Genomic DNA, 54835 nt, shown 5'->3' with positions numbered 1-54835 from the left:
ATCGGCCATGGTCGTGACCATGCCGCCGCTGGCGAACAGGATCTTCTTGACGACGGTCGGATCGTTGATCCGGCCAACCCGGAAATCACTGTCGTTCGGCACCGGCTGCGCCAGTAGCTTCTGCTTGTCGGGGTCGGTGACGAAGAAGCCGGTATCGACCATGCCGAGCGGACCGAGCAGCGTTTCCTGCTCGATATCGAGCAGCGGCTTGCCTGCCGCGACTTCCATCACGCGCGCCAGAATGTCGGTGGAATGGCCGTATTGCCAGAGCGCGCCCGGCTGATTGTGCAGCGGCAGCTTGGCGATGCGCTCGGCGAACTCGGCGAGGTCGAAATCGCCGTCATAGATCTTGGCGTCGCGATAGGCCTTGCGGACCAGGCTGTCGCCATAGAAGCCGTAGGTGACGCCCGAAGTATGCGTCATCAGATCCTTCACCGTCATGGGGCGGTTCGGTGGCACCAGCTCGAGCGACTTGGTACCGTCGTCAGCCTTCTTCTCGACGCCGACCTTCACATTGGCGAAGGACGGGATGTACTTGGAGACGGGATCGTCAAGCTTGATCTTGCCGTCCTCGAGCATTTTCATCGCGACCACCGAGGTGATCGCCTTGCTCATCGAGAACAGGCGGAAGATCGTCTTGTCGGTGATCGGCGCTTTGCTGACCACATCCTGCACGCCGAAGGCTTCGTGATAGACCGGCTTGCCGTGCTGCTTGATCAGCACGGTTGCGCCGGCGATCTTGCCGGTCGCAACTTCGTTCTTGAAGAAGTCGCTGATCTTGCCGAGCTTCTCCTGGTTGAAGTGCGCGCCGGCCGGAATCTCGTAAGTGCCCTCGGCGCGCGCGAACGATGTCGCACTCAACGACACCAGCGCGCTGCAAACCAGCGCACGCAATCCAGATTTTGAAATCATATCCCCTCCCCGGCACATGGCCAGCCGGAGTGTACCGGCCGCGCCATCAGGCACAAGGGCTGGCGTAGCGCGCCAAAACGTCCGTATGGAGGGCGGCGCTCGCCTCCGAGAAACAGCAGAATATGACGCGGCCGACCAGCGGCGCGGCCGGCAGGGCGTCAATGGTCGTATGGACCGCGATCTTCGCGGCCCGGTCGGCCGGAAAGCGGTAAATACCAGTCGAAATCGCGGGGAATGCTACCGAGGTCAGCTCGTGCTTGCCGCACAGCTCCATCGAACGGCGATAGCAGGAGGCAAGCAAATCATCCTCGCCGATTGTGCCGCCATTCCAGACCGGCCCGACGGTGTGGATCACATGCGCGGCCTTGAGGCGGTAGCCCTTGGTGATCTTGGCATCGCCGGTCTTGCAGCCGTGGAGCATGCGGCATTCGGCGACGAGCTCTGGCCCGGCCGCCCGATGGATCGCACCATCGACGCCGCCCCCGCCAAGGAGCGACGAATTTGCGGCGTTGACGATGGCGTCAACGCCGAGTGTGGTGATGTCGGCAACGATGACCTCGAGCTCCGCGCCGCCAATCCGGCGCGTCAGCGCGGTCACGCCTCATGCCGCGACAGCGACGCCCTTTTCGGTGAAGAGCTGCTGCAATTCGCCGGCCTGGAACATCTCGCGGACGATGTCGCAGCCGCCGATGAACTCGCCCTTCACATAGAGCTGCGGGATGGTCGGCCAGTTCGAATATTCCTTGATGCCGTTGCGCAGCTCGGCGGATTCGAGAACGTTGAGGCCCTTATAGCCGACGCCGATGTGGTCGAGGATCTGGACGACCTGGCCGGAGAAACCGCACTGCGGAAATTGCGGCGTGCCCTTCATGAACAGAACCACGTCGTTCGACTTCACTTCGTTGGCGATGAATTCCTCGATGCTCATATCCGTGTCCTTCTGGGGCGGAGCCCTCAACGATTCCCTCGGGCCGGCTCAGCCGATCTAACCCGATCCTTGCCTATATATGTAGCCCAAACCGTTGTGCATCCAAAGTAAAATGGCGGCGACGGCCGGCCGGGACCGCCCCGGGCCGATAGGCTGATGACACTAATATTAACGGCGGGGAGGACTTTTATCCCGTAACGGAGGCCCCATCTAGGACGAACCTCGGTTTTGGAACCGGGCAACGCCAACAACGTTCTCTTGTTCTGTCTGGAGAAAAACGTGACGAAAACAGCCTCCGCCACGGCCACCGCCCCGCTTTCGTCACTGTCCTCCGCCCCCGGCAACCTCGCCCAGCGGCTCCAGGACGCGTATCTTGCCGTCCGCAACGAGACCGAGCGCCGGGCCGCCCCGCTGTCGCCTGAGGACCAGCAGATCCAGTCCATGCCGGATGCGAGCCCGGCGAAATGGCACCGGGCTCATACCACCTGGTTCTGGGAGCAGTTTCTGCTCGGCGAGCACGCCCCCGGCTACCGGCCCTTCCACCCCGACTTCGCCTTCCTGTTCAATTCCTATTACGTCAGCGCCGGCCCGCGTCATGCCCGTAATCATCGCGGCGACATCACACGTCCCAGCGCGGACGAGGTCGGCGCCTATCGCCGCTATGTCGATGCGGCGGTCGTCAAATTCTTCCGCGAGGCCGCTGAGGACAAGCTTCGCTCCGTCGCGCCGCTGGTCGAGGTCGGGCTCAACCACGAGCAGCAGCATCAGGAATTGATGTTCACCGACATCCTGCACGCCTTCGCGCAGAACCCCGTCTACCCGGCCTATGATCCGGACTGGCGCTTCCCGTCCGCGACCGGCAGCAGCGAGGACTGGCTGACGCTGAACGAAGGCATCCACACCGTCGGCCACGTCGACGACAGTTTTCATTTCGACAACGAGAAGCCGGCGCATCGGGCCCTCGTCGGACCGGTCAGGATCGCCCGCAATCTCGTCACCAATGCCGAATGGCTCGCCTTCATGCGCGACGGCGGCTACGCGAAAGCAACGCTGTGGCTCATGGACGGCTTTGCCGCGGCCAGCAAGGAAGACTGGCAGGCGCCCGGCCATTGGCGCGAGGTCGATGGCGGATGGCAGGTGATGACGCTCGCTGGCCTCAAGCCGGTCGATCCGGACGCGCCGGTCTGCCACATCAGCTACTACGAAGCCGATGCCTTCGCGCGCTGGGCCGGCAAGCACGTGCCGACCGAGATGGAATGGGAAGTCGCGGCTCGCACGGGCCAGCTCAACGATGCCTTCGGCATCGTCTGGCAGTGGACGCGTTCTTCGTACTCGCCCTATCCCGGCTATCGCGCCGTCGAAGGCGCGCTTGGGGAATATAACGGCAAGTTCATGGTCAATCAGCTGGTGCTGCGCGGCTCCTCGCTTGCGACTCCCGAGGGCCACCGCCGTATCACCTATCGCAACTTCTTCTATCCGCACCACCGCTGGCAGTTCACGGGCCTGCGGCTCGCCCAGTACGACTAGTTCTTATCCGACGACAATGCGCGCCGGACAGCGCGTTCAGGAGAGTATCATGAATGTGCACGCCAGCGCTTTGGCTGAAGCCCATCTGCCCGACGAACAGACCACCGCTTTCGCTCGCGAGGCCATCGAGGACCTCTCGCAGCAGCCGAAAAAGCTGTCGCCGAAATATTTCTACGACGCGACCGGCTCGGAGCTGTTCGAGGCGATCACGAAGCTTCCGGAATATTACCCGACCCGCACCGAGCTATCGATCCTGAGGGAGCGCGGCAGCGAGATCGCAAAAATCATTCCGGAGCACGCGGCGCTGGTCGAGTTCGGTGCCGGCGCGACCACGAAGGTCCGCCTGCTGCTCAACCATTGCAAGTTCTCAGCCTATGTCCCCGTCGACATCTCCGGCGACTTCCTGACGGCGCAGGCCAACGGCTTGAAGCGGGATTTTCCGGCGCTCGGCATCTATCCCGTCGCGGCCGACTTCACCACGCCGTTCGAACTGCCCAAGGCTGTCGCGTCGATGCCCAAGGTCGGCTTCTTCCCGGGCTCGACCATCGGCAATTTCGAGCCGCAAGAGGCGCAGGCCTTCCTGAAGAGTGCCCGCCAGATCCTGGGCAAGGGTGCGCAGATGATCATCGGCGCCGATCTCGAGAAGGACGAGCGCGTGCTCTTCGATGCCTATAATGACGCCGCTGGTGTCACCGCGCGTTTCAACCTCAATGTGCTCGTGCGCATCAACCGCGAGCTCGGCGGCAATTTCGATCTCTCCGCCTTCACCCACCGCGCGATCTACAATCGCGAGCGGCACCGCATCGAGATGCACCTGATCAGCAAGAAGAGCCAGACCGTGCGCCTGCTCGGCACCAGCTTCTCCTTCCGCCCAGGCGAGAGCATCCACACCGAGAACAGTTATAAATACAGCATCGAGCGCTTCGCGGCGCTGGCGCACGGCGCCGGCTGGCGCGTGCGCGAGAGCTGGACCGATGCGGCCAAGATGTTCTCGGTGCACGCGCTCGAGGTCGCGGAGTAAACGCTTCGGCCGTCACTTGCGGCGCATCCTTCGAGACGCCCGCCTTCGGCGGGCTCCTCAGGATGAGGACGGAGTGCGGGGCAGCAGGTTCAACGGGTACCTATGCTGATTAGCCTCGTCCTGAGGAGACCACGCAGCGGTCGTCTCGAAGGACGAGGCGTGCACTCCGGCCGCCCGCGTTCTAACGCTCCTCAACCTCCTCCGCCGTCGACCCCAGCGACACCGACTCCCACACCGCGACCACGATCATGATCACGCTGGTCGCGACCGACAGCCAGAGCGGCGAGAGGTCGGCGGCGAACCACCACAGCGCCAGCAGCAGGATGATGCCGATGCCGTGCGAGAGCTGGAGGAAGCCGCGGATCGAGTGCTTGAACAGGATGGTGCCGATCAGGAACAGCAGGGGACCGCCGATCGTGCTCACGATGGTGCGCAGATCGGAATGGCCGGTCGGATGCTTCAGCACCAGCTCGTCCGAGACTGCGGTCAGGATGATGCCGGCGACGATCGGCATGTGCAGATAGGTATAGGCGAGTCGCGCCAAGCGGCCGGATTCGGCAGATTTCGAGATGCGCTCTGAGCCGGCTTCGGCGCCCTTGTGGAAATAGACCCACCACATCGCGATGCTGCCGACCAGCGCCGCAACGAAGGCCAGGATATTGTCCGCGGTCCACTCCAGCTCGGCAAAGGTCGCGCCGTTGACGACGATGGCTTCACCGAGCGCGATGATGATGAAGCCGGCGCAGCGTTCGGCCATGTGGCCGCCCTCGACGGCCCAGGCCTCGACCGACGAAAAGCCCAGCTTCGGCACCCAGAAGCGGACCGCCGGCGAGACGTACTCGATCGTGAGCGCCACGATCCAGAACCACAGCCGCTGCTCCCCATGCGCGAGGCCACCGAGGATCCAGAAGACCGCGGAGCCGCAGAGCCAGACCAGGATGCGGATCGCGTTGTGCCGCACCGCAGTGCGGTGGCGCGGGGTTGCGAACATCCAGAACGCGGTGCGCCCGACCTGCATGGTCGCGTAGGCGATCGCGAACCACAGGCCCCGCCCCTCGAAGGCGGTCGGGATCGTCGTCGACAGCACGAGCCCGCCAAGCATCATCAGGAAGAGCAGGATGCGGACCGGCGTCAGCTCGGGATTGAGCCAGTTGGTGACCCAGGCGGTGTAGACCCACACCCACCACACCGCGAGGAACAGCAGCGTGACCTCGACCGCGCCGAGCGGCGTGAAATGGTGCAGCAGCGTGTGCGACACCTGCGTGATCGCAAACACGAAGACGAGGTCGAAGAACAGCTCGGCATTGGTGACGCGGCTGTGCTGGTTCGGCACGATGACGCGAAACATCGCGCCGCGCGGATTGTCCGCAGCCATCGTCGTCCCCCGTCGCGCTGGTCAGATCAGGTGCTCGTCAATCAGGCCCAGTCGGGTCAAGTCCCCGGCACCCCGGTCTGCAGCGCCAGCGCATGCAGCACGCCGCCCATCTGGCCGCGCAGGGACTGATAGACGATCTGGTGCTGCTGGACGCGGGACTTGCCGCGGAAAGATTCCGAGATCACGGTCGCGGCGTAGTGGTCGCCATCGCCGGCGAGGTCTCGGATGGTCACCTCGGCATCGGGGATTGCTGCCTTGATCATCGCCTCGATATCGTGGGCGTCCATGGGCATTCGGGTCTAGCTCCTTAATCTCGGCTTGGATCAAGCCTCACCGTCGAATCGCTGCCGGGGTCCCCTCGCCGGCAGGGACAAACTTAGCGTGAACGGGCTTCTGCGTCACGCTTTCCGGCACTATATCCCTCATCCCATCAGGATAAAGGCACGACAAAGTGCCGCGCGCGGCAGATTGATCGAAAAGGCGTGAAATCATGAAGCTTCCAGGGCCCGACCACCCCATCACCATCACCCAAAACCCCCGGCGCGTCCGCGTCACGGCGGGCGACATCGTGATCGCCGAGACCAGCAGGGCGCTGACCCTGAAGGAGGCCAAATATCCGGCAGTGCAATATGTGCCGCGGGAGGACGCCAACATGGCGCTCCTGGAGCGCACTAACCGCGTCACGCACTGTCCCTACAAGGGCGATGCGAGCTATTACAGCGTCAAGGCCAACGGCGAGACGCTGGACAACGCGATCTGGACCTATGAGACGCCCTACCCCGCGATGACCGAGATTTCCGGCCATCTCGCCTTCTATCCGGACAAGGTGAAGATCGAGGAAGTGGGGTAAGCTCATAGGTGCTGTGACCCCGGGGACGACACGGATCGCCTCCCCGCGTCGACTCAAGGCACGCGATGCCGCGCAAGGCCGCAAGACTGATTGGGGTCTCGTTGCTGGGATTGGCCGGCGTCCTCGTTATCGTGGCCGCTGCCGGGCCGGGTGTTCGTGCCTATCGTCAGCATCTTGCTGCCGAAACTCTCGCGATCCGCTCGCCGAACGGCGTGCAGGAGGGTGCATACGTCGACATCGGCGGCATCAAGCAATGGATCCAGATCCGCGGCGAGGATCGGGACAACCCGGTTCTCCTGTTCGTCCACGGCGGGCCTGGAGGCTCCACCTTGCCGATCTCGTCGGGGTGGCGCCCCTGGGAAAAGCATTTCACCGTTGTCCAATGGGACCAGCGCGGCGCCGGCCGCACCTATGGCGCCGCTGGAGAAGATGCGCTTGCGCCAACCATGACGTTGGAGCGAATGACGCAGGACGGCATCGAGCTGGTCGAGTATCTGCGAAACCATCTACACAAGGACAAGATTGTCCTGGTCGGGCATTCCTGGGGCTCGTTCCTGGGCATTCACATCGTCAAGCAGCGCCCGGATCTGTTTTATGCCTATGTCGGCACGGGACAGGTGGTCGGCAGGGTGACATTCGAGAAGTCATTCGAACTTGCGATCACGCATCTGCAAGAGTTGGCGCAGTCCGCAAGCAACAGCGAGGCCCTGGCGGAGTTGGCGCCAATCGTTGCGCGACCTCAGATTACGCCACAGAACCGACTGGTTGCCGACAAATGGAGCAAGTCACTGGGGCTGCCCTCGATCGAGAGCTTCCAGTTGGCGGGCCCCGTCCCACCCCCATTTATGCCGGATTTCTCGCTGCTCGACTGGTACAACTGGCGCAAAGGCATGACCTTCTCCGCAAAACATCTGCGCGGACGAGAAGGCCCCATGTTCAGGCGCGACGTCGCCGCACTGGGGCTCGCATTTCCGATCCCGGTGGTCTTCATTGAGGGCGATGCGGACTACAACACGCCGAGCGGGCCGGCCGAACAGCTCTTCAATCAGATCATCGCTCCGCATAAGGAATTCGTCCGGGTACGCGGCGGGGGTCATTTCATTCCATTCGATCGTCCCGACGAGTTCTTGGCGGAACTGGTCGCCTACGTCAGACCTCTCGTGCCAAATTGAACGGCCGGCCTGAGGGCCGGCACGTCCTGTCAGGTGTCGCGTCAGCCCGGCTACGCCCTGAAGATCGTGAGCCCGAGGATCAGCAGCACCAGGAAGATCACGACGAAGATATAGAACAGGAAGCGGGCGATATCGGCGGAGGCGGCCGAGATGCCGGTGAAGCCGAGCACGCCGGCTACGATCGAGACAAGTAAGAAGATCAGCGCCCATTTCAGGATCGTCATCGGCAGCTCCAACTCTGGTGCCGTTTGCTCGCGGCCCTCAACGCTTCCGGCAACCCTAACTTCGCTGTGCGGAACTGGTTCCTGACGGCTTGGCACTGCCGCGGCCCGGCACAAACGGCGCTTGCTGAATCGGGTTCCCGGCGGCACAGTCGTCGGGGGGTAGGAACGCAGGGCGGCCATGATCACGATGTCACATTCCGCGACGATCGGCGCAGAGGCGCATGCCGCGCCGAAGGCCAAGGTGCGCAACCTGTCGCTCGACCGCGCCCGCACCTTCCTGACGCTGGTGGTGCTGCTGCACCACGCCGTCATTCCCTACACCCATTTTGGTCACACCGATCCGGCGTCCTGGATCGGTTTCGACGTCGTCGTGCTCGCCACCGACAGCTTCTTCATGGCGATGTTCTTCTTCCTGTCCGGCCTGTTCACCTGGCCGGGCATTGCGCGCAAGGCGCCGTCGGTCTTCCTGCGCGACCGCCTGCTGCGGCTCGGGCTGCCGTTCGTGATCGCGGCTCTCACCGTCATCCCGCTCGCCTATTACGCGATCGCGCTGCGGCAGGATCCGGAGCTGAGCTTCGCTTCGTTCTGGTGGAAGACGGTCACGGTGGGTCCGTGGCCGAGCGGCCCGATCTGGTTCGTGTGGGTGCTGCTGGCGTTCGACCTGACCGCGAGCCTGCTCTACCGGGTCTCGGCGCATCTGGTCGATCCCGGCAACCGCGTCTCGCTGCGCGGATTTGAGCAGCCCGCTGTGTTCTGGCTGATGCTCGCCGCCGTGAGCGTCATCGTCTATCTGCCCGCGCTGGTCTATTTCGGGACCAACAAATGGTTCGAGTTCGGGCCGTTCTCGGTGCAGGCGAGCCGCATCCTGCTCTACTTCGCCTATTTCTTCATCGGCGCCAGCGTCGGCGCGGCGAATTTCGATCGCGGCATCCTGAGCGCCGAGGGGCAACTGCCGAAGAGCCGCTGGCTATGGGTGATCATTACGCTGATCCCCTACTGCCTGATGTGGTGCATGATCTACATCAAGCGGGAGATCCTCGGTAATCCCGGTCACCTGCCGCACTGGTACCATGTGTTCTACGGCACGTTCTTCGTATTGTTCTCGGCCTCGATCCTGCTCGCGATCCTCGCCTTCTTCCTGCATTCGAAGGCGCCGGGCCCGACCCTGCTCGACCGCATGCAGGCGGATGCCTACGGCATGTTCCTGGTGCACTACCCGATCGCGCTGTGGATCCAGTACGCGCTGTACGACTACGGGCTGCCCGCGATCGTCAAGGCCGCGATCGGCTTCGTGCTCACGGTGATCCTGAGCTGGGGCCTGACGGCGGGCTTACGGAAGATTCCAGGCGCCTCACACGTGTTGTGACCGACGTCATTCCGGGGCGCGCGAGAGCGCGAACCCGGAATCTCGAGATTCTCAGGTGCGCAAGGGCGCACCGGAGTTTGATGCTACGCATCGCCCCGGATTGACTATCAGGCCGCCTTGCCGCCCATATACTCCGGCAGCCAGCGCTCGAATGACTTCCGCAGCGCCTCGATCGTAACCGGCGCCTCGCCCGCGATCGCGATGGCATCGCCGCCGGTGGTGCCGATGCGTACGCAGGGCACCTCGCAGCCGCGCATCTTGGCGAGCACGCGGCCGGCTTCGGTTTCCGGCACGGTGACGAGATAGCGCGCCTGGTCCTCGCCGAACCAATAGGCCTGCGGCACGAGCGCAGTCGGCGCTGCCAAGAGCTTGGCGCCGATGCCGCCCGCCATCGCCATCTCGGCGAGTGCGATCAGCAGACCGCCGTCGGAGAGGTCGTGCACCGCAGTCGCGGTGCCCGCATGGATCATGCCGCGCACGCAATCGCCATTGCGCTTCTCGGCGGCGAGATCGACCGGCGGCGGCGCGCCCTCCTCACGACCGCAGATGTCGCGCAGATAGACGGACTGGCCGAGCCAGCCGTGGGTTTCGCCGATCAAGAGGATCGCCTCGCCTTCGGCCTTGAAGGCGAGCGAGGCCGACTTGGTGAAGTCGTCGAGCAGGCCGACGCCGCCGATCGACGGTGTCGGCAGGATGGCGCGGCCATTGGTCTCGTTGTAGAGCGAGACGTTGCCGGAGACGACCGGGAAGTCGAGCGTGCGGCAGGCTTCCGAGATGCCCTTCAGGCAGCCGACGAACTGGCCCATGATCTCGGGCCGCTCAGGATTGCCGAAGTTGAGGTTGTCGGTGATCGCGAGCGGCTTGCCGCCGACCGCGGTGATGTTGCGCCAGGCTTCCGCCACCGCCTGCTTGCCGCCCTCGAACGGATCGGCCTCGCAATAGCGCGGCGTGACGTCGACGGTGAGCGCCAGCCCCTTCGGCCCGTCCTGCACGCGCACCACGGCGGCATCGCCGCCCGGGCGCTGCATGGTGTTGCCGAGGATGACGTGGTCGTACTGCTCCCAAACCCAGCGCTTAGAGCACATATCCGGCGTGCCGATCAGCTTCTCCAGGGCAGCGCCGACGGCCATTGGCGCCGGCACGTCGCGCGCATGCACGATCGGCAGCGCGGCTGACGGGATGTGCGGGCGGTCATAGACCGGCGCCTCGTCGCCGAGCTCCTTGATCGGAAGGTCGGCCATGACGTCGCCGCCATGCTTGACGACGAAGCGCTTGCTCGGCGTCGTGTAGCCGACGATCGCAAAATCGAGCCCCCACTTCGTGAAGATCTCCTCGGCTTCCTTTTCCTTCTCGGGCTTGAGCACCATGAGCATGCGCTCCTGGCTCTCCGAGAGCATCATCTCGTAGGCGCTCATGCCGGTCTCGCGGGTCGGCACCGCGTCGAGATCGAGATCGACGCCGAGGTCGCCCTTGGCACCCATCTCGACCGCCGAGCAGGTCAGGCCGGCCGCACCCATGTCCTGGATCGCGATGACGCATCCCTTCTCCATGATCTCGAGGCAGGCTTCGAGCAGCAGCTTCTCGGCGAAGGGATCGCCGACCTGCACGGTCGGGCGCTTCTCCTCGGACTTGTCGTCGAACTCGGCCGAGGCCATCGAGGCGCCGTGGATGCCGTCGCGCCCCGTTTTGGAGCCGAGATAGACGATCGGCATGTTCACGCCGGAGGCGGCCGCATAGAAGATCTTGTCGGCATCGGCGAGGCCCACCGCCATCGCGTTGACGAGGATGTTGCCGTCATAGCGGGTGTGGAAGCGCACCTGGCCGCCCACCGTCGGCACGCCGAAGGAATTGCCGTAGCCGCCGACACCAGCGACCACGCCGGAGACCAGATGCCGCGTCTTGGCATGCTCGGGCGCACCGAAGCTCAGCGCATTGAGGCAGGCGATCGGGCGTGCCCCCATGGTGAAGACGTCGCGCAAGATGCCGCCGACGCCGGTGGTCGCGCCCTGATAGGGCTCGATGTAGCTCGGGTGGTTGTGGCTCTCCATCTTGAAGACCACGGCCTGGCCGTCGCCGATGTCGATCACGCCGGCATTCTCGCCGGGGCCCTGGATCACCCAGGGCGCCTTGGTCGGCAGGCCGCGCAGATGGATGCGCGAGGATTTGTACGAGCAGTGCTCGTTCCACATCGCCGAGAAGATGCCGAGCTCGGTGAAGGTCGGCTCCCGCCCGATCAGCTTCAGGATGCGCTCATATTCGTCGGGCTTGAGCCCGTGGGCGGCAACCAGTTCAGGGGTGATCTTGGGTTCGTTCTTCATGGATTCGGGGCTTTCGGCGGCGGTTTGGCCGTTCTTAGGAACATCGGATGGCTTCGAAAAGCCCTTTATGACGCATTTTCCCGCTGTCCCACGTTTTGCGGCCGGTGGCCTTGCGGGAACAGGAATTGCACTGCGGGATCGGATCGGATTTAAGGGCTAAAGACCCGTAATTGAAGGCCCATTTCCTTGCACGAATTGACCAAAACGGCCGCTTCCCCCCGCCCCGACCTGCATGTCGCCACGGAAGGGGAATTTGCGGGCTGGCAAACCTGGATCCGCGACAGCTTTGAGACCCATGTCGGCCCCTTCTGGCACCGCCTGGAGGCGGACGGCAGCGTCCGCTGCGCCTTCCGGGTCGAAAAGAAGCACCTGAACGGCTCCGGCAACGTCCATGGCGGCTGCTTCATGGCCTTCGCCGACTATTGCCTGTTCGCGATCGGCCGCCACGCCCTGAACGGCAAAGGCGTGACCGTCAATTTCGGCTGTGAATTCCTCGATGCGGGCCACGAGGGCGAGCTGATCGAGTGCACCGGCGAGGTCACCCGCGCCGGCAATTCGCTGATCTTCCTGCGCGGGCAGATGAGGTGCGGCGAGCGCCTCCTGTTCACCTTCTCCGGCACGATCAAGCGGGCGAAGTGGAAGTCGGCACCTCCGCCAAACGCATAGCTCACGCCTTCCCTTCCGGCGCCCCCTCGCCCAGACTTCGGCTCGCGCGGTCGCGCCGGGGAGCCAGAACAAGGTGCCGCAGAGCACATCGCCGACGGGGCGCGCAGCGGCCTCGGTATTGCCGTCCAAGCCCGCCGCCGGCGCGCGCAGCTGGCGCGACTACGCGCTGCTGCTCGCGCTGGCCTGCTGCTGGAGCTCGACCTATCCGCTGGCCAAGCTGGCACTTCCCACCATCCCGCCCATCACCTTCATCTCGGCACGCTCGCTGATCGCGGCCGCGTTCCTGTTCGCGATCCTGTGGATGCGCGGCACCAGGATTCCCACCGACGCAAAAGCCTGGAAGCTGTTCGCGACCCAGCAGCTGATCAATTCGACCTTCCCGTTTCTGATCATCACCTGGGCGCAGCAATATGTGCCGGCCTCGAACACGGTGGTGCTGGCCTCGACCACGCCGATCTTCGCTTTCCTGATCACATCGCTGATCACACGCCACGAGCCGGCGACGCTGCTCAAGCTCGCGGGCGCGATTTTGGGACTCGCCGGCACAATCGCCATCATTGGGCTCGACGCGCTCCGCGGCTTTGGAAGTGACATCATCGCCGAGATCGGGATCCTGCTCGCCACCATCTCCTTTGCCTGCGCCACGATCTTCGGCCTGCGGCTGTCCGAATACGACCCGATGGTGGTGGCCGCCGGCTCGCTCTTGTTCGGCGGTCTCGTGCTGTTGCCGCCCGCGGTGATCATCGATCAGCCCTGGACGCTGCATCCGACGCCGACCGCGATCGTGGCCACCATCGTCATGGGCATCGTCTCCAGTGCGCTCGGATTGATGCTGTTCTACGTCTGCCTCGGCCGGCTCGGCACGCTCACCACGAACGCGCAAGGCTATTTGCGCATCCCGATCGGCGTCGGACTTTCCGTTCTGCTGCTCGGCGAGAGCGTGCCGTCGAACCTGGCGCTGGGGCTGCTGCTGGTGATGGCCGGCGTCGCCGCGATGACGGTGCCGGCGGAGCGGCTGAAGGGGCGCTAGCGTGAAGGGCCATGCCTGGCTTCACCCGCCTGCATGGCGCGGGCCGAGGCCGCGCCACTGTCCATGACATGGGCGCAGTCCCGGTCGCCGCCGGTTTCCTTCGGGTCAGATACGCCTATCAAGCAGCCATGTTCGGTTGCCGGAACGCCGCTTCCATCTCGCGGCGCACCCGCACGGCAAGACTGTCGGGATCGTACTCCACGTCTTCCCATTTCAGGCGCTGACCTTGCTCGATATCGGTCTTGAGCTTGACATGGTGGGCGAGGCCGAGCGGCAAGTAACCCTGCTTCAGTGAAGCGTCGGCAGGGGTCTGCTTGCCCCAGACGCAGAAGCCGCCCTCGCCATCGAGCATCTCGCCGGCCTTCAGCTTGCGCTTGGCGGTCGCGACGACGTCCGAATTGAATACGATCGGCGCACCCGTCGGCTCCTTGCGTAACGCCGCGGAGGCGACGGAGATTCCGAGCTCCAGCCCGATCATGTGGATCGGGCGGTACAGCGAGGCATATTTGCCGGTCTTGTCCGGCAGCATGCTGTATTCGCGGAAGCATTCCTCGGAATAGGCGCTGTCGGTCTCGAATACGACATAGGTCCCCATCACGAGGCTCTGCGGCACGTCGGAGCCGTCACGATAGACCGAGGACGTGACCTCGGTGACGCCCGACTTCTCCAGCATGCCGCCGTCGGCTTTCGGCTTGCAGATCTCGGCGTGCTCGAACCGTGTCGCCGGCGGGAACGACAGGCCCTCGCTCTGCGCATGCAGCCCGGTCGCATTACACACGGCCGTCATCTCGATGCCCGACTTGGTGCCGTCGACGAAGGAGTTGAACATCTTCGGGTTGATCGAGTTGCGATCCTTGATCTTCATGTATTTGTCGAGGATGTCCCAGACCGTATCCGGCGTCGACTGGTGATAGGTCGGGTGGTAGCGCGTGCCCTTGCCGGCCGCGACGACCTTGAAGCCGGCCGCGCGCGCCCAATCGACATGATCTGCGATTAGCGCCGGCTGATCGCCCCAGGCGAGTGAATAGACGACGCCGGCCTGCTTTGCCTTGCGCGCCAGAATGGGGCCCGCGACCGCGTCCGCCTCGACATTGACCATCACGATGTGCTTGCCGTTCTCGATCGCCTTCATCGCGAAGCGGATGCCGGCACCAGGATCGCCGGTCGCCTCGATGATCACCTCAATCGCCGGATGGGTGATCAGCGCGTCGGCGTTGTCGGTGACGACGGTGCCACCGTGCTTGAGCGCGTCGTCGATGGAGGTTGCCGCGTATTGCTCTTCCGGCCAGCAACCGAGCTTGAGCTGAGCGCGGGCGCGGGCAGTGTTCAAATCGGCGACACCGACGAGATGCATGCCGTCAGTCTGGCGCACCTGCGACAGGAACATCAGCCCGAATTTTCCGGCTCCGATCAGGCCAATGGTGACAGGCTTGCCGGCTGCCTTGCGTTCCAGCAGCATGCGATGGAGATTCATCTGGATTTCCTTGAAATGTTTCCTCGGGTGACGGCGTTGTTGCAGCCGTGACGTCCGGCCGCGCTCGCCTTGTACGGAAACGTTAGGCAGCGGCGAATCCGAGGGCAATTCAGATTATCTGCGGCGACGATGTAGGCACGCTAAACAATCGACGTGCCCTGCTGCGCGCTCCAGGCGTCGCGTTCCCCGCGCAGCCAGTCGAGGAAGGTCCGGGTCTTGCGGTGGCGCAGATGACCGTGCGGGCAGACGATCCACTGCGTGGTCAGCGCGACCTCCGGCGGATTCTTCACGGGGCAGACCAGCCGCCCGTCGCGTAATTCGCGCCAGGCCAGCAGCTCGCTTTCCAGCCCGATGCCGAGGCCGTCGACGGCGGCGTCGATCGCCATGTGGCTGCGGTCGAACAGCACGCGCTTCCAGCGTTCCGCAGGCTCGATGCCGGCCTCCGTAAACCAGCGGGGCCATTGCATCTGCGATTTCACCGAATGGATCAGCCGGTGCTCGAGCAGGTCCCGGGCTGCGAGGCTGCCCGCCGCGAAGAACGAGGGTGCGCACAACGGAAAGAAGCGCTCCTTGCCGAGGCTTTCGACGAACAGGCCGGGCCAGCCGCCTTCGCCGTGGCGGATCTCCAGGTCGACATTCTCCTTGCGAAAATCGGTCGGCTCGTTGGTGCCGTCGAGTCGCAATTCGATGTCCGGATTGGCGTCGACGAAGCTGGCAAGCCGCGGCAGCAGCCATTTACTCGATACACTCGGCGCTGCGCGCACCGTCAGCGTGGTGGCGGAGCGGATGCCACGGACATGCCGTGTCACGTCGGTGACGTGCTCGATCTCGCGGCTGATCATCTCGAAATAGCGCTCGCCGGCCTCGGTCAGCGTGATGTTGCGCCCGACGCGCGAAGTCAGCGCCGTGCCGAGATGCAGCTCCAGCGCCTGGATCTGCTGGCTGACGGCCGACGGCGTCACCCGCAATTCGTCCGCCGCACGGGAAATGCTGCCCGCGCGCGCCACCGCGTGGAAGACGATGATGGCGCGGAACGGTATCTGCATCAGAAAACCTTTTAGGCCAGCTAAAGTGACGGCGAATATAATTCAATTGTCGCCCATGGCCAGCGATCTAGGCTTGGCTCAAGGCAATCCGCGACAGACGGGTGCCATCGAGGAAACAGGACGGCGCCGAGCGCCGGCTCGCCCCGGGGGAAGGAACGCAAGACCAGCCCTTTCACCAGACAAGCGATTTTGACGGCACCGGCGCAGCCAGGCCTGCGCGCGGCAACGAGCACGTGCGCCGGCAAAGGCGCCACACGAGACCATCAGGGAGGACCAACGATGTCGGGCAAGCGCCACAGGATCTCACGCCGCAACTTCATGGTGGCGGCTGCCGCCGTTCCACTGGTCGCCATTCGCACCAGGCCGGCGCAGGCCGCGGAGTTCGAATACAAGCTCGCCACCGGCCAGTCGCTGACACAGCCGATCAACACCCGCCTCGATCAGGCCGCAAAGCGGATCAGGGAGGCGAGTGGCGGCCGGCTGGAGATCAAATTCTTTCCGGCCTCGCAGCTCGGCTCGGACACCGACCTGTTGACCCAGATCCGCAGCGGCGGCGTCGATTTCCTCAACATCGCCGGCTCCGTGCTGTCGACGGTGGCGCCGATCGCCGGCATCGCCAATGTCGGCTTCGCATTCTCGGACTACGGTCAGGTCTGGAATGCGATGGACGGCGACCTCGGCAAGCTGATCGCAAGCCAGATCGAGAAAACCGGCGCGCTGGTGATGGCCAAGCCCGCCGACAACACGTTCCGGCAGATTTCCTCGTTCACCAAGCCGATCAAGACGCCGGCCGATCTCGCCGGCTACCGCATCCGCGTGCCGGTATCGCCGATCTTCACCTCGCTGTTCAAATCGCTGGGCGCCAACCCGACCTCGATCAACTTCAACGAATTGTACACGGCACTTCAAACCCATCTCGTGGACGGCCAGGAGAACGGCCTCGTTACCATCGAGGCCGGCAAGATCTACGAGGTGCAGAAATACATCTCCGAGACCAACCACATCTGGGATCCCTTCTTCATCCTCGGCAACCGCCGCTCGGTGAAGGCGCTGCCCGACGAGTTGCAGGGGATCGTCCGGCGTGAATTCGACCAGGCCGCAATGGAGCAGCGCGCCGACACCGCCAAGCTCAATATGACACTGAAGGACCAGCTGGTCGCCAAGGGCATCACCTTCGAGGCCTCCGACAAGGAGGCGTTCCGCAAGGGGCTGTCGACGGCCGGCTTCTACAAGGAATGGCGCGGGAAGTTCGGCGAGGACAATTGGAAGACGCTGGAGGCCGCGGCCGGAGCACTGGCATGAGCGCCGTGATCGACATGCAGGAAACGGCGAGGCTCGGCAAAGCGGAGCCGTTGCCCGGACGCTGGCTGGAGCAGTCGCTGCGCTGGCTGGTGGAAGTTCCGGCCGCGATCGCCGTCGTCGCCGAGGTCATCATCCTGTTCGCCGGCATCGTCGCGCGCGGAGTCTTCCACCGGCCGATCATCTGGTCGGACGAGCTCGCCTCCATCCTGTTCCTGTGGCTGGCGATGCTGGGCAGCGCGATCGCGGTGCAGCGCTCGGCGCACATGCGCCTGACCTTCTTCACCTCGTACCTGTCGCCGCGCGCCGAGGCCTGGGCCTCGACGCTCGCGGCCGGCGGGGTAGCGCTGTTTCTCGCGATCATCCTGCATCCCGCGCTGGACTATGTGGAGGACCAGGCCTTCGTCGAGACGCCGGCGCTCGGCTGGTCAGGCATGGTCCGCGCTGCGGCCATCCCGGCCGGCTGCATCATCGCGCTCGCCAGCATCTGCCTCACCCTGGTCAAGCGGTCGGCGAAGGACCTGCTCGGCGTCGCCGTCCTGTTCGCGGCGATGGCCGGCGTGCTCTATCTCGCAGGTCCCTCGCTGAAGTCACTCGGCAACTGGAATTTGCTGATCTTCTTCGTCGGCCTGCTCGGATGCGCCGTGATGGCGGGCGTGCCGATCGCGTTTTCCTTCTGTCTTGCGACCGTCGCCTTCCTGCTGACCACGACACGGACGCCGCTCCTGGTCGTCGTCGGACGGATCGACGAGGGCATGAGCTCATTGATCCTGCTCGCGGTGCCGCTGTTCGTGCTGCTGGGACAGCTGGTCGAGCAGACCGGCATGGCGCGCGTCATGGTCGCGTTCCTCGCCTCCGTGCTCGGCCATGTCCGCGGCGGACTGTCCTACGTGATGCTCGGTGCCATGCTGCTGGTCTCGGGCATCTCCGGCTCCAAGACCGCCGACATGGCTGCGATCGCGCCGGTGCTGTTTCCCGAGATGCGCAAGCGAGGCATGAAGGATGGAGAGCTGGTCTCGCTGCTTGCGGCGTCGGGCGCGATGAGCGAGACCATTCCGCCGTCGATCGTGCTAATCGCGATCGCCTCCGTCACCGGCGTGTCGATCGCGGCGCTGTTCACCGCTGGCATCCTGCCGGGGATCGTGCTGGCGATCGTGCTCGGCTTCGTCGCGCGCTATCGGGCGGGCGCGGAGGAGAATGCAGCGATCAGGGTCGCGCGGGCACCCATGTCGGTCGTGGCAAAGACGTTGTGGGCCGCGCTCCCGGCCCTGGCCTTGCCGTTCCTGATCCGCAGCGCGGTGGTGGAGGGCTATGCGACCGCTACCGAAGTTTCGACCATCGGCATCGCCTATTGCCTCGTGCTCGGCCTGATCGTCTATCGCGGCAGCCTGACCTGGAAGAATGTGCTGCCGATGCTGGTGCAGACCGCCTCGCTGTCCGGCTCGATCCTGTTCATCGTGGGGGCTGCGAGCGCGATGGCCTGGGCGCTGGCGCAATCCGGCTTCTCGCATGATCTGGCCGCGCGCATGGCCGGCGTGCCCGGCGGCGCCTGGGGCTTCCTGCTGATCTCGGTGGTGGCCTTCATCGTGCTCGGCAGCGTGCTGGAGGGCATCCCGGCGATCGTGCTGTTCGGCCCGCTGCTGTTTCCGGTGGCTGCGCAGTTCGGCATCCACGAGGTGCATTATGCCATGGTGGTGATTTTGGCGATGGGCCTCGGCCTGTTCGCACCGCCATTCGGCCTTTGCTACTACGCCGCCTGCATCATCGGCAACGTTCCGCCTGACGCAGGCATGCGCAGGATCTGGATCTATCTCGCCTGGCTGTTCCTCGGCCTGCTGCTGATCACCTTCGTGCCCTGGATATCGCTGGTGTTTCTATGAGGCTCGCAAGTGAGGCCGTTCCGCGCGGCACCTTCCGTCAAGCCGAAATCTGCTTCTCTGCGATGTTCAGCCATTCGGCCTGCGCGTCGCGCAGATATTTTGGCGCGCGGCGCATCTGGATCAGGAGCTCGTTGAAGACGACGCGCGCCTCCTGGGTGCGGCCGACCATCTGCAGCAGCATGCCGTAGCGCACCCGCGCTTCGGCGCCGGGGAAATAGCCGGCGACGGCGTGATATTCCTCCAGCGCCTCGTCGAGCCGGCCGACCTCCGCAAGCGCGCGGGCATAGAGCAGATGCGCGTCGGCGGAGTCGAAATCAGGCCATTGCTTCTGCAGATCGTCCAGCGTCGCCAGCGCATCGGCCGGGCGCTTGGCTGAAAACTCGGCCTGCGCCTTGCCGAGCGCATAGGCGGGATCGTGGCCCATCGGCAGCGCCAGGATGTGATCGTAGTGCTGCTCGGCTTCACCATAGCGGCCGATCTTCGTGCACTCTTCCGCGAGCGCCGCACGGTTGGCGATGGTATCGGTGACAGCCAGCCGGTCAGACAGCTCGCGATAACGCTTCTCGGGATCGAGCCGGTTGGCGACGCGCTGGCGCGCCTGCCGTGCGCCGGGGCTCGAAAACCATTCCGGGATGAGCTCGACCGCGATATAGGCGAGCGCGCCCATCATCGGCACCAGCAGGATGATGAAAGCCCAGGGCCGCAACCGCCCGGTACGCGAGGCGTGATAGATCAGCGTGAGATCGAGCAGCAGAACGATCAAAGCGACGGGCATGTGACATCCACGAGCACAACGACAGCGCAGGCCTCCTGATATCGCAACCGCCGCGTTGAGACAACTTAGAGTTGCTGCCCTGTGCTGAAATCCGCGACATCCGATGCATGCGCCTTGATGGCGACGAGGATTCAGTCGTCCTGAACGCGATGGAGGTTCACGAGGGAATCGGCATCATGCGCGGCAAACTGCATCGAGCAGCAATCCGCTCGCCAATTGTCGAAACGCGTCCACGGCCTTGTTCAGCACGGTTCTCGGATCGTCGGCTGCGGCGACCCATAAAGCGGCACTGAGCGCGGCGCCGTTCAGCAATCGCCCCGCCGCTTCAACATCCACGGGCTTCACCACCTTCTCCTCGATCAGTGACCGGATCGTTCGCATGGTGATATCCAGGCAGGCATTCTCGCCGGGCCACTTGGATGGATCGCCGAGTACGGCAGGCCCATCCAGAAGCATGATGCGCTGAATTTCAGGATCGAGCGCCATTTCGATATAGGCACTGCCCTCTGCGAGCAGGCCTTGCCACAAGGTGGGCGCTTGCTCGCGGATCGCCCGCAGCCGTTCCGCCATTTCGCCATCGATCTGCTCGACCACGGCCCAGAGCAGCCCCTTCTTGTCTTCGAAATTGTGATAGAGCGCGCCCCGCGTCAGCCCGACCGAGGCCGTCAGCTCATCCATCGACGCGTCTGCATAACCCTGCGTGGCGAACGCCCTGCGCGCGGCGCGGATGAGCTTGGCCCGATTTTCCGCCATGGCTGCGGCCCGCTTTCCCTCGACCATGCTCGCTCCGTTTTCCTATTGACATACGTCGCGTATGTGAGAAAGAAGCTCACATACGAAGCGTATATGAACGATGTCGCGGCCGGCACCGCAAGGCAATTCGGCCGCCTGCCCTCTATTCTTTCGAAAGGCTCAAAACATGCTCCAACGCGAGGCAATCTTCCCCGCCAACCGCCATGCGCTTTACCAAGCGCATCGGTATTCCCCAGCGATCCGCTCCGGCGACCTGCTCTTCGTTTCGGGGCAGGTCGGCAGTCGTGACGACGGCTCACCCGAGCCGGTGTTCGAGGACCAGGTCCGGCGTGCCTTTGCCAATTTGCGCGCCGTGCTCGCAGCTGCAGGATGCACCCTGGACGATGTGGTGGATGTCACCACGTTTCACACCGACCCTGAAAAGCAGATCGAGACCGTGATGGCCGTCCGCAGCGCGGAAATCGGTGATGCCCCGTATCCGAACTGGACAGCTGTTGGCGTGAATTGGCTTGCCGGGTTCGACTTCGAGATCAAGGTCGTCGCCCGGATTCCTTCAGCCGCGTAAAGCCGTCTCCCGCCTTTGCGGGAGCCGCCTACGGCTTGGCGTCATCGGCCAGCATCTTGCGATACTTCTCGACATCGCGCGTCACGAGCTTTTGCAAGACCTCGGGCGTATGCTCATCGGGATCGGGCGCAACCGTCGAGAGGTCCGCAAACCGCTTCTTCACCGCTTCGGTCTCGACCGCGGTGCGCGCGGCAGCATTCAGCTTGGCGATGATGGCCGGCGGCGTGCCCTTGGGCGCGAACAGGCCGTTCCAGCCTTGCGCCTCGAAATCAGGCAGACCGGCTTCAGCCGACGTCGGCAGATCCGGCAGCGTCGCGAGCCGCACCGTCGAGCCGACGACCAGCCCCTTCACCAGCTTCTCGTTGATCGACTGCGAGACGGAGGCTGCCGCATCGCAGACGCCGTCGATCTGGCTGCCGACCGCATCGGTCAGCGCGGGCGCGGCGCCGCGATAGCCGACCAGTGTCGCGTCGATCCCCGCCGCGGTGACGAAGCTCTTGCAGATCAGGTAATTCGAGGAGCCGACGCCGGCGTGGCCGAGATTGATCTTGCCGGGATTGGCCTTGGCATAAGCGATGAACTCTTTCAAATCCTTCGCCGGAAAATCCTTGCGCAGCGCGATGATGCCAAACGTCTTCGCCACCATGGCGATCGGCACGAAGGAGTCGGGCGTGAACGGCAGTTTCGGATAGATCGTGTAGGTCGCGGCATTGGTGCCGGCATTGCCGATCGCGATGGTGTAGCCATCAGGCTCGGCGCGGGAGGCGCGAGCCAGCGCGGTCGAGCCGCCGGCGCCCGCAACGTTCTCGATCACGATGGTCTGGCCGAGCGCGATGCCCATCTGCTCGGCGACCGTGCGCGCGATCACGTCCGAGGTGCCGCCGGCCGCGAACGGCACGATCATGGTGATCGGACGCTTGGGGAAATCCTGCGCGAATGCGGCCGTTGCAAACGCAACGACGGCAATGGCGGCCGACAGCCGCTTCACCACGAACGAGATCACGCGGCCTTTTCCAGATGCGCGGTGAGGCCGGCGAACAGGCCGCGGCCGTCGGTGCAGCCCATGATGTCTTCGACGTGGTTTTCCGGATGCGGCATCATGCCGAGCACGTTGCCCCTGTCGTTGACGATCCCGGCGATCGACTGCGCGGCGCCGTTGATGTTGCTGATGTCGTCGATGCTGCCGTCAGCCGCGCAGTAGCGATAGAGCACCCGGCCCTCGCCTTCGAGCCGCCTGATGGTCTCTTCGTCCGCCGCGTAATTGCCCTCGCCATGGGCGACGGGCACACGGATCACCTGACCGGCATTGTAGCCGCGGGTGAACGGCGTGTCGGAGCGCTCGACGCGCAGATGCACGTCCTTGCAGATGAACTTCAGCCGCGCATTGCGCATCAGGATGCCCGGCAGCAGGCCGGACTCGCAGAGGATCTGGAAGCCGTTGCAGACGCCGAGCACGAGGCCGCCCTTGGCCGCATAGTCGCGCACCGCATCCATCACCGGCGAGCGCGCCGCGATCGCCCCGCAGCGAAGATAGTCGCCGTAGGAAAAGCCGCCCGGCACGACGACGAGGTCGGTGCCCGATGGCAGCGACGTCTCGGCGTGCCAGACCATCGCCGGCTCATGGCCCGAGATCAGCCTCAGCGCGCGCGCCATGTCGCGCTCACGGTTGATTCCGGGAAAGACGAGGATGGCGGCTTTCATGTTCGGGTTCCGGCGGTGCTGGGAATCGGGCTGGCCGAAGGGCCAATTCGCGAAGAGACATAGCCATTTGACGGGGATTTTACCAGTGCTAGCCTTGCCGGGCGGCCTTGTACACAGGCCATAGCCACGGCACTTTGCCCGACGATCCTGCCCGGGATTGAAGCCATGAACGTCCCGTCGCGGCCCGCATCCCCCTCCGAGCCGGTGTCCACCGAAGGCGTCGTCGCTGCCGGCGCCTATGTCGACGGAAGGCGCGTTGCCAACATCGCCATCAGCGAAGCGTCGAGCTGGCGGGCCAAGCCCGGCCACGTGGTCTGGATCGGCCTGCATGAGCCCGACATGGCGCTGCTCGGCGCCGTGCAGAAGCAGTTCGACCTGCACGAGCTCGCGATCGAGGACGCCAACCACGCCCATCAGCGGCCCAAGATCGAGCAATATGGCGAGGCCCTGTTCATCGTGGCGCGCACCGCGCAACTGATCGAAGGCCGCATCGCCTTCGGCGAGACCCACATCTTCGTCGGCGACGGCTATCTGGTCTCGGTGCGCCACGGCGCCTCGACGTCCTACACGCCGGTGCGCGAACGCTGCGAGAGCTGCCCGCGGGCGCTCGCCCGCGGCGAGGACTACATCCTCTATGCCATTCTCGATTTCATCGTCGATAATTACTCGCCCGTGCTGGAGAGCATTCACGAAGAGGTCGAGGGCATCGAGGACGACGTGCTCGCCCACGCGATCACCAATGCGCAGATCGAGCGGCTCTACATGCTGCGCCGTGACCTGCTGCGGCTCCGCAACGCGATCGGACCGCTGGTGGAGGTCTGCCGCCGGCTCGAGCACGACGAGCTGTCGATGGTGCGCGCGACGATGCAGCCCCTGTTCCGCGACGTTACCGACCACGTCAGGAACATCCAGGAGCGCATCGATTCCATGCGCGAGGTGCTGGCCTTCGCCTTCGAGGCGAGCCTCCTGGTCGGCCAGGCGCAGGAGACGGCGGTCTCGAAGAGGCTCGCCTCTTGGCTCGCGATCCTTGCCGTCCCGACCGCCGTCGCCGGCATCTATGGGATGAACTTCAAATACATCCCCGAGCTGCAGTGGGAATACAGCTACTTTGTCGTCATGGGGCTAATGGCGCTCGCCTGCGTCGGCCTGTACTGGCGCTTCCGCCGCGTCGGCTGGCTGTGAGGCGAGGCCGCCTGGTCGACATCGCGACCAGGCTCCTCGGTAGACTTATACGATCTCGACCCGATAATTCTCGATCACGGTGTTCGCCAAGAGCTTGTCGGCGGCGTCCTTCAGCACCGCTTCCGCCTTGGCCTTGTCGGCGCCGGCGAGCTCGATGTCGAACACCTTGCCCTGGCGGACGCTGGCGACGCCATCGACGCCGAGCGACTTCAGCGCGCCTTCGATGGCCTTGCCTTGCGGGTCGAGGATGCCCGTCTTCAGGGTAACGGTAACACGTGCCTTCACGTCAAAATCCTCTTCAGCTCTTCACCAGCACGGGACCCGTGCCCTGCGGACGCTCGTTCTCCATGAGGATGCCGAGGCGCTTAGCGACTTCCGTGTAGGCCTCGAGCAGGCCACCGAGGTCGCGGCGGAAACGGTCCTTGTCGAGCTTCTCGTTCGACTTGATGTCCCACAGACGGCAGCTGTCCGGCGAGATCTCGTCGGCGACGATGATGCGCATCATCTCGTTCTCGAACAGCCGGCCGCACTCCATCTTGAAGTCGACGAGGCGGATGCCGATGCCGAGGAAGAGGCCGGTGAGGAAGTCGTTGACGCGAATGGCGAGCGCCATGATGTCGTCGATCTCCTGCGGCGTCGCCCAGCCGAACGCGGTGATGTGCTCTTCCGACACCATGGGGTCGTTGAGCTGGTCGTTCTTGTAATAGAACTCGATGATCGAGCGCGGCAGCTGCGTGCCCTCCTCGATGCCGAGGCGCTGCGACAGCGAGCCGGCGGCGACGTTCCGCACCACCACCTCCAGCGGCACGATCTCGACCTCGCGAATCAGCTGCTCGCGCATGTTGAGGCGGCGGATGAAATGGGTCGGCACCCCGATGTCGTTGAGGTGCTGAAACAGGTACTCCGAGATCCGGTTGTTGAGGACACCCTTGCCCTCGATCACCTGGTGCTTCTTGGCATTGAACGCGGTGGCGTCGTCCTTGAAGTGCTGGATCAGGGTGCCGGGCTCGGGACCTTCATAGAGTACCTTTGCCTTGCCTTCATAAATGCGACGCCGACGGCTCATGGGGATGTACCGTGTTTTGTTGAAATCCATGTATTTGGTGTGCTCCGGTTACCAGGTTACGACCCACAGCGGAGCTGCCGTGAACGGCCCGGAACCCATCTGAAACCCAAGGAAAACCTGAGGAAACAGAACGGGAACTAAGCCTTCAGGCAACCTATCCGATTGGCTGTCGCAGCACAATCGATCCGGCTTGTCCGAGGCTGACTTATACCGCCTTGCCTGCGGCTTAACGGCTCGTTGTTTTGCCGATTCCTGCCCTCTATCTAGGCATGCGCATGGGCCCCCGCAACGAGGCTGACCGGGCCCGGAAAGCTAAGGAATTGGAAGAGGCATGAGCGAAATCAACAAGCGCCAGGAAGGCTTTGAGAAGAAGTTCGCCCTCGACGAGGAGCAGAAATTCAAGGCGGAAGCCCGCCGCAACCGGCTGCTCGGGCTGTGGGCGGCCGAAAAGCTCGGAATCACCGGCGAGGCCGCCACCGCCTATGCCAAGGAGGTCGTCGCGGCCGATTTCGAGGAGGCCGGCGATGGCGACGTCCTGCGCAAGGTCATGGGCGATTTCGCCGCCAAGAACGTGGCCGTCACCGAGCAGGCGATTCGGACCAAGATGAGCGAGCTGCTCGCGGTCGCGGCCGCCGAGGTGAAAGCCGGGACATAGCTCCCGAAAGCATGATCCGGAAAAGTGCGTAGCGGTTTTCCCTCGCGACAAACGCGTAACGCGTTTGCGCGGAGATCATGCGCAAACCACAAGCTAAAGCGCGATGACGATTCATCCTGATCGCGTCGCGCTTGAGATCGACCAACGACGCGTGGCGAAGACAGCAGCTCTCTTCGCTACCTCGCCACGCGCTTGCTCGAAAACTCCCGCCGGATGATCTCCAGCAGACGCCGCGAGGCGGCACTGAGGAAACCGCCGCGCCTGACAACCGCGACGACGTCATGACTTGCGGTGAGATTGCCGACGCGAATCGTCGCGATCGCGCCCGAGCCCAATTCTTCCGCCGCGTTGCTCTGTGACAGCAACGCGATCCCGAACCCGGCTTCGACCAGGCGCTTCTGCGCGGTGAGGCTGTCGACAGCGGTCCATTCGATCTCGCCGAGCCCTGCGCTCTGGAACAGCGCAAAGACGTGCGAGGCCGTGATCTCACGGCGGCCCGGCACTTCCGGAAAGGCGATCCATTTCTCGTCGCCGAGATCGGCGAGCTTCGCCACCCGCTTGCCCGCCAGCGGATGATCCGGCGCGCACACCACCTGCAGCGGCTCGGCAAACAGCAACTCGCAATCAAGATCGGCCGAGCGGTCGCGGTCGTAGCGCAGGCCGATGGTCGCCTCCCCGCGCCGGATAATATCAGAGACCTCGGCACTGGTCGCCGTGCGCAGCGTCAGCGCCACATCCGGATGCCGGGCGACGAAGCGCTTGAGCACCCGGGAGAGCCTGCCGCCCGCGAGCGTACCGGTCACCGCCAGCGACACCGGCCCGGCACTGTCGCGCAGCAGCGCACGTACCGCGTTCTCGGCGTCCTGCGCCGCTGCCACCGCCCGTTCGGCATAGGGCACCATGACGCGGCCGGCATCGCTGAGCCGCGTCTTGCCCGCGACCCGCTCGAACAGCGGCACGCCGAGCTCCTGCTCGAGAAGCGCGATACGCCGCGAGATCGCCGGCTGCGAGCGATGCAGCGCCTTTGCAGCGTTCGAGATGCCGCCGCGCCGGTGCACCACCAGGAACGTGTTCAGCGCGTCGCTGTCCATGCCGGACCTCATGCAAAAAGCTGATGATATCGAGAGGAATAACAAATTTGGCTGATGGACGAAACCGTCCTATCGCTGCTGTGCGACACGAGACCGACAGGAGCCCCCATGCGCACCCGGGCCGACAAGGCAGCACGATTTCGCGAATTGCATCAGCGCCCCGGCGCCTTCGTCATCCCGAACCCCTGGGATGCCGGCACCGCAAAACTGCTGGCGTCGATGGGGTTCGAGGCGCTGGCGACGACGAGCCTTGGCCTTGCCAATACCCTCGGCAGCACGACCGTCAGCCTCGACGCCATCCTTGAAAACTGCCGGATCATCGCCGAGGCGACCGATCTTCCCGTCAACGCCGACCTCGAAAACTGTGGCGCCGACGATCCGAAGACCGCGGCAAAGGCCATCACGCGCGCGGCGGAGGCCGGGTGCGTCGGCGGCTCGATCGAGGATTTTACCGGCGATCCGCGCAAGCCGATCTACGATTTCCACCTCGCGGTCGAACGCGTGCAGGCCGCCGTCGAGGCGGCGCGCGCGCTCCCCTTCCCATTCACGCTGACGGCCCGCGCCGAGAACCTGCTGAAGGGCAGCAGCGATCTCGACGACACGATCCGGCGGCTACAGGCCTTCGAGGCCGCCGGTGCCGACGTGCTGTATTCGCCGGGGGTCCACGACATCGAGACCATCCGCACCGTGGCCTCGTCGGTCAAAAAGCCCTTCAACCTGGTGATGGGCTTTGCCGATCCCACGCTGACCGTCGAGCAGATTGCCGCCGCCGGCGTCAAGCGCATCAGCGTGGGCGGCGCCATGGCCCGCGTTGCGCTGGCAGCGTTTCTCAATTGCGCCCACGAAATGAAGGATCGGGGCGCGTTTACCTATGTCCGCGAAATGGCCCCGATGAAGGAGGTGCGGGCCGCATTTGGCTGACCGCCCCCGGCCGGCGCGGAACAGCCGCGTCGCCTCGGTCCGGCGGGGAATGTGGATGGATGTGCCATGCTGGCGTCCCGGGGCCGGCTCGCGACTTGCAGTCGGCCCCCGGCAATGCCAAATGAGCGGCATGCCTCAGGATCAAATCTCGAACGTCCTCGCCGAACGCTATGCCTCGCCCGCCATGCGCGCCATCTGGAGCGGAGAAGGCAAGGTTCGCCTCGAACGCGACTATTGGATCGCCGTGCTGAAGGGTCAGCGCGATCTCGGCATCCCGGTGCCGGATGGCGTGATCGAAGCCTACGAGCGCGTCAAGGACCAGGTCGACCTCGCCTCCATCATGCGCCGCGAGCGTATCACCCGCCACGACGTCAAGGCGCGCATCGAGGAGTTCTGCGATCTCGCCGGTCACGAGCACCTGCACAAGGGCATGACCAGCCGCGACCTCACCGAGAACGTCGAGCAGCTCCAGGTCTATCGCGGGCTGCAATTGATCGAGACCAAGAGCATCGCCGCCCTCATTCGCTTTGCGAGACACGCAAAGCAGTTTCGCGACATGCCGTTCACGGCACGCACGCACAACGTCGCCGCGCAGGTCACGACGCTCGGCAAGCGCATCGCCATGTTCGGCGAGGAGATGCTGCTGGCGCATCAGAGCCTGGTCAATGTGCTCAACACCTATCCCGCGCGTGGCCTGAAGGGCGCAGTCGGCACGCGTCTCGACCAGATCACTTTGTTCAACGGCGATGCCGGCAAGGCCCGCGCGCTCGAGCAGCAGATCCTCAAGCATCTCGGACTGCCCAAGAGCTTTGATGCCGTCGGCCAGGTCTATCCGCGCAGCCTCGACTTCCGGGCGGTCAGCGTGCTGGTCGATCTCGCCAGCGGTCCGGGCAGCTTCGCCAAGACGCTGCGCCTGATGGCCGGCCACGAGCTCGCCAGCGAAGGGTTTGCCAAGGGCCAGGTCGGCTCCTCCGCGATGCCGCACAAGATGAACAGCCGCTCCTGCGAGCGCATCAACGGCCTGCACGTGGTGCTGAAGGGCTATCTCGCGATGGCCGCAGGCCTTTCCGGCGACCAGTGGAACGAGGGCGACGTCTCCTGCTCCGTGGTCCGCCGCGTCATGCTGCCCGATGCATTCCTCGCGATGGACGGCCTGCTCGAGACCCTGCTCTCGGTGCTCGACCAGATGGAGATCTTCGACGCTGTCGTCGCGACCGAGCTCAACCGTTATCTGCCCTTCCTGCTGACCACCACGGTGATGATGGAAGCGGTGAAGAAGGGCGCGGGGCGCGAAGGCGCGCACGAAGCGATCAAGGAGCACGCGGTCGCGGCCATCCGCGACTTGCGCACCGGCAAGATCGTGCAGAACGACCTCTTGCAGCGTCTCGCTGCCGACCAACGTCTTGGCCTGAGCGAAGCCGAACTGCAGCGCGTGCTCGATCACGGCCGTGCCAATTCCGGCGATGCCGGCGCGCAGGTCGATCACTTCGCCGAGCAGGTCGACGCACTGGCGAAGGCGAAGCCTGAAGCGGCGAGCTACGCGCCGGGCGTGATTTTGTAGGCGAATGGTGAGTAGCGAGTAGCGAATGGAGAAGAAGGTCCATTCGCTACTCGCGATTCGCTATTCGCCCTCTTTAAATCCGTATTCCGGCACGTTGCCGCTGGCGCCGTAATATTTGTACGGCAGGAATTTGCCTGACATCGTGATCTTGACGCGGTCGCCCTTGGGATTGGCGACGCGCTCCATGGCCATGTCGAAGTCGATCGCCGACATGATGCCGTCGCCGAATTCTTCCTCGATCAGCGCCTTCCAGGCCGGGCCGTTCACCATCACCATCTCGTAGAAGCGGTAGATCAAGGGATCGGTCGGCGGCATCGGCGTGCCGGTGCCGCGCATCGGCACCTCGTTGAGCATCGCAACTTCCGCTTTCGACAGCCCGAACAGCTCACCGGCATTCGCCGCCTGCGGCTTTGTCAGTTTCATCTGGCCGAGGATCGCGCCAACGATCAGAACTTCGGAGTAGCCGCCGATCTTCTCGCAGATGTGTTTCCAGCTCCAGCCCTTCTCGCGCTTGATGTCGAGCAGCTTTTCGGTGAGGTCTTCGCGTTTCATGTCAGGGTCCCCTGGCCAGGCACTGTGCCGCCTGCCGCCTTCGGAGGCACGAAACGTGCCAATAAATCAGGCTAGCGCCTCACACCGGCGCCCTCGCCTCGCTTCGCCAAATCCTCCGTAAACCGCTTGATCGCCTCCAGCACCGGCCGCTGATCGCCGGCAAAGAACCAGTGATCGCTTCCCTCGAGCTCGACGAATTGCGCGCTCTTGATCCGGCTCGCGATATCGCGCCCGGCAGCGATCCGCACGGCCTTGTCGTCCCGCCGATGCAGCACCAATGTCGGCACGGCAATTTGCGCCAGAAGATGCCGCACATCGGCGTCGCGAAACGCATCCAGCACCGCCGAGATGCCGCCGGGGCTGGAGGCCGCGCGCAGCAGCCCGGCCCACCAGGCGCGCGCCTGGGGATCGCCGGCAAGGCTCGGCGCGAAGGTTTCGATTCCGACCGGGCCGCCCCATTGCGCGATGAGGTGCTTGCTCCAGGCATCATACTGGCTGGCGCGGAGCGCGTGCGGATAGTCCTGTGACCAGCAGCCCTTGGCCAGCGCGCCGAACAGGATGAGGCCGGCCACGAGCCGCGGTTCATCGACCGCGAATTTGATGCAGGCCGGCCCGCATTCGGATGCGCCAAACAGCACCACGCGACGCGAGTCCGCCGCCCGCAGCACGGTGCCGATATCCTCCGCCGTGACGTCGATGCCGGGGGCCGATCCGACCCGGTCGGACAGTCCGATGCCGCGACGATCGAAAATGATGAGCCGCCCGAGTCTCATCAATGACGCCAGAAACGCCCGGCTCGCGGGATGCTCCCAGACGCGCTCCACATGCGACACGAAGCCGGGCATGACCAGGATATCGAGCGAACCGCTTCCGTAGGTCTGATACGCCAGATGCACGCCGGCGCCCTTGACATAGCGTGTCGTCGGAACGGCATGCGGCGCCGTAGCCGGGCTGAGAAGCGCCTCGGTCTCTGCTTCCGGTGCGACCCCGAGTTCGTCGTGCAGCCGCTGTATCAGCGCCGCATGATGCCGTTCCGCGGCGCTGCGGTCACCGGCCAGCAGCAGGCTGCGGATCAGATGCCGACCGTAGACTTCGCTGAGCGGATCAAGCTCGACCAGGCGTCCTGCAAACGCCGTCGCGGCAGAATGGTCGCCGCCGGCATTCTTGTCCTGCACCAGGCGCTCCAGCGCATGCACCAGCCGTCCTCGCAGCGCCTCCCGGCGATAGAACGCCCAATCGTCGAATTCAGGCGAATCGTCCGGAGAGAAACCTGCGAGGAAATCGCCGCGATAAATCCGGCACGCCTCTTCGAAGTCACCGCGGTCGCAGGCGCTTTCGAACAATTGCGAATCCAGCTCGAGCTCGACGTCTGGGGACAAACGCACGCTGGTGCGGTCGGTCTCGAACACCGGTTGGCCAAGTGTGAGCTCGATGCGGTGAAGCAGGCGCCGCAATCGCGCAAGGCCTGTCTCACGGGGCGTCTCCGGCCACAGCAGCGTCGCCACGACGTCGCGCGCGACGGCGCCCTTGGCCTCGGCGAGAAAGACCAGCAGCGCAAGCCCCTTGCGCAAGGCGAGCTTGATCGGGCGACCATCGGCGTGAACCCCAGGGAACCCGAACGTCCCCAGCGAGAAGGCCGTCATTGGAAAACCTCTTTCCCCGGCCGGCGTCCCCGGGGGACGCGCAGGGGACGGTCCGGCGATAGCAGTCAGGACAGATCGAGCCTGACCGCCCGCGAGTGGTTCAGGCTCCTGCATGCGGCAGCGCTGCCATCGGCACAACAGGAAAAACCATGTTCGCACGCCTCGCAATCCTGCTCTACGCCATCGTGAGCTATGGAATATTCACGGTTTCATTTCTCTACGCCCCCGGTTTCGTCGGCAATTATGTCGTGCCCAAATCGATCGACGAGCCAATCGACGTCGGCAGCCCCACCCATCTGAGCGAAGCCATCGTCGTCAATCTGCTGCTGATGAGCCTGTTTGCGATCCAGCACAGCGTCATGGCGCGGCCGGCCTTCAAGCGATGGTTGGTCAAATTCCTTCCCGCGGCCTGCCAGCGCAGCACCTATGTGCTGCTCTCGAGCCTGATCCTGCTGCTGTTCTGGCAGTGGCGCCCGATCCCGGCACCGGTCTGGCAGGCCAGCGGAGTTGCAGCCTGGCTGCTGACCGGCGTGCATTGGCTCGGCTGGCTGATCGTGTTCGCCTCGAGCTACATGATCGATCATTTCGATCTGTTCGGCCTGCGTCAGGCTTTCTCCGCACTAAAGGGCTCCGAGATATCGGGTCAAACCTTCAAGACGCCCCTGCTCTACAAGATCGTCCGGCATCCGCTGATGCTCGGCTTCCTGCTCGCGTTCTGGGCCACGCCCACGATGACATCAGGCCATCTGCTGTTCGCGATCGCCAACACCGTCTACATCCTGGTCGCACTGCAGTTCGAGGAGCGGGACCTGATCGCTGAGTTCGGAGAGACCTATCAGCAATATCGCCGGCGCGTTCCCATGCTGGTGCCGCGCCTGTTCGCGCGCCGCCGGACCGACGATCGCCAGTCATCCCGGCCTGTCGGAGCACCGCAATGAAAGCCGTTCTCTGCAGCTCCTTCACCGGCCCGCAGGATTTGCGCGTCGGTGAGATCGACGAGCCGAAGCCGGCCGGCGACGAGATCCTGATCGACGTCCACGCCGCCTCCGTCAGCTTCATGGACCAGTTGATGGTCTCAGGCCTTTACCAGATGCGGCCACCAACGCCGTTCGTGCCGGGCACGGAGGCATCCGGTGTCGTCGTCGCAGTCGGCGCCAAGGTCACGACATTCGCACCCGGCGATCGCGTGGCGTGCAGTAGCTGGACCGGCGGCTACGCCGAACGGATGACAGCGAAGGAATCGAAGACGGTGCGCTTGCCCGATGGCGTCGCGTTCGAAACCGCGGCGACGGTGCTGCACAATTACGGCACGGGCTATTATGCGCTGGTCGAGCGCGCGCAGGCACGGCGCGGCGAAACCGTTTTCGTTACCGGCGCGGCCGGCGGGGTCGGACTCGCCGCCGTCGACCTCGCTCGCCATCTGGGGCTGCGCGTCATCGCCGGTGTCGGCTCCGATGACAAGGCGGCCCTGGTGCGGAGTTACGGTGCCGGCGATGTGATCAACTATCGCAGCGAGGATCTGCGCGACCGGCTCAAGTCGATGACATCAGGAGACGGCATCGATGTCGGCTTCGACAATGTCGGCGGTGCAATCTTCGAGCAGATGGCCCGCCTGATGAAATGGGGCGGCCGGCTGATGCCGATCGGCTTCACCGGCGGGGTGATACCACAGGTCCCGATGAACCTGCCGCTGCTGAAGAACTATTCCATCATCGGCGTTTTCGCCGGCGCCTGGGCCGAGAAATTCCCCCATGAGGCCGCGCGCATGAACGACACGCTGATGCACTTGCTGGCCGAGGGACAAATCCGTCCGCACATCGACCGCGTCCTCCCTTTGGAGGAGGCCGGCAACGCCATGCGCGCCGTGGCCAACCGGACGGTTCAGGGAAGAATTGTGCTCAAGATCAGGTAGAATGCGCGGCGAACGGCAACAGAGGAGGGCAGGACGTGACCGAGATCATCATCGCCAGGCGCTTCTGCGGCCCTCCGAACTCCGGCAATGGCGGCTATGTCTGCGGCCGGCTCGCCCGGCACATTCCCGGCGGCGCCGAGGTGACGCTGCGCGCGCCGCCTCCCCTGGACACGCCGCTCGATGCGGTCGCCGCCGAGGATGGCGCTTGGGAGCTTCGCGATGGCGCCAAGGTCGTTGCGACCGGGCGCGCGGCGAGCGTCGAGCTCGCGCAGCTCGAGACGGCCAGCTTGCAGGAAGCACGCGCCGCCGAACTGCTGGCGCTGTTCGAGCCGCACGAGCATCCGCTGCCGAACTGTTTCGTCTGCGGTCCCGCGCGAGCGCAGGGCGATGGCCTGCGCATCTTCACCGGGCCGCTCAAGCGTCGTGCGCAGAACGCCGTTCTCGCCGCAACCTGGACGCCCGATCCGAACCTCGCCGCCGAGGGCGGCCTGGTCGCGCCGGAATTTGTCTGGTCGGCGCTCGATTGTCCCACCGGCTTTGCCAGCAATTGCAATCCGCAGAGCGGCAGCTACGACAAGACGCCGCTCCTGCTCGGACGGATGTCGGCGCGGATCGAGGCCCGCCCGCGCCCCGGCGCCCCCTGCATCATCACCGCCTGGCCAACCGGCCGCGACGGCCGCAAGCGCACGGCGGAGGCCGCGCTCCATGATGAAGCCGGGACGCTGCTGGCCGTGGCGAAGACGACATGGATCGCGGTGGAGCGCGACGTGCTGCTCGGGCGCGGGTAAAGGTCTCGTAGGGTGGGCAAAGGCGCGCAGCGCCGTGCCCACGACTTCTCTCTCAGCGTCATCGATAGACATGGTGGGCACGCTCCGCTTTGCCCACCCTACGAGATCTCCCCGGCCTTACGCGCCCTGCTCCACCATCTCCTGCAGCCGCACCAGCTCTGCCTCGAGATCCCGCTCCACATCCGCCGCGCGAATGTCGATCACCCGATAGTCGCGCGCCTCCAGCCATGCCCGCCGCGACGCGCGGTCGGCGGCGATGGCCTCGCCCTCGCCCGGGTTCACCAGCTCGATCGCGATCCGGTGCGGGAACGAGACGAAGTCGGGGATGTGGCGCCCCACCGGGGTCTGGCGCTTGAACCCACCTGCGAAGCGGCGGTCGCGGGTGAGCGCTTGCCACAGCAGCCGCTCGGCATCGGTCGGGTTGCGGCGGAGCAGGCGCGCGAGACCGCGCACGGTCGAGCCGCTGTCGGGCGCGCCACCCGCCTGCCCATGCTCGGCGAGCAGCGCACGCAGGCGCGTCGCCTGCTCGCCGTCGAGCACGCCGCCCTTGGCCGGGCCCTTGCGTCCCTCGGCGATCGCCATGACGACCCCATGAAGGGTGTGCATGTCCTGCTTGGTCGGGTCCATCCGGGTGAAGATGTTGCGCAGGTTCACCAGCATGGTGTCGCGCTTCTCGGCCGGCCGCAGGAATTCGACCTTGTCGAGCTCGCGGACCAGGTTCTCGAAGAAGGCCTGGATCTGGTGCTGCGAGGCGCGCTCGGACCGCTCGGGCATGGCATGCGGCAGCGCGCCGGCTGTCGCCCGCTTGAACCATTCATAGCCGACCAGCAGCACGGCCTGGGCGAGGTTGAGCGAGGCGAAGCCCGGATTGACCGGGAAGGTGATGATGCGGTTGGAGAGCCCGACCTCCTCATTGGTCAGGCCCCAGCGCTCGCGGCCGAACAGGATGCCGCACCTGCCGCCGGTCGCGACGTGACCGGCGATTTCGCTCGCTGCGGCCTCCGGCCCGACCACGGGCTTGGCCTGATCGTGGGGACGCGCGGTGGTGGCAAACAGGAGGTCGAGGTCGGCGACCGCCTGCTCCACCGTGTCGAACAATTCGACCTTTTCCAGAATGTGGTCGGCGCCGGCCGCCGCGCGGTGGGCGGCGATGTTGGGCCAGCCGTCCCTGGGGTTGACGATGCGCAGGGCGCCAAGCGCAAAATTGCCCATGGCGCGCGCACACATGCCGATGTTCTCGCCGAGCTGCGGCTCGACCAGGATGACGATGGGACCGTCGAGGGAGAGGCCCGCCTTGCTCTTGTCAGTCCCCGACATCTCGCTTCGCTTTCACACTGTCTCTCAAGGCCTTGGCAGGGCGCTCTCAGGAATTGATTTCAAAGGCCGGCCGCAGGGCCGGCCATGGCCGTCAGCCTGTCGTTTGCCTGTCCTGACAAAATTCTCAAGGGAAATAACGGGGTTAGAATCGACTTTTGAATCTCCTCTGAAGGCTGAGGCCCGCCCCCGCGCCAGGGCCGCTCCCCGCCCCCCATCTGGGCAAGCTGGATGAGCTAAAAGTGCATAATCCCTTGGCTTTCGCCCGCCGCGGTCCGGTGCTAAGAGGCGGCGGATATTCACGTTGGCGCGCTTCTGGCGCCGTTCCCAAGAGGGCTTCCCCGATCATGGCAAAAATCAAGGTATCCAATCCCGTCGTCGAACTCGATGGCGACGAGATGACCCGGATCATCTGGCAGTACATCAAGGACAAGCTGATCAACCCGTACCTTGACGTCGAGCTGCTTTATTACGACCTGGGCATGGAGTACCGCGACCACACCAACGATCAGGTCACCATCGACGCCGCCGAGGCGATCAAGAAGGTCGGCGTCGGCGTCAAGTGCGCCACCATCACGCCGGACGAGGCCCGGGTGAAGGAGTTCAACCTCAAGCAGATGTGGAAGTCGCCGAACGGCACCATCCGCAACATCCTCGGCGGCGTGATCTTCCGCGAGCCGATCATCTGCAAGAACGTGCCGCGCCTCGTTCCCGGCTGGACCAAGCCGATCATCATCGGCCGCCACGCCTATGGCGACCAGTACCGCGCCACCGACATCAAGTTCCCGGGCAAGGGCACCCTCTCGCTGAAGTTCGTCGGCGAGGACGGCACCGTGATCGAGAAGGAAGTGTTCAAGGCTCCGGGCGCCGGCGTCGCCATGGAGATGTACAATCTCGACGATTCCATCATCGACTTCGCCCGCGCCTCCTTCAACTACGGCCTCTTGCGCGGCTACCCGGTGTATCTGTCGACCAAGAACACGATCCTCAAGGTCTATGACGGCCGCTTCAAGGACATCTTCCAGGAGATCTTCGACAAGGAGTTCAAGAAGGAGTTCGACGCCAAGGGCCTGACCTACGAGCACCGCCTGATCGACGACATGGTGGCCTCGGCGCTGAAGTGGTCCGGCGGCTATGTCTGGGCCTGTAAGAACTACGACGGCGACGTGCAGTCCGACACGGTGGCGCAGGGCTACGGCTCGCTCGGCCTGATGACCTCGGTGCTGCTCACCCCCGACGGCAAGACCGTGGAAGCCGAAGCCGCCCACGGCACGGTGACCCGCCACTACCGCGAGCACCAGAAGGGCAAGGAGACCTCGACCAACTCGATCGCGTCGATCTTCGCCTGGACCCGTGGCCTGTCGCACCGCGCCAAGCTCGACAACAATGCCGAGCTCGCCAAGTTCGCCGCGACCCTCGAGAAGGTCTGCGTCGACACCGTCGAGGCCGGCTACATGACCAAGGACCTCGCGCTGCTGGTCGGCGCCGACCAGCGCTGGCTCTCGACCACGGGCTTCCTCGACAAGGTCGCGGAAAACCTGACGAAGGCGCTGGCGGCCTAAGCTGCCATCCGCAATTTCGCCCGACTGGGTCAGACATCATCACGGGCCGCGCCAAAAGCGCGGCCCGTCTTTTTTTAGAGACCTTTCGCGGAGATGCGACCATGTCGATCAAGTCTGTCGTCCCCTGCCTGCTACTGCTCACCGCCATGGCCGGGCCGGCTGTCGCGGCAGAGGCGCTCCCCGAAGCCATCGCCGTATCAGGCGAGAGCGTCGTGCTCAGCGTCCACGCCGAGGGCGCGCAGGTCTATGAGTGCAAGGCGGCCGCCGACGGCAAGCTCGCCTGGGCCTTCCGCGAGCCGATCGCAACGCTGCTATCCGAGGGCAAGACCATCGGCCGCCACTATGCCGGCCCGAGCTGGGAGCTCGCCGACGGCAGCGCGGTGGTCGGCAAGGCCATCGGCAATGCGCCGGGCACCACGCCTGCCGATATCCCCTGGCTGAAGCTGGAGGTCGCCTCCCGCCGCGGCAGCGGCACCCTGACGCCGGTCACCACGGTCCAGCGCATCAACACCCATGGCGGCAAGCTCGAGGGTTCTTGCGACAAGGCCGGCGAGTTCAAGAGCGCGCCCTATTCGGCCGACTATATCTTCCTGAAGAAAGGCTGACCGCTCAGCGGTCGGTATCCTCGCGCTCCGCCTGCGCCAGCTCTGCCGCGGCAAGATCGCCGGTCTCCTCCAGCCGCGCTTTTGCGGTTTCGTGGACATGGGCGGCGAGCGTCGGCATGCGCGCGATCAGGGCGTGAAAATCCTGGGCATCGAGCAAGAGCAGCCGGGTCTTGCGCGTCGCCGTCACGGTGCCGCTGCGTTTTGTCTTGTGCAGCAGCGCGATCTCGCCGAAGAAGGTGCCGTCGCCGAGCCGCACCTGCTGGCTCGGCAGCGATATCTCGACCTCGCCGGCGGTGATGAAATACATCGACGAGGCGGCATCGCCCCGCCGCACCAGCACCTCGCCCTGCTCGATGGTGCGCGCCCGCAACAGGCGCATGATGTCGGCGATCTCCGCGGCGGACAGATGCGAGAATAGCGGCACCCGCGCCAGCATGCCCCAGGTCACGACGAAGTCGCGCCGCCTCACCTCCTCCGCGAACGCCGAGGAGATGATCGCGACCGGCAGCGCGATCATGGCAAAGCCCGAGATGATCGCGAACACCGAGATGAATTTTCCGAGCGGCGTCACCGGCACGACGTCGCCATAGCCGACGGTGCCGAGCGTCACGATCGCCCACCACATCGCATCCGGAATGGTGCCGAGCTTGCCGGGCTGCACGTCGCGCTCGACGGCATAGAGCAGCGAGGCGAAGGTCAGCACCACGCCGAACAGGATGACGACGCAGCCGATCAGCGCGCGCCGCTCGGCATGCACGGCCGCCAGCAGCGAGCGCATCGCCGGCGAATAGCGGATCAGCTTGAAGAAGGGCAGCACGCCGAGCCCGGCCAGGGTCGCGTGCCGGCCGGTGGCGAGCACGACCGCTGCGGGGAGGAATGCCATGAGGTCGATGATTCCGAGCGCGGAGAAGGCATAAGAGAGCCGGTCGGACAGCGCCGAGCCGTTGCGCTGGGTGTGCCCCGCCACCGTCCACAGCCGCGCCAGATATTCGAGCGCGAACACGATGACGGCGAAGACGGCGATCGCGCCGAACAGCGTGTCGAACCGCGCGTCCAGCTCCGGCACCGAGGCGAGGACCATCGCGGCCACGTTCAGCACGATGACGGCGATGATGAGCTGGATGAAGCGCGATCCGACTGAATAGGCCAGCGGATCGTGCTCCAGCAATTCGTAGAGGCGATCCCTCAAATCGGGATCGGAAAGCCCAATTCCTCGCGGAACGAGGCGCATCGGCCTCTACGCGCTCGCCATCGCTTTTTCGATCGCCGCCAGCGCCTCGGTCGCCTTGGCGCCGTCGGGGCCGCCGGCCTGCGCCATGTCGGGCCGGCCGCCGCCGCCCTTGCCGCCGAGCGCTTCGGAGGCGACGCGGACGAGATTCACGGCGTTGAAGCGCGCGGTGAGGTCGGCGGTGACGCCGACCACGACGCCGGCCTTGCCGTCCTCGGTGACACCGACGATGGCGACGACGCCCGAGCCGATCTGCTTCTTGCCGTCGTCGGCAAGACTCTTGAGATCCTTCATCTCGATGCCTTCGACCGCGCGTGCCATCAGCTTGACGCCGCCGGCCTCGCGCACGCTGGCCGCTGCGCCATCGCCGCTCGACGCGCCGCCGCCCATCGCGAGCTTCTTGCGGGCGTCGGAGAGCTCGCGCTCGAGCTTCTTGCGCTCCTCCATCAGCGCGGCGATGCGCGCCGGCACGTCGTCGAGCGACGTGCGCAGCTCGTTCGCCGCAGTCTTGGCCAGCGCCATGGTGTCGTTGGCGTGCTTGCGCGCATAATTGCCGGTCAGCGCTTCGATGCGGCGCACGCCGGAGGCGACCGCGCTCTCGCTGGTCAGCGTGATCAGGCCGATGTCGCCGGTGCGCTTGACATGCGTGCCGCCGCAGAGCTCGACCGACCAGCCGAGCGCATTGGCGCCGCGCTCGCGCGCGGTCCTGCCCATCGAGACGACGCGGACCTCGTCGCCATATTTCTCGCCGAACAGCGCACGCGCGCCAGCCTCGCGGGCCTCGTCCACGCCCATGACGCGGGTGGTGACCTCGTCGTTCTCCAGCACCACGTCGTTGGCGATGTCCTCGACGCGGGCAAGCTCCTCCGCCGTGATCGGCTTCGGATGCACGAAGTCGAAGCGCAGCCGGTCCGGCGCGACCATCGAGCCGCGCTGGGCGATGTGATCGCCGAGCACCTGGCGGAGCGCCTCATGGATGAGATGCGTCGCCGAGTGATGCGCGCGGATCGAGGAGCGCCTGCCGTGATCGACCTCGAGCTGCAGCGCGGTACCGACCTTCACTTCGCCGCTCTCGACGGTGCCGACATGCACGAAGAAGTCGCCGAGCTTCTTTTGCGTGTCGGTGACGCGGAATTTGAGGCCGCCCTCGCCAGTCAAGACGCCGGTGTCGCCAACCTGGCCGCCGGACTCCGCATAGAACGGCGTCTGGTTCAGCACGATCGAACCCGTCTCGCCGGCCTTGAGGCTGGCAACCTCCGCGCCGTCCTTCACCAGTGCGGACACCACGCCTTCAGCGCTTTCTGTCTCATAGCCCAAAAATTCCGTCGCACCGAGCTTCTCGCGCAGCGGGAACCAGATCGCCTCGGAGGCCGCTTCGCCAGAGCCCTTCCAGGACTCGCGCGCCTTGGCCTTCTGTCGCTCCATCGCGTCGGTGAACGCAGCCTGGTCGACGCCGATGCCGCGCGACTTCAGCGCATCCTGCGTCAGGTCCAGCGGGAAGCCGTAGGTGTCGTACAGCGTGAAGGCGACGTCGCCGTCAAACATGTCGCCCTTTTTCAGGGACGCACTCTTCTCATCAAGGATGGCCAAGCCGCGTGAAAGAGTCTTGCGGAAGCGGGTCTCTTCGAGACGCAGCGTTTCCTCGATCAGATTCTCTGCGCGCATCAGGTCGGGATAGGCCTGGCCCATCTCGCGGACCAGCGCCCAGACCAGGCGATGCATCAGCGGCTCCTTGGCGCCGAGCAGCTGCGCGTGGCGCATCGCGCGGCGCATGATCCGGCGCAGCACATAGCCGCGGCCCTCGTTCGAGGGCAGCACGCCGTCCGCGACCAGGAACGCCGAGGACCGCAAATGGTCGGCGATGACGCGGAACGAGGCGACGGTCTGCTCGTTCGGCCCGGTGCCGAGCGCCGACGATGTCGCGTCGATCAGATGACGGAACAGATCGGTCTCGAACACGCTGTCGACGCCCTGCATGATGCAGGCCATGCGTTCGAGGCCCATGCCGGTGTCGATCGAGGGACGCGGCAGATCAACGCGCTCCTCCTTCGTCACCTGCTCGTATTGCATGAACACGAGATTCCAGAATTCGAGGAAGCGGTCGCCGTCCTCCTCAGGAGAACCGGGAGGGCCACCCCAGATATGGTCGCCGCGATCAATGAAGATCTCCGAGCACGGCCCGCACGGGCCGGTGTCGCCCATCGCCCAGAAATTGTCGGAGGTCGGGATGCGGATGATGCGGTCGTCGGTGAAGCCGGCGATCTTCTTCCAGAGCCCGTGCGCCTCGTCGTCGGTGTGGTAGACGGTGACGAGCAGCTTGTCCTTCTTCAGCCCGAAGTCCTTCGTGATGAGCTTCCAGGCGAGCTCGATCGCGCGCTCCTTGAAATAGTCGCCGAACGAGAAGTTGCCGAGCATCTCGAAGAAGGTGAGATGGCGCGCGGTGTAGCCGACATTGTCGAGGTCGTTGTGCTTGCCGCCGGCGCGCACGCATTTCTGCGACGTGGTGGCGCGCTGGTAGGGCCGCTTCTCCACCCCGGTGAAGACGTTCTTGAACTGCACCATGCCGGCATTGGTGAACATCAACGTCGGATCGTTGCGCGGCACCAATGGCGAGGACGACACGATCTCGTGGCCGTTCTCGGCAAAGAAGTTCAGAAAGGTCGACCTGATCTCGTTGACGCCGCTCATGTTCATCCAATCGGGTGTGCTTGGACCCGCTGATTTGCCATCCAAACCTGTCGATTTGGGCTGTTATCTGCGGGCCAAAGCGCTTTTAGACAAGGCAAGCTTCGCTGTCCAGAAACTGTGCAGAGAGATCAGTGGGTTGCCGCAGGCGCTCAATCCCGTTGAAAGCCGCAAGGCCTGCGTTGACAGGCTTGGCCGGCCTGTGGTCTGTACCCATCTATATCGTACGGCCACGTCGGGAGAGACCGGCTTCATTGCCGGCGCCGAAGGAGCAACCGCCCCGGAAACTCTCAGGCAAAAGGACCGCGTGGCTTTGACGACATCTGGAAAGAGGCGCTGGCGGGCGTAAGGCCCGGATAGCGTCCGCCGACGGGATAATACTCTCAGGCACAGCGACAGATGGGGCTTCGACTGGTTTGTCTCGGGGAATCGTCCCCGGGGAACCGCCGAGGACCCCTGTGATGGTTGCGCCAGACGACAAGAACTCCCTGAAACGTACCCCCCTTTACGACCTTCACGTGTCGCTCGGCGGCAAGATGGTGCCGTTCGCGGGCTATGACATGCCCGTGCAGTACCCCGCTGGCGTGCTGAAGGAGCACCTCCAGACCCGCACCCAGGCCGGCCTGTTCGACGTCTCCCATATGGGCCAGCTCGCGCTCCGGCCGAAATCCGGCAAGATCGAGGATGCCGCCCGCGCGCTGGAACGGCTGGTGCCGCAGGATATCGTGGCGATTGCACCTAGCCGGCAACGCTACGCCCAGTTCACCAATGAAGACGGCGGGATTCTCGACGATCTGATGGTTGCCAATTTCGGCGACCACCTGTTCCTGGTCGTCAATGCCGCCTGCAAGGACGCTGACGAGGCGCATCTGCGCGCGCATCTCTCGGACGACTGCATCATCGATTCGCTTGAAGACCGCGCGCTGATCGCGCTGCAGGGCCCGAAGGCGGAGTCAGCACTGGCGAAATTATGTGCAGAGGCGCCCGCCATGAAGTTCATGGACGCCGGCCCGCACACGGTTGCCGGGCTCGACTGCTTCGTCTCGCGTTCCGGCTACACCGGCGAGGACGGTTTTGAGATTTCAGTCCCCGCGGCCGACGCTGAACGTCTCGCCAAAACACTCCTGGAAAACCCGGACGTAATGCCGATCGGCTTGGGGGCTCGCGACAGCCTGCGGCTCGAAGCCGGGCTCTGCCTCTACGGCCACGACATCGACACCGCGACGACGCCGGTCGAAGCTGCGCTGGAATGGTCGGTGCAGAAGAGCCGTCGCAGCGGCGGCGCACGCGCCGGCAGCTTTCCTGGCGCGGACAAGATCCTCGCGCATTTCGATCACGGCGCATCCCGCCGCCGCGTCGGCTTGCGCGCCGAGGGCCGCGCGCCGGTGCGCGAGGGCGCGCTGCTGTTTGCCGATAGCGCAGGCGGCGAGCCGATCGGAAAAGTCACCTCGGGCGGCTTCGGCCCGAGCCTGAATGCGCCGGTGGCGATGGGCTATGTGCCCGCGGCCCTGAGCGCGCTCGACACAAAAATCTTCGCCGAGGTGCGCGGGCAACGTTTGCCGCTCACCGTCGCCGCCATGCCCTTCGTGAAAAACACCTACAAACGCTGAGGACAAGACAATGACCACGACGCTGTACACTTCCGACCACGAATGGCTCGCCATCGACGGCGATGTCGCCACCGTCGGCATCACCGATTATGCGCAGCAGCAGCTCGGCGACGTCGTGTTCGTCGAATTGCCCAAGGTCGGCCGCGCGTTGAAGAAGGCCGAAGCCGCCGCCGTCGTGGAATCCGTGAAAGCCGCCTCCGACGTCTATGCGCCTGTTACGGGCGAAGTGCTCGAGACCAACGATGCCCTCGCCGCCGAGCCGGCGCTGGTGAACTCGGACGCGCAAGGCAAGGCGTGGTTCTTCAAGATCAAGATTGCCGACAAAAGCGAGCTCGGCGGCCTCATGGATGAAGCCGCCTACAAGGCACATACGGCGTGAAGATCATGAGCCGAGCCGCCGCCCCACACTCACTGTCATGCCCCGCGAAGGCGGGGCATCCAGTAAACGCAGCCGGTTCGGCTAGACCCGAGAGGCCGCGGCGTACTGGATCGCCCGCCTTCGCGGGCGATGACAGCAACTCCTAGCGAGGACCCATGATGACCGCGCACCGCAAATCCAACGGCGACACCGCCACCTTCGTTCGCCGCCACATCGGCCCCTCCGCACGCGACGTCACCGCCATGCTCGAAGCCGTCAGCGCCAAAAGCATCGATGCGCTGATGGGGGAGACGCTGCCGGCCTCGATCCGGCAGGCCGCCCCGCTCGATCTCGGCAAGCCGCTCAGCGAGACCGAGGCGATCGCACACATGACCGAGCTTGGCCGGCAGAACCAGGTCTTCACCTCGCTGATCGGCCAAGGCTATTCCGGCACGATCCTGCCCGCGGTGATCCAGCGCAACATCCTGGAGAATCCGGCCTGGTACACGGCTTACACGCCCTATCAGCCCGAGATCAGCCAGGGCCGGCTGGAGGCGCTGCTCAACTTCCAGACCATGATCTGCGACCTCACCGGGCTCGACGTCGCCAATGCCTCGCTGCTGGATGAGGCGACTGCCGCGGCCGAAGCCATGGCGCTCGCGGAGCGGCACTCGCAGGTCAAGGCCAAGGCCTTCTTCGTCGACAAGGACGTGCATCCGCAGACGCTGGCTGTGATGCGCACCCGCGCCGAGCCGCTCGGCTGGAATCTGGTCGTCGGCGATCCCCTCACCGACCTCGACAAGGCGGACGTGCTCGGCGCGCTGCTGCAATATCCGGGCTCCTCCGGCGCGGTGCGCGACCTCCGGCCCGCGATCGCAGCGCTGAAGGCCAAGGGCGCACTCGCGATCGTTGCCGCCGACCTGCTGGCGCTGACGCTGCTCGCCTCGCCCGGCGAGCTCGGGGCCGACATCGCTATCGGCTCGGCGCAGCGTTTTGGCGTGCCGATGGGCTATGGCGGACCGCACGCGGCCTATATGGCGGTGCGCGATGCGCTGAAGCGCTCGCTGCCCGGCCGTATCGTCGGCCTGTCGGTGGATTCGCGCGGGGCTCCCGCCTATCGCCTCGCGCTGCAGACCCGCGAGCAGCACATTCGCCGCGAGAAGGCGACCTCCAACATCTGCACCGCGCAGGTGCTGCTCGCCGTGATCGCCTCGATGTATGCGGTCTATCACGGCCCCGATGGCCTTTCGCAGATCGCGCGAAACGTGCATCGCCGCGCCGCCGTGCTCGCGGCGGGCCTGCGCAAGCTCGGCTTTGCGCTGCAATCAGAAAGCTTCTTCGACACGCTCAGCGTCGATGCCGGCGCCAAGCGCGCCGAGATCATCGCGCGCGCAGCGGCCGAGAAGATCAATCTCGGCGTCAGCGAGACCAATTTGCGCATCGCGCTCGACGAGACGACGACGCCGGCGACCGTGGAAGCCGTGTGGCGCGCCTTCGGCGGCCAGCTCTCCTACGCCGAGATCGACGCGACCACGCGCGAGGCGCTGCCGGAGGCGCTGAAGCGCACGACCGACTTCCTCACCCATCCCGTCTTCCACGCGCATCGCTCGGAGACCGAGATGCTGCGCTACATGCGCAAGCTCAGCGACCGCGACCTCGCGCTCGACCGCGCCATGATCCCGCTGGGATCCTGCACCATGAAGCTGAACGCGACCACCGAGATGATGCCGCTGACCTGGCCGGAATTCGGCTCGCTGCACCCGTTCGTGCCGCGCGAGCAGGCGGCCGGCTATCATGCGCTGTTCGCCCGGCTGGAGAAGTGGCTGTGCGACATCACCGGCTATGACGCGATCTCGCTCCAGCCCAATTCCGGTGCGCAGGGCGAATATGCCGGCCTGCTTGCGATCCGCGGCTATCACGCCGCACGCGGTGAGAGCCACCGCAAGATCTGCCTGATCCCCTCCTCCGCCCACGGCACCAACCCGGCATCGGCCGCGATGGTCGGCATGGACGTGGTGGTGGTCGCCTGCGAGAAGAACGGCGACGTCGACGTCAATGATCTCCGCGCCAAGGCGGAAAAGCATTCGAACGACCTCGCCGCTGTCATGATCACCTATCCGTCGACCCACGGCGTGTTCGAGGAGCACATCCGCGAGATCTGCGACATCGTGCACGGCCATGGCGGCCAGGTGTATCTGGACGGCGCCAACCTCAACGCGCAGGTCGGCCTTAGCAGGCCCGGCGATTACGGCGCGGACGTCAGCCATCTCAACCTGCACAAGACCTTCTGCATCCCGCATGGCGGCGGCGGCCCCGGCATGGGCCCGATCGGCGTGAAGGCGCATCTGGCGCCATTCCTGCCCGGCCATCCGGCGACGCAGGCGGATGCCCCGGTCGGCCCGGTCTCGGCCGCGCCGTTCGGCTCGGCCTCGATCCTGACCATCTCCTACATCTACATCCTGATGATGGGCGGCGACGGCCTGAAGCGCGCCACCGAGATCGCGATCCTCAATGCCAACTACATCGCAGCGCGCCTCGATCCGCACTTCCCGGTGCTCTACAAGAACGCGAGGGGCCGCGTCGCGCATGAGTGCATCGTCGATCCCCGTCCGCTGAAGACGACGAGCGGCGTCACCGTCGACGACATCGCAAAACGCCTGATCGACTACGGCTTCCACGCCCCGACCATGAGCTTCCCGGTGCCGGGCACGCTGATGATCGAGCCGACCGAATCGGAATCGAAGGCGGAGCTCGATCGCTTCTGCGACGCCATGATCGCGATCCGGAAAGAAATCGCCGAGGTCGAGGCCGGCCGCTTCAAGATCGAAGCATCGCCGCTGCGCCACGCCCCGCACACCGTGCACAACATCGCGGACGACGACTGGAAGCGCGCCTACACCCGCGCTGAGGGCTGCTTCCCCGACGGCGTCTCGCGTACTGACAAATACTGGTGCCCGGTCGGTCGCGTCGACAACGTCTATGGCGATCGCAACCTCGTGTGCTCGTGCCCGCCGGTGAGCGATTACGCGGAAGCCGCGGAGTAAGATGCAACGGAGGTTTCGTAGGGTGGGCAAAGCGCAAGCGTGCCCACCACCTTTCGGCACGTTGGAATATGGTGGGCACGGCGCTACGCGCCTTTGCCCACCCTACGGCTTTGAATGTGCCTCTAGGGCGCAACCAATGACCGGTTTTTCGCGATCCCATCGCAGAGCCGTTCGTTGGTGAGGTGCGTGCCACCCCACTGTCACGCCCAAAACGAAACGGGCACTGAAGACGTCGGCAACTCAACGTCCTCAGCGCCCGCTCCTCGCGAAAACTCTTCGCGTTAAGTCTTACTCCTCCGCCGGCTCCTCGCCGTCGGCGTCGCTCTCGGGCGTGCCGGCCAAAATCTGCTCGGAGATCAGGCCGGAGTTCTGGCGGATCGAGGTCTCGATCTTGGCGGTGATGTCGGGGTTGCCCTTCAAAAACGCCTTGGCGTTCTCGCGGCCCTGGCCGAGACGCTGGCTGTCATAGGAGAACCAGGCGCCCGACTTCTCGACGATGCCGGCCTTGACGCCGAGGTCGAGGATCTCGCCCATCTTGGAGACGCCCTCGCCGTACATGATGTCGAACTCGACCTGCTTGAAGGGCGGCGCCAGCTTGTTCTTCACCACCTTCACGCGCGTGGTGTTGCCGACCACTTCGTCGCGCTCCTTGATCGCGCCGATGCGACGGATGTCGAGACGGACGGAGGCATAGAACTTCAGCGCGTTACCGCCGGTCGTGGTTTCCGGCGAGCCGTACATCACACCGATCTTCATGCGGATCTGGTTGATGAAGATCACCATGGTGTTGGACTTGTTGATGGAGGCCGTCAGCTTGCGCAGCGCCTGGCTCATCAGACGTGCCTGCAGGCCCGGCAGCGCATCGCCCATCTCGCCTTCGAGCTCGGCCTTCGGCACCAGCGCCGCAACCGAATCGACCACCAGCACGTCCACCGCGCCCGAACGCACCAGCGTGTCGCAAATTTCCAGCGCCTGCTCGCCGGTGTCGGGCTGCGAGATCAGGAGCTCGTCGATGTTGACGCCCAGCTTGCGGGCATAGACCGGGTCGAGCGCGTGCTCGGCGTCGATGAAGGCGCAGATGCCGCCCTTCTTCTGTGCTTCCGCCACCGTGTGCAGCGCCAGCGTGGTCTTGCCCGAGGATTCCGGCCCGTAGATCTCGACGATGCGCCCCTTCGGCAGACCGCCGATGCCGAGCGCGATATCGAGCCCGAGCGAGCCGGAAGACACCGCCTCGATGTCCATGGAGCGGTCGCTCTTGCCGAGCTTCATCACCGATCCCTTGCCGAACTGGCGCTCGATCTGGGAGAGCGCGGCAGCCAGGGCTTTACTCTTGTCCATGGAAGATCCTTCGACGATACGCAGGGCAGTGGCGGACATTGGGTCGTGCTCCTTATGGCGAGGATTCGCGTGTGGGACAAACGATTGGGCGGCGGGTCGTCGATAAAAGTAATGTACCCTATCTGTTCTATGTTCGCAATATGTTCTTTTGCGAATTCGGGTGCTGTCCGTATTTGACCCCCGGTGTCCCAGTTTGTTCTAGCGAGTGTCCTAAGTTCAATTTTGAACCAATGCGGCCGGTGGTCGTTGAGGCCGCATCACCGGCTTCGGCTCTGCCCGTAGGCGTCGGTGGCTGAGAGACCGAGAGCGCTCCCGCCTGCTACCAGGGAGCGCCGCTATGCCGGACTATTCCCACCGAATCGCCGTTCAGACCGCTCTAATCGCCGCAGAAATCGAGCGAACCCAGCAGATTTGCAGACGCTCGATGGAACTGCTCCGGCTTCCGCTTCCGAGCACATTCCTTGGAAACAGACTCAATCCGCCGCCAGAAGAAGAGAATGAGGAGTAAGACCGCCTGAGTTGGAGACCTCTTTCAGTCCTCATCCAAATTGCGACGGGAACGTTCAGCGGTAGCCTTGTCGGCTTGGCGCGGGTGTCCCGTTAGATGACACAAAACCTTGGCATAGGTTGTGCAGACTAACCGTCACCGGGGAATTGCTCATTCCCACCCGGGGCTGGAAAGCCGCCGCCCGCGCTCGATTTAAGCGGGCGGCGTTTTTGCTTCGCCCGTGAAAACTTCCACTGTCCTAATTCGATTTGCCGGGTGTCCTGATAGGAGCGCACCGCAGATCGCGGCCTTTCGAGCCTCCTGAAGTTGAATTTTGAGGTGCCCTGCTCCTCTGGCTAAAGCGCCGGCCATCAAGCGGTGGGAGCTTGTATTTAAATGCTACAAATGGTAACGCTTACATGTGTAGCGCTACGAGACGTAGATAATCTCAGGAGGAGACATGAAGTCGATGATCAAGATCGCGCTCGCGCTGGCCGTGTTCGCCGGCTCGGCGGCGGCTTGCGCCCACGCATCGTGCGGTCCGATGTCGTCGGGCGCTCCGAAGGTCGGCATGAAAATCACGAAGCGGTGGCAGCTGCACGACGGTTGCCACAGCCGCTACGCGCAGATGCTGGGCAAGCCCTGCCACTAAAGCGCGATGAGATTTGGATGAATCGTCATCGCGCTTCAGGTTGTTGTTCACGCGTGATCTTTCCGGAAAAGTGCGAAGCGGTTTTCCGGCTCAAGGACGGCGAGAGGCCGCCTCAGCCGGCGGCCTCTTTGATTTTTCCCGGTCCGCCGCATCTGGTGCAGGGACGAAACTCGACCTTCTCACCAAGGTGCATCGGCTTCATGCCGCTTTCCCGGCCCGTCCCGTCGCATTCGGGGCAGTTGTGCTCGACATCCTTCTCGCTCATGTGCGCCTCTCGCTAAAGCATGATCCGGAAAAGTGCGTAGCGGATTTCCGAAAAGATCATGCGCAAACAACAAGCCAAAGCGCGATGATGACTCATCCTGATCTCATCGCGCTTTAGGGCATTCGAGCGGATCTCATCGCGAGGTTAGCCCGGCTCGCAACCCTTCTTTGGGCCTGACGGAAGATTCAATCTTGCCGTGCCCCCTCTTCCATTGAAGCTGATGCGCAGCAAAGACGCAGCCGCCGGCCGCCGTCATAAATCCGCAATCCTGCGGCACCGAACCTTTGCGCGGTTACCGGCTTTGTCGGGACGGGGCCGCTCTAACGGGGAAGCTCTGTCATGGCGGAAGACACGCACCACGATGCGGCGAGGCGCAATCATTTCCTCGAGGCGGCGCTCGAGGAGATGGCGAAGTTCGAGCGCAAGGAAAACGAGTTCCGCAAGAAGGACCGCGAGGAGCGCGCCGCCGAGCTGCGCCTGCCCGTGGGCGAGATCAAGGTCCATTAGGCCGCGCTCGGACCTGTTTGGACAGGCCCTGTTTGGCAACCGGCTTCGGAGCTGACCGGCCCTCCCGGCGCGGCTGATCGCGCGCGTATGCCCGCCGGGGGACCGCTTCGCATGCGGCGGCGAAACTGCACTAAAGGTATCTAAACACCTATCTTAAGTCATTGATTGCGCAGCGAAATTGCCCAGCGCCCTACTGTGCATGGGGTTGTTTTCAGCTTTTGAAAGCCGCCATCGTGCCGGGCCCGATGCCTCGGACCCGCTTTCCGCGCGCCTGACGCCGCCCTACAGCAGCATCAATAGCGCGATGCCGATCACCAGCACCACGAAGCCAGCCGCCGTCGCGGCGGCAAATGACCGCTCTACGTTATCCATGATGCCACCCCGTTCTCGGCGCGCCACGTTTCCCCCATGGCATCGTCGAAGCAGTGAATCTCGCCCGCGGGTGTGGCTCCAGTTGTGCGATCGGATGGCCAAATTGGGACCTGTGCGGGGCCAGTCTGCGGCCTCGTGCCGCGCAAGCTTTCGCTGCCTCCGTCAGGCGCCTGTAAGCCGACTCCCCTAGTTTCATTTCGCCCGGTGGACCAACACCGGGCCTCCATACCCAGTCGATGACCCCGCTCGGCCCCGAGCGGGGTTTTCTGTTTGCGGGGGCAACACCGGAGCGACCACGATCTGCCGACGTGTCAGGCTGCCGTAAGCTGAGGCCGCTAGGGTCATCGGGCTATGGTGTTGCAGCCCAGCACCTCAGCCTCCAATAACCTCTCACCCGCTTGGCTCTCCCCAAGCGGGTTTTTTCATGCCTGCCCGCCGGTTCGCGGGGCGGTCTCCTCCCGCGTCAGCCTTAGCGAGAAGGCGCGGATCGCGGGCGCGGCCACGAGCACGATCGGCAGCATCGCGGCCCATGCGACCAGCCACGACAGCGTCCAGTGCCGCAGGAAGAGCATTGCGCTTGTCGCCGGAAAGCTGGCGATCCCCGCCGCGATCAGCGAGGTCAGGCCGGACTGGATGACACCGAAGACGAAATGACTGTAGCGGCGGGGAATGCCGAGCATGAGTGCCTATGTCCTTGCTTGCTGCTGCCGTCATGAGGCGAAGCAAGGCACGTGCCGTGAGTCGCATAATAGATGCGCGCTACCGCGCGCTGGCGTCGATCAGTGTCGCGCGCGGAACTCTGTTCATGGTCGGAGAACCACGGAGTACCGGCGCTCGTGCAGGGTATCTTTCGGAATTCGATTTCGCTTGTTGCGGAGCGCGCGCGTTCTCGGGATAGCCGTGAACCCTCCGGGGCTTATCGTCAGATTTCGCTTGTCGCGGGAATATTAAGACGCCCAACATGTTTGGCATCTGATGAAGGTGAATCGTGGGAGGTGGCCATGAATCACAGGGGCGTCGAGTTCACCGTCGCCAAGACGGCAATCCCCGGGGTCTGGCAGTGGCAGTTCCGGATCGGCGAGCAGGTCAAGACCGGCAAGACCGAGACCAAGATCGATCTGCTGGCGATCCGGCGGGTGCAGCTGCGCATTGATCGGGAGCTGAAGGCGATCGGGCGCAAGACCGCTTGAGCAGGCAAGGCGGCGCGAGTCGTTCGCCCCACAGCATGCCATGCGGGGCCTATTCCGTAGCCGCCCGGAATTGATCTTGGGATGGTTTGGGACTGCACTGCGCGCCCATGGCCTTGGGGGCGGGGCCGTCACGCGTGATCGGTGCCAGCCAATGCCGCTTTACTTCTTTCGAATCCGGAACGGCCGTTATTCCGGCTGTGCGGACCAAGCGACGGAATTTGCCGATCGCGATTCGGCCTGGAGGGAGATGACCAGCGTCTGCGCCGATATGGCGGCCGGCATCGCCCGCAAGCTGCAGCAAGACTCCGAATGGCACATGGAGCTGCTCGACGAGGCCAAGGAGCCGGTGTTCCGGATCCGCATCGTCGCAGAAACCCTCGAATAGGGCCCGCTCCTAATCCGCGCTGGGCAGCCGCCGCATGGTGAATTCGATGTCGCCGCCGGGCAGCTCGCGCCAGGTCTCGACGGCGCTCATATAGCCGGCCTTGGGGTAGCGGGCGAAGAAGGCCTCCGCCCGCGCCCGTGCCGCCGGGCGCGGCAGGGTGAAGGTCTCGCGCAGATAGCCGTCGCCGGTGGTCGCGCCCGGCCTGCCACCGGTCTTGCGACGGCGCGCCATCCGCTCGGCGAGATCCCGCGGCCGGTCGGCCATGTCGGCCCTCCTCTACGCAATACTGACCGGCTCAATGTAGGAAGCGGGCCGCCTGAAGAGGAGTCCTGTTCCGGAGGCGTCATTGCGGCCTCCGACGGGGGCGATCAGTTGGCAGCGGTGCCGGTTTTGCTCTTCTTCGGCGCGCTGGTTGCGGCCGAGGCCTTCGGCGCCGCCGGCTGCTTCGGGGGATCGGAGCGCATGCCGCCCCAGGGATCACTGGACGACTTGGCGTCCGGAATCTTCTTCAGCGTTTCCTTGTAGGCCTTTTCACGCTCGGCATCCGCGGCCTTCTCCTCGGGGGTCTTGCCCGGGCCTTCCTGCAGCAGGTTGAGATTGGGCATTTGCGCGTAGGCCGGTCCCGCCACCACGGCCAGCAGCACCGCCGCCATACGGAAAAGCTTCATCACTCACTCCTCGATCATTCAATCAGGGGCGGATCAACCGCGCCTCGTCATCCCTGTCAACAGCCCGCTCGCGGCCGAATGGCGCGCTAGAGCCGGTCCGACCGGCAAGATTTCGGCGCGTTCAGCCAATCGTCCCAGATCGGGCCGCATCTGGTGCAGCCGTCCAGCACGAGGCCAAGCGCTATCAACGAAAACACGAGGACACACCGACGCAACATCGTCCACCCGCTCCCAAGCGAGCTATCATATCGGGCGAAGTCGGGCATTTTCAAGCCGACGGGCCAGCGCTGGACCGGGTGACTTTGCCGCGCCGATCCGCGCAGAATGGCCGAAACATCCGGCAACAATGGAGGACACGACAGCAATGCAAACGCAGCCAGAAGCCGGGTTCGGCATCGCTGATGCGAGACGCATCCTCGGCGAGGTCTTTGCGCCCTGGGTCCAGGATCTCAACCTCGCCGTCGAGCGCATCGAGCACATCCAGCCGGCGGACGCGCCGGACTGGCAGCCCGGCGCGCTGCTGCGCATGCCGTTCTCGGAGCGGCTGTGCCGCAACGGCGGCGTGGTCTGCGGCCAGGCGCTGATGGCGCTCGCCGACACCGCGATGGTGATCGCGAACCTCGCCGCCAATCGCGGCTACCGTCCGATGACGACGGTCGACCAGACCACGCATTTCATGCGCGCGGTCTCCTCCTCGGACGTGCTCGCAGACGCGCGCGTGGTGCGTCTCGGGCGCACCATGAGCTTTGGTCGCGTCACGCTGCTCTCGGCCGCCGACAACAAGCAGGTCGCGATGGTTTCGAGCGCCTTCGCGATGCTGCCGGGCTGAGCATCCGCCGAAAAAGAAGAGAGCCGCGAGAGCGCAAAAGCGCGCCGCGGCTCTCCATCACGTTCGCGTCCGCCGAAGCGCGATTGCATCCGCGCTACGGTCGGCACACTTCAAGAACTACTTGCCGAGGATCTCGTCGGCCGCGGTGACGACGCTGACGGTCGGATTCTTTCCGCAATAGGCACCGAACTTCTTGGCGTTCTCGATGAACACTTCGGTGTCGATGATCGCGTTGTCCTCGTCGCCCTTGTACCAGCCGTCCATCCAGGTCAGCACGACAGCGATGTTGTCCTCGCCGCTGTCGAGGAATTGCTTACAGGTCATGGTCGAGAGGTCCCACTTCACGGCGTGGGCGGGCATCGATGACAGCGAGAATGCTGCGGCGAACAAGATCGAAAGCGTGGTCTTCATCGGAATCTCCATCGGCGCGTAACGCCATAAAGGAAAGGCTTGTGAGGAAAGTCGGCGGAGTGAGTCACCGCTCCAACGTCGTAAACGAAGTCTGAAGCGCTGTGCAAGTAGCGCCAGTATTGAGTTTAGATCAACGCAATTTCTATGCACTATTTCACAATCGTCGTTATGGATTAATGCCGATGATCGAGAAACGTGCAGCGCAGCGTCACCGTGTTTTCAAGGGTGGGACGATCACCTTTGAAAACAGCGGTGTAGCGTGCACCGTGCGAAACATGTCCGAAGGCGGCGCGGCGATCGACCTCGATTCACCCGTCACACTGCCGCAATCATTCACGCTCTCGATCGCGCGCGACAATTTCGTGCGGAATTGCCGCCCCGTATGGCGCAGCGAGCGGCGCGTCGGCCTCGCTTTCGTACAATAATTCGCGCGATGTGAACGAGCGTTCGCATCGCATCCACATCGCGATTAAGAGGGCGTGATACGACGACGGCGTCGCCAGCGCAGAGCTGCGATCACAAGCGCGATGATCGCGAGAGCGATCGTCGTCGATGCCGCAACAAATCGTCCGCCCGGACGATCGATCGTGCGCGACCATAACGATGGCGCCTCGCCGGGCCGCGCCAGGCGAAACGCAACGACGCTGTCGCCGATCGAGGTGCCCGCTTCGGAATGGCCGCCGGCGCCGATCGCGACATATTGCTCGCCCTTCCAGAGATAGGTCATGGGATTGGCGACGCCGGGCACCCGCAGCCGGCCCTGCCAGAGCTCCCTGCCGCTGCGCGCATCGAAGGCACGCAGATAAGCATCCATCGCGCCGGTGAAGACGACACCGCCGGCGGTGACCGCGGGCCCGTTGAGGAGCGGCGCGCCCCAAGGCAGCGGCACGCCCAATGGCGCAAGATCCTCGGTGGTACCGACCGTCGAGCGCCAGAGGATTTTTCCGCCCATCAGATCGACCGCGACCATCTCGCCCCATGGCGGCTTGTTGCAGAGCATGCCGAGCGGCGACGTCACCATCGCACGTGACATCGCGAATGGCGCACCGCGCTGCTGGCCGAAATCATGTCC

At 64.7% G+C, this 54835-nt stretch carries 56 protein-coding genes and 1 riboswitch (2 of these 57 cut by a window edge); of the genes, 28 read left to right on the top strand and 28 right to left on the bottom strand.

Annotated features, from left to right (window positions below):
* The 3 genes in view from BRAGE_RS0107380 to grxD are tightly spaced (at most 46 nt apart) and all read right to left on the bottom strand, a layout consistent with a single transcriptional unit that may run on beyond the window.
* Positions 1-912, bottom strand: the 5' portion of a protein-coding gene (locus BRAGE_RS0107380; protein ID WP_027560231.1) for a serine hydrolase domain-containing protein. It extends 375 nt beyond the left edge of the window; the window shows 912 of its 1287 coding nt (coding positions 1-912); the start codon lies at positions 910-912; its stop codon lies off the left edge, out of view.
* A gap of 46 nt (positions 913-958) precedes the next feature.
* The gene (locus BRAGE_RS0107375) at positions 959-1510 is read right to left on the bottom strand and encodes an O-acetyl-ADP-ribose deacetylase (protein ID WP_027560232.1); all 552 of its coding nucleotides are present in this window, start codon (positions 1508-1510) and stop codon (positions 959-961) included.
* Positions 1511-1513: 3 nt separating this feature from the next.
* Positions 1514-1840 carry a Grx4 family monothiol glutaredoxin gene (grxD, locus tag BRAGE_RS0107370; RefSeq protein WP_027560233.1) on the bottom strand — a complete coding sequence of 109 codons (327 nt, stop codon included), beginning with the start codon at positions 1838-1840 and terminating at the stop codon, positions 1514-1516.
* A 228-nt stretch (positions 1841-2068) separates the two neighbouring features.
* Between grxD and egtB the strand changes: the two genes are divergently transcribed.
* Positions 2069-3367 (top strand): ergothioneine biosynthesis protein EgtB, encoded by a 1299-nt coding sequence (egtB, locus tag BRAGE_RS0107365; RefSeq protein WP_027560234.1) that lies wholly within the window; start codon positions 2069-2071, stop codon positions 3365-3367.
* A gap of 49 nt (positions 3368-3416) precedes the next feature.
* Entirely contained in the window at positions 3417-4388 is a 972-nt protein-coding gene (gene egtD, locus BRAGE_RS0107360) for an L-histidine N(alpha)-methyltransferase (RefSeq protein WP_027560235.1), read from the top strand.
* A gap of 181 nt (positions 4389-4569) precedes the next feature.
* Here the strand turns inward: egtD and BRAGE_RS0107355 are convergent, their stop codons facing one another.
* Positions 4570-5763 (bottom strand): low temperature requirement protein A, encoded by a 1194-nt coding sequence (locus BRAGE_RS0107355; protein WP_027560236.1) that lies wholly within the window; start codon positions 5761-5763, stop codon positions 4570-4572.
* A gap of 56 nt (positions 5764-5819) precedes the next feature.
* Positions 5820-6056, bottom strand: coding sequence for a BolA family protein (locus BRAGE_RS0107350; protein WP_011088461.1), 237 nt, complete (start codon positions 6054-6056; stop codon positions 5820-5822).
* 197 nt (positions 6057-6253) lie between these two features.
* Between BRAGE_RS0107350 and BRAGE_RS0107345 the strand changes: the two genes are divergently transcribed.
* Complete coding sequence (locus BRAGE_RS0107345) at positions 6254-6613, top strand: DUF427 domain-containing protein (protein WP_027560237.1); 360 nt, start codon at positions 6254-6256, stop codon at positions 6611-6613.
* Between the two features lie 65 nt (positions 6614-6678).
* A complete protein-coding gene (locus tag BRAGE_RS47965; protein WP_027560238.1) occupies positions 6679-7785 on the top strand; it encodes an alpha/beta fold hydrolase in 1107 nt (368 codons plus the stop codon).
* A gap of 50 nt (positions 7786-7835) precedes the next feature.
* On the opposite strand, the gene BRAGE_RS0107335 is transcribed toward BRAGE_RS47965, so the two are convergent.
* Positions 7836-8009 (bottom strand): DUF1328 domain-containing protein, encoded by a 174-nt coding sequence (locus BRAGE_RS0107335; RefSeq protein WP_027560239.1) that lies wholly within the window; start codon positions 8007-8009, stop codon positions 7836-7838.
* A 178-nt stretch (positions 8010-8187) separates the two neighbouring features.
* On the opposite strand from BRAGE_RS0107335, the gene BRAGE_RS0107330 reads away from it, so the two are divergent.
* Positions 8188-9375 (top strand): acyltransferase family protein, encoded by a 1188-nt coding sequence (locus BRAGE_RS0107330; protein WP_027560240.1) that lies wholly within the window; start codon positions 8188-8190, stop codon positions 9373-9375.
* 107 nt (positions 9376-9482) lie between these two features.
* On the opposite strand, the gene purL is transcribed toward BRAGE_RS0107330, so the two are convergent.
* The gene (gene purL / locus BRAGE_RS0107325; protein ID WP_027560241.1) at positions 9483-11693 is read right to left on the bottom strand and encodes a phosphoribosylformylglycinamidine synthase subunit PurL; all 2211 of its coding nucleotides are present in this window, start codon (positions 11691-11693) and stop codon (positions 9483-9485) included.
* A gap of 186 nt (positions 11694-11879) precedes the next feature.
* Here purL and BRAGE_RS0107320 point away from each other — a divergent pair, with 186 nt between their 5' ends.
* Positions 11880-12359: a PaaI family thioesterase gene (locus BRAGE_RS0107320; protein WP_027560242.1), complete on the top strand. Its 480-nt coding sequence runs from the start codon at positions 11880-11882 to the stop codon at positions 12357-12359.
* Positions 12360-12432: 73 nt separating this feature from the next.
* Positions 12433-13389 (top strand): DMT family transporter, encoded by a 957-nt coding sequence (locus tag BRAGE_RS0107315; RefSeq protein ID WP_027560243.1) that lies wholly within the window; start codon positions 12433-12435, stop codon positions 13387-13389.
* A gap of 118 nt (positions 13390-13507) precedes the next feature.
* Here the strand turns inward: BRAGE_RS0107315 and BRAGE_RS0107310 are convergent, their stop codons facing one another.
* The gene (locus BRAGE_RS0107310) at positions 13508-14863 is read right to left on the bottom strand and encodes an NAD(P)H-dependent oxidoreductase (RefSeq protein ID WP_027560244.1); all 1356 of its coding nucleotides are present in this window, start codon (positions 14861-14863) and stop codon (positions 13508-13510) included.
* 140 nt (positions 14864-15003) lie between these two features.
* Positions 15004-15909, bottom strand: a complete 906-nt coding sequence (locus tag BRAGE_RS0107305) for a LysR substrate-binding domain-containing protein (protein WP_027560245.1) — start codon at positions 15907-15909, stop codon at positions 15004-15006.
* 279 nt (positions 15910-16188) lie between these two features.
* Here BRAGE_RS0107305 and BRAGE_RS0107300 point away from each other — a divergent pair, with 279 nt between their 5' ends.
* Positions 16189-17211 (top strand): TRAP transporter substrate-binding protein, encoded by a 1023-nt coding sequence (locus tag BRAGE_RS0107300; RefSeq protein WP_027560246.1) that lies wholly within the window; start codon positions 16189-16191, stop codon positions 17209-17211.
* A 14-nt stretch (positions 17212-17225) separates the two neighbouring features.
* The gene (locus tag BRAGE_RS0107295; RefSeq protein WP_167336566.1) at positions 17226-19088 is read left to right on the top strand and encodes a TRAP transporter large permease; all 1863 of its coding nucleotides are present in this window, start codon (positions 17226-17228) and stop codon (positions 19086-19088) included.
* 37 nt (positions 19089-19125) lie between these two features.
* On the opposite strand, the gene BRAGE_RS0107290 is transcribed toward BRAGE_RS0107295, so the two are convergent.
* Complete coding sequence (locus BRAGE_RS0107290) at positions 19126-19863, bottom strand: tetratricopeptide repeat protein (protein WP_027560248.1); 738 nt, start codon at positions 19861-19863, stop codon at positions 19126-19128.
* A 174-nt stretch (positions 19864-20037) separates the two neighbouring features.
* A complete protein-coding gene (locus BRAGE_RS0107285) occupies positions 20038-20643 on the bottom strand; it encodes a TetR/AcrR family transcriptional regulator (RefSeq protein ID WP_027560249.1) in 606 nt (201 codons plus the stop codon).
* Between the two features lie 139 nt (positions 20644-20782).
* Here BRAGE_RS0107285 and BRAGE_RS0107280 point away from each other — a divergent pair, with 139 nt between their 5' ends.
* Entirely contained in the window at positions 20783-21181 is a 399-nt protein-coding gene (locus BRAGE_RS0107280) for a RidA family protein (RefSeq protein ID WP_027560250.1), read from the top strand.
* A gap of 28 nt (positions 21182-21209) precedes the next feature.
* On the opposite strand, the gene BRAGE_RS0107275 is transcribed toward BRAGE_RS0107280, so the two are convergent.
* Together BRAGE_RS0107275 and purQ are read right to left on the bottom strand one after the other, a co-directional pair.
* On the bottom strand, positions 21210-22184 hold the full coding sequence (locus BRAGE_RS0107275; RefSeq protein WP_027560251.1) for a tripartite tricarboxylate transporter substrate binding protein BugD: 975 nt from the start codon (positions 22182-22184) through the stop codon (positions 21210-21212).
* Complete coding sequence (gene purQ, locus BRAGE_RS0107270) at positions 22181-22882, bottom strand: phosphoribosylformylglycinamidine synthase subunit PurQ (RefSeq protein ID WP_027560252.1); 702 nt, start codon at positions 22880-22882, stop codon at positions 22181-22183. Before purQ ends, BRAGE_RS0107275 begins: the two co-directional genes overlap by 4 nt.
* Before the next feature lie 165 nt (positions 22883-23047).
* On the opposite strand from purQ, the gene BRAGE_RS0107265 reads away from it, so the two are divergent.
* Positions 23048-24064 carry a magnesium and cobalt transport protein CorA gene (locus tag BRAGE_RS0107265; protein WP_027560253.1) on the top strand — a complete coding sequence of 339 codons (1017 nt, stop codon included), beginning with the start codon at positions 23048-23050 and terminating at the stop codon, positions 24062-24064.
* Positions 24065-24109: 45 nt separating this feature from the next.
* On the opposite strand, the gene purS is transcribed toward BRAGE_RS0107265, so the two are convergent.
* On the bottom strand, positions 24110-24349 hold the full coding sequence (gene purS, locus BRAGE_RS0107260) for a phosphoribosylformylglycinamidine synthase subunit PurS (RefSeq protein ID WP_027560254.1): 240 nt from the start codon (positions 24347-24349) through the stop codon (positions 24110-24112).
* A 13-nt stretch (positions 24350-24362) separates the two neighbouring features.
* Positions 24363-25130, bottom strand: a complete 768-nt coding sequence (purC, locus tag BRAGE_RS0107255; protein ID WP_172782948.1) for a phosphoribosylaminoimidazolesuccinocarboxamide synthase — start codon at positions 25128-25130, stop codon at positions 24363-24365.
* Between the two features lie 331 nt (positions 25131-25461).
* Here purC and BRAGE_RS0107250 point away from each other — a divergent pair, with 331 nt between their 5' ends.
* Positions 25462-25785, top strand: a complete 324-nt coding sequence (locus tag BRAGE_RS0107250; RefSeq protein ID WP_027560255.1) for a DUF1476 domain-containing protein — start codon at positions 25462-25464, stop codon at positions 25783-25785.
* A gap of 176 nt (positions 25786-25961) precedes the next feature.
* On the opposite strand, the gene BRAGE_RS0107245 is transcribed toward BRAGE_RS0107250, so the two are convergent.
* Positions 25962-26876, bottom strand: coding sequence for a LysR family transcriptional regulator (locus BRAGE_RS0107245; protein WP_027560256.1), 915 nt, complete (start codon positions 26874-26876; stop codon positions 25962-25964).
* A gap of 108 nt (positions 26877-26984) precedes the next feature.
* On the opposite strand from BRAGE_RS0107245, the gene BRAGE_RS0107240 reads away from it, so the two are divergent.
* Together BRAGE_RS0107240 and purB are read left to right on the top strand one after the other, a co-directional pair.
* Entirely contained in the window at positions 26985-27797 is an 813-nt protein-coding gene (locus BRAGE_RS0107240) for an isocitrate lyase/PEP mutase family protein (RefSeq protein ID WP_027560257.1), read from the top strand.
* Positions 27798-27927: 130 nt separating this feature from the next.
* Entirely contained in the window at positions 27928-29358 is a 1431-nt protein-coding gene (gene purB, locus BRAGE_RS0107235; protein WP_027560258.1) for an adenylosuccinate lyase, read from the top strand.
* Between the two features lie 60 nt (positions 29359-29418).
* Here the strand turns inward: purB and cynS are convergent, their stop codons facing one another.
* Positions 29419-29910 (bottom strand): cyanase, encoded by a 492-nt coding sequence (gene cynS, locus BRAGE_RS47960; RefSeq protein WP_051377715.1) that lies wholly within the window; start codon positions 29908-29910, stop codon positions 29419-29421.
* Positions 29911-29981: 71 nt separating this feature from the next.
* Positions 29982-31553: an alpha/beta fold hydrolase gene (locus BRAGE_RS0107225; RefSeq protein WP_027560259.1), complete on the bottom strand. Its 1572-nt coding sequence runs from the start codon at positions 31551-31553 to the stop codon at positions 29982-29984.
* Between the two features lie 149 nt (positions 31554-31702).
* Between BRAGE_RS0107225 and mddA the strand changes: the two genes are divergently transcribed.
* The 3 genes from mddA to BRAGE_RS0107210 are packed head-to-tail and all read left to right on the top strand — an operon-like array spanning position 31703 to position 34253.
* Entirely contained in the window at positions 31703-32491 is a 789-nt protein-coding gene (gene mddA / locus BRAGE_RS0107220; RefSeq protein WP_027560260.1) for a methanethiol S-methyltransferase, read from the top strand.
* Positions 32488-33465: an NADPH:quinone oxidoreductase family protein gene (locus tag BRAGE_RS0107215; RefSeq protein ID WP_027560261.1), complete on the top strand. Its 978-nt coding sequence runs from the start codon at positions 32488-32490 to the stop codon at positions 33463-33465. The genes mddA and BRAGE_RS0107215 overlap by 4 nt, the downstream gene beginning before the upstream one ends.
* Positions 33466-33500: 35 nt before the next feature.
* The gene (locus BRAGE_RS0107210) at positions 33501-34253 is read left to right on the top strand and encodes a hypothetical protein (protein WP_027560262.1); all 753 of its coding nucleotides are present in this window, start codon (positions 33501-33503) and stop codon (positions 34251-34253) included.
* A gap of 117 nt (positions 34254-34370) precedes the next feature.
* Here BRAGE_RS0107210 and BRAGE_RS0107205 read toward each other — a convergent pair whose 3' ends face one another.
* Complete coding sequence (locus BRAGE_RS0107205; RefSeq protein WP_027560263.1) at positions 34371-35570, bottom strand: TrmJ/YjtD family RNA methyltransferase; 1200 nt, start codon at positions 35568-35570, stop codon at positions 34371-34373.
* Between the two features lie 344 nt (positions 35571-35914).
* Between BRAGE_RS0107205 and BRAGE_RS0107200 the strand changes: the two genes are divergently transcribed.
* Positions 35915-37129, top strand: coding sequence for an NADP-dependent isocitrate dehydrogenase (locus BRAGE_RS0107200; RefSeq protein ID WP_027560264.1), 1215 nt, complete (start codon positions 35915-35917; stop codon positions 37127-37129).
* A 101-nt stretch (positions 37130-37230) separates the two neighbouring features.
* The gene (locus BRAGE_RS0107195; RefSeq protein WP_027560265.1) at positions 37231-37734 is read left to right on the top strand and encodes a DUF3455 domain-containing protein; all 504 of its coding nucleotides are present in this window, start codon (positions 37231-37233) and stop codon (positions 37732-37734) included.
* A gap of 4 nt (positions 37735-37738) precedes the next feature.
* Here BRAGE_RS0107195 and BRAGE_RS0107190 read toward each other — a convergent pair whose 3' ends face one another.
* Both BRAGE_RS0107190 and alaS read right to left on the bottom strand, forming a co-directional pair.
* On the bottom strand, positions 37739-38965 hold the full coding sequence (locus tag BRAGE_RS0107190) for a cyclic nucleotide-gated ion channel (RefSeq protein ID WP_027560266.1): 1227 nt from the start codon (positions 38963-38965) through the stop codon (positions 37739-37741).
* A 6-nt stretch (positions 38966-38971) separates the two neighbouring features.
* A complete protein-coding gene (gene alaS / locus BRAGE_RS0107185) occupies positions 38972-41650 on the bottom strand; it encodes an alanine--tRNA ligase (RefSeq protein WP_027560267.1) in 2679 nt (892 codons plus the stop codon).
* Positions 41651-41873: 223 nt separating this feature from the next.
* Positions 41874-41962: riboswitch (glycine riboswitch) on the top strand.
* A gap of 146 nt (positions 41963-42108) precedes the next feature.
* Here alaS and gcvT point away from each other — a divergent pair.
* From gcvT to gcvP, 3 genes are all read left to right on the top strand, one after another.
* Positions 42109-43257, top strand: a complete 1149-nt coding sequence (gene gcvT / locus BRAGE_RS0107180) for a glycine cleavage system aminomethyltransferase GcvT (protein WP_027560268.1) — start codon at positions 42109-42111, stop codon at positions 43255-43257.
* A gap of 10 nt (positions 43258-43267) precedes the next feature.
* Positions 43268-43636, top strand: coding sequence for a glycine cleavage system protein GcvH (gcvH, locus tag BRAGE_RS0107175; RefSeq protein WP_027560269.1), 369 nt, complete (start codon positions 43268-43270; stop codon positions 43634-43636).
* 158 nt (positions 43637-43794) lie between these two features.
* Entirely contained in the window at positions 43795-46659 is a 2865-nt protein-coding gene (gene gcvP, locus BRAGE_RS0107170; RefSeq protein WP_027560270.1) for an aminomethyl-transferring glycine dehydrogenase, read from the top strand.
* A 288-nt stretch (positions 46660-46947) separates the two neighbouring features.
* Here the strand turns inward: gcvP and recA are convergent, their stop codons facing one another.
* Positions 46948-48036 carry a recombinase RecA gene (gene recA, locus BRAGE_RS0107165; RefSeq protein ID WP_027560271.1) on the bottom strand — a complete coding sequence of 363 codons (1089 nt, stop codon included), beginning with the start codon at positions 48034-48036 and terminating at the stop codon, positions 46948-46950.
* Positions 48037-48944: 908 nt separating this feature from the next.
* Here recA and BRAGE_RS0107160 point away from each other — a divergent pair.
* Positions 48945-49136: a hypothetical protein gene (locus BRAGE_RS0107160; RefSeq protein ID WP_027560272.1), complete on the top strand. Its 192-nt coding sequence runs from the start codon at positions 48945-48947 to the stop codon at positions 49134-49136.
* Between the two features lie 112 nt (positions 49137-49248).
* Here the strand turns inward: BRAGE_RS0107160 and BRAGE_RS54285 are convergent, their stop codons facing one another.
* On the bottom strand, positions 49249-49401 hold the full coding sequence (locus BRAGE_RS54285) for a hypothetical protein (RefSeq protein WP_156950840.1): 153 nt from the start codon (positions 49399-49401) through the stop codon (positions 49249-49251).
* A gap of 339 nt (positions 49402-49740) precedes the next feature.
* Between BRAGE_RS54285 and BRAGE_RS55715 the strand changes: the two genes are divergently transcribed.
* Entirely contained in the window at positions 49741-49908 is a 168-nt protein-coding gene (locus BRAGE_RS55715) for a hypothetical protein (RefSeq protein ID WP_035729454.1), read from the top strand.
* A gap of 794 nt (positions 49909-50702) precedes the next feature.
* Here the strand turns inward: BRAGE_RS55715 and BRAGE_RS0107140 are convergent.
* On the bottom strand, positions 50703-50960 hold the full coding sequence (locus tag BRAGE_RS0107140) for a DUF2798 domain-containing protein (protein ID WP_027560273.1): 258 nt from the start codon (positions 50958-50960) through the stop codon (positions 50703-50705).
* A 321-nt stretch (positions 50961-51281) separates the two neighbouring features.
* Here BRAGE_RS0107140 and BRAGE_RS0107135 point away from each other — a divergent pair, with 321 nt between their 5' ends.
* Together BRAGE_RS0107135 and BRAGE_RS0107130 are read left to right on the top strand one after the other, a co-directional pair.
* Positions 51282-51470, top strand: a complete 189-nt coding sequence (locus BRAGE_RS0107135) for a hypothetical protein (RefSeq protein WP_027560274.1) — start codon at positions 51282-51284, stop codon at positions 51468-51470.
* A gap of 151 nt (positions 51471-51621) precedes the next feature.
* On the top strand, positions 51622-51855 hold the full coding sequence (locus BRAGE_RS0107130; RefSeq protein WP_027560275.1) for a DUF6894 family protein: 234 nt from the start codon (positions 51622-51624) through the stop codon (positions 51853-51855).
* Positions 51856-51864: 9 nt separating this feature from the next.
* Here the strand turns inward: BRAGE_RS0107130 and BRAGE_RS0107125 are convergent, their stop codons facing one another.
* Together BRAGE_RS0107125 and BRAGE_RS0107120 are read right to left on the bottom strand one after the other, a co-directional pair.
* Positions 51865-52119, bottom strand: coding sequence for a hypothetical protein (locus BRAGE_RS0107125; RefSeq protein WP_027560276.1), 255 nt, complete (start codon positions 52117-52119; stop codon positions 51865-51867).
* A gap of 104 nt (positions 52120-52223) precedes the next feature.
* A complete protein-coding gene (locus BRAGE_RS0107120) occupies positions 52224-52523 on the bottom strand; it encodes a hypothetical protein (protein ID WP_027560277.1) in 300 nt (99 codons plus the stop codon).
* A gap of 364 nt (positions 52524-52887) precedes the next feature.
* Here BRAGE_RS0107120 and BRAGE_RS0107115 point away from each other — a divergent pair, with 364 nt between their 5' ends.
* Complete coding sequence (locus BRAGE_RS0107115; protein WP_027560279.1) at positions 52888-53352, top strand: PaaI family thioesterase; 465 nt, start codon at positions 52888-52890, stop codon at positions 53350-53352.
* Positions 53353-53469: 117 nt separating this feature from the next.
* Here BRAGE_RS0107115 and BRAGE_RS0107110 read toward each other — a convergent pair whose 3' ends face one another.
* Positions 53470-53763 (bottom strand): HdeA family protein, encoded by a 294-nt coding sequence (locus tag BRAGE_RS0107110; protein ID WP_027560280.1) that lies wholly within the window; start codon positions 53761-53763, stop codon positions 53470-53472.
* Between the two features lie 182 nt (positions 53764-53945).
* Here BRAGE_RS0107110 and BRAGE_RS0107105 point away from each other — a divergent pair, with 182 nt between their 5' ends.
* Positions 53946-54188 carry a PilZ domain-containing protein gene (locus tag BRAGE_RS0107105; protein WP_027560281.1) on the top strand — a complete coding sequence of 81 codons (243 nt, stop codon included), beginning with the start codon at positions 53946-53948 and terminating at the stop codon, positions 54186-54188.
* Between the two features lie 44 nt (positions 54189-54232).
* Here the strand turns inward: BRAGE_RS0107105 and BRAGE_RS0107100 are convergent, their stop codons facing one another.
* Positions 54233-54835 carry the final stretch of a pyrroloquinoline quinone-dependent dehydrogenase gene (locus tag BRAGE_RS0107100; RefSeq protein ID WP_027560282.1) on the bottom strand. The gene runs 1437 nt beyond the window's last position, so only the last 603 of its 2040 coding nucleotides appear in the window; its start codon lies off the right edge, out of view; the stop codon is at positions 54233-54235.

Source organism: Bradyrhizobium genosp. SA-4 str. CB756 (genome assembly GCF_000473125.1).
In the GTDB taxonomy this organism is placed as follows: Bacteria; Pseudomonadota; Alphaproteobacteria; order Rhizobiales; family Xanthobacteraceae; genus Bradyrhizobium; species Bradyrhizobium arachidis.
The sequence above is the reverse complement of the archived record's forward strand: the minus strand, read 5'-3'. Positions and strand labels throughout refer to the sequence as shown.

What these genes read in the sequence shown, in the direction of transcription:
- BRAGE_RS0107240 (WP_027560257.1), top strand. Translation starts at nt 26,985, where the DNA reads ATGCGCACCCGGGCCGACAAGGCAGCACGATTTCGCGAATTGCATCAG.
- BRAGE_RS55715 (WP_035729454.1), top strand. Translation starts at nt 49,741, where the DNA reads ATGGCGGAAGACACGCACCACGATGCGGCGAGGCGCAATCATTTCCTC.
- BRAGE_RS0107350 (WP_011088461.1), bottom strand. Translation starts at nt 6,056, where the DNA reads ATGCCCATGGACGCCCACGATATCGAGGCGATGATCAAGGCAGCAATC.
- purL (WP_027560241.1), bottom strand. Translation starts at nt 11,693, where the DNA reads ATGAAGAACGAACCCAAGATCACCCCTGAACTGGTTGCCGCCCACGGG.
- BRAGE_RS0107140 (WP_027560273.1), bottom strand. Translation starts at nt 50,960, where the DNA reads ATGCTCGGCATTCCCCGCCGCTACAGTCATTTCGTCTTCGGTGTCATC.
- BRAGE_RS0107190 (WP_027560266.1), bottom strand. Translation starts at nt 38,965, where the DNA reads ATGCGCCTCGTTCCGCGAGGAATTGGGCTTTCCGATCCCGATTTGAGG.
- BRAGE_RS0107345 (WP_027560237.1), top strand. Translation starts at nt 6,254, where the DNA reads ATGAAGCTTCCAGGGCCCGACCACCCCATCACCATCACCCAAAACCCC.
- egtD (WP_027560235.1), top strand. Translation starts at nt 3,417, where the DNA reads ATGAATGTGCACGCCAGCGCTTTGGCTGAAGCCCATCTGCCCGACGAA.
- BRAGE_RS0107280 (WP_027560250.1), top strand. Translation starts at nt 20,783, where the DNA reads ATGCTCCAACGCGAGGCAATCTTCCCCGCCAACCGCCATGCGCTTTAC.
- BRAGE_RS0107335 (WP_027560239.1), bottom strand. Translation starts at nt 8,009, where the DNA reads ATGACGATCCTGAAATGGGCGCTGATCTTCTTACTTGTCTCGATCGTA.
- BRAGE_RS0107355 (WP_027560236.1), bottom strand. Translation starts at nt 5,763, where the DNA reads ATGGCTGCGGACAATCCGCGCGGCGCGATGTTTCGCGTCATCGTGCCG.
- BRAGE_RS0107250 (WP_027560255.1), top strand. Translation starts at nt 25,462, where the DNA reads ATGAGCGAAATCAACAAGCGCCAGGAAGGCTTTGAGAAGAAGTTCGCC.
- mddA (WP_027560260.1), top strand. Translation starts at nt 31,703, where the DNA reads ATGTTCGCACGCCTCGCAATCCTGCTCTACGCCATCGTGAGCTATGGA.
- BRAGE_RS0107300 (WP_027560246.1), top strand. Translation starts at nt 16,189, where the DNA reads ATGTCGGGCAAGCGCCACAGGATCTCACGCCGCAACTTCATGGTGGCG.
- BRAGE_RS0107285 (WP_027560249.1), bottom strand. Translation starts at nt 20,643, where the DNA reads ATGGTCGAGGGAAAGCGGGCCGCAGCCATGGCGGAAAATCGGGCCAAG.
- BRAGE_RS0107310 (WP_027560244.1), bottom strand. Translation starts at nt 14,863, where the DNA reads ATGAATCTCCATCGCATGCTGCTGGAACGCAAGGCAGCCGGCAAGCCT.
- BRAGE_RS54285 (WP_156950840.1), bottom strand. Translation starts at nt 49,401, where the DNA reads ATGAGCGAGAAGGATGTCGAGCACAACTGCCCCGAATGCGACGGGACG.
- purB (WP_027560258.1), top strand. Translation starts at nt 27,928, where the DNA reads ATGCCTCAGGATCAAATCTCGAACGTCCTCGCCGAACGCTATGCCTCG.
- BRAGE_RS0107215 (WP_027560261.1), top strand. Translation starts at nt 32,488, where the DNA reads ATGAAAGCCGTTCTCTGCAGCTCCTTCACCGGCCCGCAGGATTTGCGC.
- BRAGE_RS0107200 (WP_027560264.1), top strand. Translation starts at nt 35,915, where the DNA reads ATGGCAAAAATCAAGGTATCCAATCCCGTCGTCGAACTCGATGGCGAC.
- gcvH (WP_027560269.1), top strand. Translation starts at nt 43,268, where the DNA reads ATGACCACGACGCTGTACACTTCCGACCACGAATGGCTCGCCATCGAC.
- BRAGE_RS0107110 (WP_027560280.1), bottom strand. Translation starts at nt 53,763, where the DNA reads ATGAAGACCACGCTTTCGATCTTGTTCGCCGCAGCATTCTCGCTGTCA.
- grxD (WP_027560233.1), bottom strand. Translation starts at nt 1,840, where the DNA reads ATGAGCATCGAGGAATTCATCGCCAACGAAGTGAAGTCGAACGACGTG.
- BRAGE_RS0107225 (WP_027560259.1), bottom strand. Translation starts at nt 31,553, where the DNA reads ATGACGGCCTTCTCGCTGGGGACGTTCGGGTTCCCTGGGGTTCACGCC.
- BRAGE_RS0107135 (WP_027560274.1), top strand. Translation starts at nt 51,282, where the DNA reads ATGAATCACAGGGGCGTCGAGTTCACCGTCGCCAAGACGGCAATCCCC.
- BRAGE_RS0107245 (WP_027560256.1), bottom strand. Translation starts at nt 26,876, where the DNA reads ATGGACAGCGACGCGCTGAACACGTTCCTGGTGGTGCACCGGCGCGGC.
- BRAGE_RS0107265 (WP_027560253.1), top strand. Translation starts at nt 23,048, where the DNA reads ATGAACGTCCCGTCGCGGCCCGCATCCCCCTCCGAGCCGGTGTCCACC.
- BRAGE_RS0107195 (WP_027560265.1), top strand. Translation starts at nt 37,231, where the DNA reads ATGTCGATCAAGTCTGTCGTCCCCTGCCTGCTACTGCTCACCGCCATG.
- BRAGE_RS0107330 (WP_027560240.1), top strand. Translation starts at nt 8,188, where the DNA reads ATGATCACGATGTCACATTCCGCGACGATCGGCGCAGAGGCGCATGCC.
- BRAGE_RS0107305 (WP_027560245.1), bottom strand. Translation starts at nt 15,909, where the DNA reads ATGCAGATACCGTTCCGCGCCATCATCGTCTTCCACGCGGTGGCGCGC.
- BRAGE_RS0107125 (WP_027560276.1), bottom strand. Translation starts at nt 52,119, where the DNA reads ATGGCCGACCGGCCGCGGGATCTCGCCGAGCGGATGGCGCGCCGTCGC.
- alaS (WP_027560267.1), bottom strand. Translation starts at nt 41,650, where the DNA reads ATGAGCGGCGTCAACGAGATCAGGTCGACCTTTCTGAACTTCTTTGCC.
- gcvP (WP_027560270.1), top strand. Translation starts at nt 43,795, where the DNA reads ATGACCGCGCACCGCAAATCCAACGGCGACACCGCCACCTTCGTTCGC.
- BRAGE_RS0107120 (WP_027560277.1), bottom strand. Translation starts at nt 52,523, where the DNA reads ATGAAGCTTTTCCGTATGGCGGCGGTGCTGCTGGCCGTGGTGGCGGGA.
- cynS (WP_051377715.1), bottom strand. Translation starts at nt 29,910, where the DNA reads ATGAAACGCGAAGACCTCACCGAAAAGCTGCTCGACATCAAGCGCGAG.
- purC (WP_172782948.1), bottom strand. Translation starts at nt 25,130, where the DNA reads ATGAGCCGTCGGCGTCGCATTTATGAAGGCAAGGCAAAGGTACTCTAT.
- BRAGE_RS0107290 (WP_027560248.1), bottom strand. Translation starts at nt 19,863, where the DNA reads ATGCCCGTCGCTTTGATCGTTCTGCTGCTCGATCTCACGCTGATCTAT.
- purQ (WP_027560252.1), bottom strand. Translation starts at nt 22,882, where the DNA reads ATGAAAGCCGCCATCCTCGTCTTTCCCGGAATCAACCGTGAGCGCGAC.
- recA (WP_027560271.1), bottom strand. Translation starts at nt 48,036, where the DNA reads ATGTCCGCCACTGCCCTGCGTATCGTCGAAGGATCTTCCATGGACAAG.
- BRAGE_RS0107105 (WP_027560281.1), top strand. Translation starts at nt 53,946, where the DNA reads ATGATCGAGAAACGTGCAGCGCAGCGTCACCGTGTTTTCAAGGGTGGG.
- BRAGE_RS0107295 (WP_167336566.1), top strand. Translation starts at nt 17,226, where the DNA reads ATGCAGGAAACGGCGAGGCTCGGCAAAGCGGAGCCGTTGCCCGGACGC.
- BRAGE_RS0107205 (WP_027560263.1), bottom strand. Translation starts at nt 35,570, where the DNA reads ATGTCGGGGACTGACAAGAGCAAGGCGGGCCTCTCCCTCGACGGTCCC.
- BRAGE_RS0107160 (WP_027560272.1), top strand. Translation starts at nt 48,945, where the DNA reads ATGAAGTCGATGATCAAGATCGCGCTCGCGCTGGCCGTGTTCGCCGGC.
- BRAGE_RS0107130 (WP_027560275.1), top strand. Translation starts at nt 51,622, where the DNA reads ATGCCGCTTTACTTCTTTCGAATCCGGAACGGCCGTTATTCCGGCTGT.
- BRAGE_RS47965 (WP_027560238.1), top strand. Translation starts at nt 6,679, where the DNA reads ATGCCGCGCAAGGCCGCAAGACTGATTGGGGTCTCGTTGCTGGGATTG.
- gcvT (WP_027560268.1), top strand. Translation starts at nt 42,109, where the DNA reads ATGGTTGCGCCAGACGACAAGAACTCCCTGAAACGTACCCCCCTTTAC.
- BRAGE_RS0107115 (WP_027560279.1), top strand. Translation starts at nt 52,888, where the DNA reads ATGCAAACGCAGCCAGAAGCCGGGTTCGGCATCGCTGATGCGAGACGC.